Genomic DNA, 57671 nt, shown 5'->3' on the forward strand with positions numbered 1-57671 from the left:
GGCGGTGTATTCCGTGCTACTGAAGGTTTACAAGCTGAATTCGGTGAAGATCGTGTAATGGATACTCCACTTGCAGAGTCTGGTATTGGTGGACTTGCAGTTGGTCTTGCACTTGAAGGATTCCGTCCAGTTCCAGAAATCCAATTCTTCGGTTTCGTTTATGAAGTAATGGATTCTATTTCTGGACAATTAGCTCGTATGCGTTACCGTTCTGGTGGACGTTGGACTGCTCCAGTAACAGTTCGTTCTCCATTTGGTGGCGGTGTTCATACTCCAGAATTACATGCTGATAGCTTAGAAGGATTAGTGGCTCAACAACCTGGTCTAAAAGTTGTTATCCCATCTACTCCATACGATGCAAAAGGTCTTTTAATCTCTGCGATTCGTGACAACGATCCAGTTATCTACTTAGAGCATATGAAATTGTACCGTTCATTCCGTCAAGACGTACCAGAAGGCGAATACACAATTGATTTAGGTAAAGCTGATATCAAACGTGAAGGTACAGATGTATCTGTTATCGCTTACGGTGCTATGGTTCATGCTGCATTAAAAGCTGCTGAAGAACTTGAAAAAGAAGGTATCTCTTTAGAAGTTGTTGACTTACGTACAGTTCAACCATTAGATATCGAAACAATCATCGCTTCTGTTGAAAAAACAGGTCGCGTAGTTGTAGTTCAAGAAGCTCAAAAACAAGCTGGTATTGCAGCTAACGTTGTAGCGGAAATTAACGATCGTGCAATCTTAAACTTAGAAGCTCCAGTTGTACGTGTTGCAGCTGCTGATACAGTATTCCCATTCTCTCAAGCTGAGAGCGTATGGTTACCAAACCATAAAGATATTGTTGAAGCTGTAAACAAAGTAATGAACTTCTAATTTTTAGTTTTTCATGTGCAAAAGAAATCAGCACATGCTGATTTCTTTTGCCATATTCCATAATAAAGAAATGAATCAGGGGGCTGAATTCCGTGGCATTTGAATTTAAACTACCAGATATCGGTGAAGGTATCCACGAAGGTGAAATCGTAAAATGGTTTATTAAACCAGGCGACGAAGTAAACGAAGACGATGTACTTCTTGAAGTGCAAAATGATAAAGCAGTAGTAGAAATCCCTTCTCCAGTTAAAGGTAAAGTACTTGAAGTACTTGTAGAAGAAGGTACGGTTGCAGTAGTTGGAGATACATTAATTAAATTTGATGCTCCTGGATACGAAAACCTTAAATTTAAAGGTGACGACCATGACGATGCTCCAAAAGCTGAAGAAGCGAAAGAAGAAGCTCCAAAAGCTGAAGCTACTCCAGCAGCAACTGCTGAAGTAGTAAATGAGCGCGTAATCGCTATGCCATCAGTTCGTAAATATGCTCGTGAAAAAGGTGTAGATATTCATAAAGTAGCTGGTTCTGGTAAGAACGGCCGCGTTGTGAAAGCTGATATCGATGCATTTGCAAATGGTGGACAAACTGTAGCAGCAACTGAGGCTCCAGCAGCAGTAGAAGCTACTCCAGCAGCAGCAAAAGAAGAAGCACCAAAAGCACAACCAATCCCAGCTGGTGAATATCCAGAAACTCGTGAGAAAATGAGTGGTATCCGTAAAGCGATTGCAAAAGCAATGGTTAACTCTAAGCATACAGCTCCTCACGTAACATTAATGGATGAAGTAGATGTAACAGAACTTGTTGCTCACCGTAAGAAGTTCAAAGCTGTTGCAGCTGACAAAGGTATTAAATTAACTTACCTTCCATACGTTGTAAAAGCTTTAACATCTGCATTACGTGAATTCCCAATGTTGAATACTGCTTTAGACGATGCTTCTCAAGAAATCGTTCATAAACATTACTTCAACATCGGTATCGCAGCTGATACAGACAAAGGTCTATTAGTACCAGTTGTTAAAGATACAGATCGTAAATCAATCTTCACTATTTCTAACGAGATCAATGATCTTGCTGGTAAAGCACGTGAAGGTCGTTTAGCTCCAGCTGAAATGAAAGGTGCTTCTTGCACAATTACAAACATTGGTTCTGCAGGTGGACAATGGTTCACTCCAGTTATCAATCACCCAGAAGTAGCAATCCTTGGTATCGGCCGTATCGCTGAGAAGCCAGTTGTGAAAAACGGTGAAATCGTTGCAGCTCCAGTATTAGCATTATCTCTAAGCTTTGACCATCGTTTAATTGACGGCGCAACTGCTCAAAAAGCATTAAACCAAATTAAACGTCTATTGAATGACCCACAATTATTAGTAATGGAGGCGTAATAACAATGGTAGTAGGAGATTTCCCAATTGAATTAGATACAGTCGTTGTTGGTGCAGGTCCTGGTGGATACGTTGCGGCAATTCGTGCAGCACAATTAGGTCAAAAGGTAGCAATTATCGAAAAAGCTAACCTTGGTGGCGTATGCTTAAACGTTGGATGTATTCCTTCAAAAGCGTTAATCAATGCAGGTCATCGTTATGAGAATGCAATGCATTCTGATGACATGGGTATCACTGCAGAGAACGTAAAAGTTGACTTTACAAAAGTTCAAGAATGGAAAAACGGCGTAGTTAAGAAATTAACTGGCGGTGTTGAAGGCCTTCTTAAGGGTAACAAAGTTGAAATCATTCGCGGTGAAGCTTACTTCGTAGATGCTAACACATTACGCGTAATGACTGAAGATGCAGCTCAAACTTATACGTTTAAAAATGCTGTTCTTGCAACTGGTTCTACACCAATCGAAATTCCTGGATTCAAATACTCTAAACGTGTTATCAACTCTACAGGCGCTCTAAGCTTACCTGAAATTCCTAAAAAACTTGTTGTAATCGGCGGCGGTTACATCGGTATGGAATTAGGTACTGCATATGCTAACTTCGGTACAGAAGTTACTGTAGTAGAAGCTGGCGACGAAATCTTAGCTGGTTTCGAAAAAGCAATGAGCTCTGTTGTTAAACGTGCCCTTCAAAAGAAAGGTAACGTAAATATTCATACAAAAGCTATGGCTAAAGGCGTTGAAGAAACAGAAACTGGCGTAAAAGTTAGCTTCGAAGTTAAAGGTGAAGTACAAACTGTAGAAGCAGATTACGTATTAGTAACTGTAGGTCGTCGTCCAAACACTCAAGAAATCGGTCTTGAGCAAGTTGGAGTTAAAATGACTGATCGCGGTATCATCGAAATCGATGAGCAATGCCGTACAAACGTACCAAACATCTATGCAATCGGTGATATCGTTCCTGGACCACCATTAGCTCACAAAGCTTCTTACGAAGGTAAAGTAGCTGTTGAAGCAATTAGTGGCCATGCATCAGCTATCGATTACATCGGAATTCCTGCAGTATGCTTCACAGATCCAGAATTAGCATCTGTTGGATACACTAAGAAACAAGCTGAAGAAGCAGGAATGGCAGTAACTGTATCTAAGTTCCCATTCGCTGCAAACGGTCGTGCATTATCATTAAACAGCACAGACGGTTTCCTACAACTTGTAACACGTAAAGAAGATGGTCTTCTTGTAGGTGCACAAGTTGCAGGTGCAGGTGCTTCTGATATTATCTCTGAGATTGGTTTAGCTATCGAAGCTGGAATGACAGCTGAAGATATCGCTCAAACAATCCATGCTCACCCAACATTAGGTGAAATCACAATGGAAGCAGCTGAAGTTGCTCTTGGAATGCCAATTCACATTGTAAAATAATACGAATAACCAAAATAACCCGCCTTTTATCTTTTTAAAGGCGGGTTATTTTTTATTTTATGGAATTTATCTTGCAAAATCCCGATTTGTGAGAGCTGATCGTTAGTGAGAATGAAGAAATCCATTGATTAAAGTTTCACTCTATCCATTAAAGCTTTAGTAGAGCTAACAAGGTCGTTATGTATATTTATGGAATAAATACGTAATACTATATAGTCTAAATTGGAATGTACGTAACTTTTTTAGAAATATAATGGACTCAAATCGATTACATCTTTTCGTATTATGTAATGGATTTGAGTCCAATACCATATCTTATTATAAAATAGAGCATGTCAAAGGAGATGGTTTCGTGAAAATCATACATGTTATATTTTATCATTTCCTTTTATGGAGTGGATTTTCTATTGTACTATTCTTATCAAATGGTGATAAATTTCATTATAAAGTGATGCTCTTTTTCGTGTTCCTTTATTTAGCATATGTAATTGCATATGTTGTTCTTCGTATAAGAAAACAGGCACTATTTCTTACTTGCGCAAATAGTATGCTCTTTTTACTGATATCTTTCCTTTTTTTATAGTTAGCGTTTATAAAAATACATTGTTCTTCCATTAAATAACCTTAATTCACCCTCTAATTTTTTTGCTAAAAAACGGCAGAATTCATTTGCTTTTCCTTTATCCCCAAATGTGGCAGTAGAAGGTAAGGAGATTTGAACGAAAGCTTGGTCGTTTTCTGTTCCTATCCCCACATAAATAGAATTATAACGATCATGACTAGATTTGAGCTCAAGTGTAGTATCTGATGTATCAAATATCTCATACGGAAATGCTACGTTAGTATATGCATAGCTAACTTGCGCGCCGGTTTGCGAAGTAATGGTTTTATAATAATTAAAAAGTTGTTTAACATCTTCTAATGAGACAGCTTGTTGTTTTGATTTAGGTACAAGTTTAATAAATGCATGTTGCATAAAGATTTTCCTCCTAAAGTAATATATACAGACATTTTAACACTGGTGTAAATTTTTTGACAATTAAAAAGGTTCTTTCCTTTTTTTGTTTAATATATACGGTAGAAAGTGTTGTGAGGAAAGGAGGAAGAAAATGTTTGAAAAATTGTATGATGAGCATGAGAGTGTGAAGGTACGATTTTTGGGATTTATGACACATGAAAACCGCTATGATTTTGGTGTTATTTATACAAATATGTTTTTTGGAAAACCTCTTGTTGTTTGCATGCAAACAGGGAGAGCAACTTTACTAGGACAAGACGATGTAGATAATGTTCAACATTTACAACAGGTCTTTAAATTACAATCAGAGGAGGAAGCGAATGACCTAGCACAATTCTTTAAGTTTCTTGTACCACCTACTTCCTTACATGCTGAATATGAAGAATAAATAAAAGGAAACAGTCGTACTTATTAAGATATGACTGTTTTTTCATGTTATTGTCTCATACTAATATAAAGTTAATTTTTTTAATGTGTTATACTAAAAACCTATTGACGTAAAAAGTATAACATATTAAAATAAAGACAGAAAGTTAAGCGGTTACAAAAAAGTTTTTGGGATTATAAACTTAGGGGGAAATAAAAAAATGGGAACAATCGTATGTCAAGATTGTGAAAGTACAATTGCACACTTCGAGGATGAGAAAGTAACAGTACTTTACGGGAAATGCGGATCTTGCGGATGTGATCACAAGGAGCATACAAAAGCCCAGTAATATATAGGAATATTCTAGCTGAAAAAGTTTTTAGGACCATAAACTTAGGGGGAAATGAAAAATGGGAACAATCGTATGTCAAGTTTGTGAAGGAACAATCGCACACTTTGAAGATGAAAAAACAACGGTACTTTACGGGAAATGTGAATCTCATTGCGAATGTGGTCACAAAGAACATACAAAAGTTCAGTAATATATAGAACGTGTAAATATAAAGGTTTTCAATCATAATTCAAACTCAGGGGGAAATGAAAAATGGGAACAATCGTATGTCAAGTTTGTGAAGGAACAATTGCACACTTTGAAGATGAAAAGACAACAGTACTTTACGGGAAATGTGGATCTCATTGCGAATGGGGTCACAAAGAGCATACAAAAGCCTAATAATTAAAAAAACGCCTGCATATTTTGCAGGCGTTTTTTAATAGATTGTAGTTGTGTGACCAACCGTTGCAATAATTGCATCATCTCGAATGGGAATGAATTTGAATGTGGTTTGTAGGGTATTAGCAGAAGCATGTTGGCTCATGAGGCGACTATCTATGCGGGTAATAAAATCTGTTAAATATGCTGAGATAAAGGCATAGGGAATTCTTCGTTCATTTAATAGATAAATGATTTGTTCCTTTGTTTGTACTCCTACACCGTGCCCATAAAAAAAGAAATTACCTAAATAAATGGCATTTTCTCCTTGCCATTCAACTGAAGCTGGATTCACTTGTGGATTTTTAAAGTAAACAAGATCGCCAGGAACGATATCCCCACCGTTTTTTGTCACCAGTTTTAAATCTCGATCATAATCCCATGTATATAGTAGAAGGTTTGCGAATAAGCGGTTAAAAGTTTGCTCATCATATAGAGCTAAAAGTGCCTTGTAAAAAATAATAATCATTGCTGTTGCACATTCTGTTCCATACTTTTTTCCATCTTTAAAAATATCTCGTATCGCGACCGAGGGTGGTCTATTTGGAAGTAATTGAAATCCTCCTAGTGGTGTCCTTTGCCAAAATTCAGGGTTGCAATAGGACTCTTGGAATGTACGGAACTGTAATCCACTTTGAAAGAGTTCTAAGGAGGATGTAATGATATGAATTCGTAAATTTAGATCAAAGCTGAGTTCATCAGTTGTTCGGAATGAATATACTTCCTGATTTCCAGCCATAATGGCCAATATTTGTTGTTTCTCAGTAGCGAACGGTTCATTTTCACTCGTGATATAAGGATGTACAATAGAACGACCAATCACAATCATAATTGTATCCCCACCTATAAGTTACATTCTTTAGTATCGTATGAGTAAAAGAAAAAATGGTGAAAAAAAGCCTATCAACTGATAGGCTTGTATTCTTTAATAACGCGTAGTGTTTGGAGTGTCATATCTTCAGGACCTTGTACTGGTAGGCCAGCATCTAGGTTTTTATTAATGTAGTCTAGGTTTTCTTGCGTAATGATTTCGCCAGGGGTGAAGATTGGAATACCTGGCGGATAAACCATAACAAAATCTGCTATAATGCGACCAGCAGCTTCTTCAAATGGGATGACTTCTGCTTCTGAGTAAAAAGCATCCCGAGGAGAGAGGGCAAGTACAGGGATTTCTGGAATTTCAACTTGTACTTGAACACCTTTGTCCGCTCTATTTTTAAAGGTAGTTGCTAGTTCTCGTAAGGCCTCAATAAGAATATTAGTTTCGACCTCTGTATCTCCCAATGTCACAAGGCATAGAATGTTATATAAGTCTGAAAGCTCGACTTCAATGTTGTAATGTTCTCTTAACCATAATTCTGCTTCGTGACCTGTAATGCCTAGATCCTTGACAGATACAATCAGTTTTGTTGGATCATAGCTGAATGTTGCATCCATACCTAACATTTCTTTACCAGGGCAATATAGATTTTCAATCTCATTTATCGTACAGCGTACATGTTCGGCTAACTGAATTGTTTTTGTGATTAATTCTTTTCCTTCAGTCGCAAGACGTTTTCTTGCGACGTCTAAAGAAGCTAATAGAATATAGGAAGTTGATGTTGTTGTAAGCATGCTAATAATCGATTGAACATGTTTTACATTCACAAGGCCTTCTTTGACATTTAGAATGGAACTTTGTGTTAATGAACCTCCGAGCTTATGAACACTTGTCGCTGCCATATCTGCACCAGCTTGCATAGCTGACATTGGTAATTCGTCATGGAAATGAATATGAACACCATGAGCTTCATCAACTAATACAGGTATTTCATAGGAATGAGCTAATTCTACAATATGCTGCAAGTCTGCGGCGAATCCAAAGTATGTTGGATTAATAACGAGTAACCCTTTTGCATCTGAATGTTCCTCGAGTGCTTTTTTTACAGATTGAATCGTAATCCCATGTGAAATACCGAGCTTCGGATCGATTTCAGGATGAATGAAAATTGGTTTTGCACCTGAGAAAATAATGGCTGACATTACAGATTTATGAACGTTTCGTGGTACAAGAATTTTATCTCCTGGGCCACAAACGCTCATTACCATTGTCATAATTGCACCGCTTGTACCTTGAACTGAAAAGAAGGTATGATCTGCACCGAATGCAGTTGCAGCTAAATCTTGAGCTTCTTTAATCATACCTTTTGGATGATGTAAATCATCGAGCGGAGCAATATTAATTAAATCAATTGCTAATGCATTATGCCCAATAAATTCGCGAAATTCTGGGTCCATCCCTTGTCCTTTTTTATGACCTGGGATATGAAATTGAATTGGATTTCGCTTGCTGTGCTCTACTAAAGCGGTAAACAATGGTGTTTTGTATTGGGACAATCTATACACCCCTTCTTCTTCGTAATATTTATTATGAGTTGTTTTATGTGTATCTTGTTCAGTAAGAAAGTTATTTCCACTATATAGTTATATAACTGTCTATAAGAACTTGACTTGTTCTACTTACCAAATGGAAGTTTCACTTTATTTTCAATAAAACAAAAGCATTATATCACCAATGATTATATATGTATAGAAAAAACTATTATTTTTATTATATGCATAATTAGTAATAATTTGTATGCCGTTATTCGTGAGCAGTAAAGTTTTAACTTAAAGTTCTGAGAAAGCGAGGAGATACGTAGAATTCCGTCAATGGAAGTTATATTTCTATTCGCGTTCAGTAATATCCTCATCTTAAAAATCAGCGAAAATAAAAGAGGATGGAGGAAAAATAAAGTTTCAATTTATCGAGGCTTATTTTCAAAAAGGAAAGGAGATCTATGCCTTTCATCGCCTCGTTGTCTTCGGTATGAAGAGAGACAATGCCATAATAAAAGAGAAATAGTGTATAATGCAAAAGGGACTATGATAAAGAAGGATGGAAGGTTTATTTTTAAGGGAGAATAAGGGTAAAAATGAAAGAGGTGTACATATGGAATATCAATATCCACTTGATTATGATTGGTCGAATGATGAGATGATTGCGATTGTGACATTCTATGAGGCAATTGAAAAGGCGTATGAAAAAGGTATCATCAGAGAAGAATTGATGAGATTATATCGCCGTTTTAAAGAAATTGTGCCGTCGAAAGCGGAAGAGAAAAAAATTGATAAAGAGTTTCAAGAAGTAAGTGGTTACTCTATATACCGAGCGATTCAAAAGGCGAAAGAAGTAGAAGAACAAAAGATTGTGAAAATGTAAAAAGATTTTGAAAAATCAAATTCTAAGTGCTATAATGGGATAACAACTTAAAACGGACAATATAAATTGTCCGTTTTCTTACTATCGATTGCAAATTTTATATAAAGGAAGGAGTGAGTGCATCGTAGTTTGTATCTTCTCAAGAAATTGTTCATCATCGAGTGTTGAGCACTCTTCTGGAGAAATGTGAATACCAACTAGTAACTCTGCTTTTTTTATAGTCGCTAGGCGTTCAATCATTTTTTGTAAGTCATTTGTTTCAAGTGAGTTATGCGATTTTACAGCTGGTTTGGTATGGTCAATGGACCAAACGAAGTCATTTGGTATATTTGTTTTTAAATCATTTAAATGTTCTAAGAAGGCATGAGCCGCTTCCACTTTTTGTGGACACTCATAAATTAAACCAAAGTATATAAAAGCATGGGTACCCCATAAACCAATTTGAAAATGTGGCAGCATTTTATATCCGCGTTTATTTGTTGAAAAAGCAACCCAAGTATCGTTTGGTGGATTGACTTTACGTCGTGCATGTTTTGCAACATGATAGAAAAAAGTTTCCCCAGTTTGTTCTGATAAATAATGAGAAAATTGCTCGCCTAGAGCTTCTAATTTAGGGTGAATATTCGTTTTAATAGCATTCATTCGTTCTTCGAGACCATCAACTGCAAAGACAGCAAAGTCAGTTGATTTAAATGTTTGTAATGTCATGATAGTTCCTCCAACTCCTAGTTTGTTTTTTATTTTAGCATAGCTTGTACGATTCATAAAAAAAACAGTACAAAAAAACTTCAGTAAAAAAATATAATTTTGTTGCATAGATGATTTATCCAACATAGTATAGTATAAAACAAAAAATCAGAAAATTAAGTTAATTCTAGTCCGAGGGCAGACGAATATTGGGAGGAGGCAATAAAAATGAGACAGGTGATTAACGCGTTAAAGAGAACAGATGCTGAAAAAAGAATTCCGGTGCTAAGATTGGAGTTAGATTATGAATTAGCAACGCTATATGATGCAATGATGGAAAATGATAATCAGAAAAAAGAAGAGTGCGTGCAAAAGCTAGAAGTGCTAAGACTTGAAATGATCCGTTTAGAAGCGTAATAATAGTATATGTATAAAAATTAAGTTGGTGCGAACCTTATAAAGGGTTCGTTTTTTCTGTGAACAGTGTAGATCGGAGTGTTTAAACATGCAAGAGGTATGGAAAGAAATCGATACACATGCAAAACAGTGGATTCAAGAAGCTGGTGAGCGTTTAATGGCATCATTGCAAAAGACGCTTATTGTGGAGACGAAATCAAATGCAGCTGACCTAGTAACAAATATGGATCGAGAAACGGAACAGTTTTTGATTGGGAAAATTAAAGAAACATACCCACACCATTATATTTTAGGAGAAGAGGGATATGGAGATAAGCTTGCTTCTTCGGATGGGGTTGTTTGGTTAATTGATCCAATTGATGGTACGATGAATTTTGTTCATCAGAAAAGAAATTTTGCGATTTCAATTGGCATTTATGAGAACGGTATCGGAAAAATCGGCCTCATCTATGATCCGGTTCATGACGAACTGTATCATGCTATAAAGGGGGAAGGAGCCTTTTGTAACGGTGTAACCATTCCCACTTTAGAGAAAGGTACATTAGAAAGCGGGATTATTGCTTTAAATGCTACGTGGCTTACTGATAATCCATTACTTAATATGGAAAAAATGATGAAGCTCGTGAAAAAAGCACGAGGAACACGCTCATATGGTTGCGCGGCACTAGAAATGGTATATGTTGCAACAGGAAGATTAGATGCTTACGTGACGCCGCGATTATCTCCTTGGGATTTTGGCGGAGGACTGATTATTGTAGAAGAAGTCGATGGCAAAGTGACGACGTTTGCTGGTAAAGCACTTTCTATTGTAGAAAAAAGTAGTGTATTAGTTGCGAAGCCGGGGGTATATGAAGAGTTACTACCATTTGTATCACAGTAACAAAAAAAGTAAGAGGCTACGAAAAGCTTCTTACTTTTTACTGTTACTGTGATTTACGCATTTTTCGTTTTGTTACAAATCCGTATCCAACTGTAACAAATGTGCCGATAATGCAAATAATAATACCGATGGGACTATTTTCAGCAATCATAATTCCAATGCCAATTAAGAAAATAACACCGATAATAGCTGTTAATAAAAAGCGGTACTGAATTTGTTCCATATCTTCACCCTCCAATTTCATTTTACTTTCACAAAAGTAAGAATACAACTATATTTTCATTCTTGATTTTATTTTGATTGCCATTGTATCCCCTTCACTCTTATAATAGAGAAGGATTAAAAAGACACTAGGAGTTGGACATGTTGAAAAAACGACAAGATTTACGAAATATAGCAATTATCGCCCACGTTGACCATGGTAAAACAACACTTGTTGACCAATTATTACGTCAAGCGGGGACGTTCCGTGCAAATGAGCACGTAGAAGAACGTGCAATGGATTCGAACGATTTAGAAAGAGAACGCGGTATTACAATTTTAGCAAAAAATACAGCGATTCATTATGAAGATAAACGAATTAACATTTTAGATACGCCTGGACACGCTGACTTCGGTGGTGAAGTAGAGCGTATTATGAAAATGGTTGATGGTGTTTTACTTGTTGTTGATGCATATGAAGGTTGTATGCCACAAACGCGATTTGTTTTAAAGAAAGCTCTTGAGCAAAACTTAACTCCAATCGTTGTAGTAAACAAAATTGACCGTGACTTTGCTCGCCCGGATGAAGTAGTTGATGAAGTAATCGACTTATTTATCGAGCTTGGTGCAAACGAAGATCAATTAGAGTTCCCAGTTGTATTTGCATCAGCAATGAACGGAACAGCAAGCTTGGATTCAAACCCAGCAAATCAAGAAGAGAATATGAAATCATTATTTGATACAATTATTGAACATATTCCAGCACCAGTTGATAACAGCGAAGAGCCACTTCAATTCCAAGTAGCACTTCTTGACTATAATGACTATGTAGGTCGTATCGGGGTAGGTCGTATATTCCGCGGCACAATGAAAGTAGGACAACAAGTTGCACTAATGAAGGTCGATGGAAGCGTAAAACAATTCCGCGTAACAAAACTATTTGGTTACATGGGATTAAAACGCCAAGAAATTGAAGAAGCAAAAGCTGGAGATCTAGTAGCAGTTTCAGGTATGGAAGATATTAACGTTGGTGAAACGGTATGTCCAGTTGAACATCAAGATGCGTTACCATTATTACGTATTGATGAGCCAACACTACAAATGACGTTCCTTGTAAATAATAGTCCATTTGCAGGTCGTGAAGGTAAATACATTACGTCTCGTAAAATTGAAGAGCGTCTTCGTTCACAATTAGAAACAGATGTAAGTTTACGTGTTGATAATACAGAGTCTCCTGATGCATGGATTGTATCTGGACGTGGAGAATTACATTTATCTATCTTAATTGAAAACATGCGCCGTGAAGGTTACGAACTACAAGTATCTAAGCCTGAAGTAATTATTAAAGAGGTTGATGGCGTAAGATGTGAGCCTGTAGAACGCGTACAAATCGATGTGCCTGAAGAATACACTGGTTCTATTATGGAGTCAATGGGTGCACGTAAAGGTGAAATGTTAGATATGGTGAATAACGGAAACGGTCAAGTTCGCCTTACTTTCATGGTTCCAGCACGTGGTTTAATTGGTTACACAACAGAATTCTTAACATTAACTCGTGGTTACGGTATTTTAAACCATACATTCGATTGCTACCAGCCAGTACATGCTGGACAAGTTGGTGGACGTCGTCAAGGTGTTCTAGTTTCACTTGAAACAGGAAAAGCATCACAATACGGTATTATGCAAGTTGAAGACCGCGGTGTAATCTTCGTTGAACCAGGTACAGAAGTATATGCTGGTATGATTGTCGGAGAACATACACGTGAGAATGATTTAACAGTTAACGTTGTAAAAATGAAACAACAAACTAACATTCGTTCTGCGACGAAAGATCAAACTTCAACAATGAAAAAACCACGCTTAATGACTCTAGAAGAGTCATTAGAGTACTTAAACGATGATGAGTTCTGTGAAGTAACTCCAGAATCAATTCGTCTTCGTAAAAAGATTCTTGATAAGAGTGAGCGCGAAAGAGCTGCTAAGAAAAAGAAATCTGTAGAAGCGTAAAAAATATGAAGCTGCCTTTTTAAAAAAGGCAGCTTTTTGTTTTGTTTATTTTTTTAGAAAATTTACTCTTTTATCTAGACAGTAGTTTTTCTGCAAGGTACTCTTATAGTAGGGAAAATAGAATTTAAAAAGTAAGAATCAAGGTACTACTAGTTAGTGGATTGGACTCATATGGGTTGTTTTCGTTCATCTTTGCAAAATAAGGGGGAGTATAATGCTAGAGAGAATGTCATTTTTCGCAAAATTATATAATGTAGATACGAATCCAGAAATAGGGATGTGGCTTTTATATGGCACAATGATTTTTTTAAGTGCCCTTGTATATAATTTAGGGTTTGCTAGGAAGTTATCGCTATTAAAAAATATTGTGGTGTATGTGGCGCTGGCGTTAGGATGTACAGTCTTAACTTTTTTAGGAGTTTTGTTGCCGGTGGGAGAAGGACTTGTTGTAGCCGCAATTGTACTAGGAATTTATAGATTACGTTTACGTCAAGCAAAGCAACAAAGAGTAAGTTAAGGAGGTTCTTTATGCGCTCTGTACAAGATACATTATATAATTGGTTAACGATTAAAACGGTTGCGGAAGCAAGACCCAATGATGCAGCTGCACAAGAAACATATTTGCTGTTTCATGATATGTTGCATGAAGATCATCAATTAAGTGATGTGGAAGTGGAAAAGAAAGAAGATATGTATTTAGTTACATATAAACGAGGCGGAGAAAAACATTCTACAAGATTTCCAGTAGAGCTTATAGATTGTTTCTTAGATCAAATGAGACAAGAGCCGGAGAAATATAAATAAGTCCTCATCCGAATGATTAAGGACTTATTTGACAGTTTACCACTCATCTTCTACTGTTTTATCACGATATAGGTGGAATTTTCCGGTTGCATGGCGTTCTATTGTACGTTCTGCAATACGTTCTGTGCATTCCATGCACATATATGTATGAATAGGACGGTTACGAAGCCTTTTGGCCATAGGATTTTCGTCATCTAACTCTTCTTTTTTATCACAAAGCATACATTTGACTCTCATTTCGTCACCTCAATACAAATTCTATCGATATAAGTATAGCATGTAAATTTGATATTTTTGAACTATGGAGGAAAAAAATAATATTTTCGCAATTCGAAAAATAAGTTATCATTAAGATAAATAAAATTTTGGAGGTGGAAATATGGCAAATGTAGTAGAACCTACATTGACAGATTCTTTAGTTCAATCTTTACGTGAAGGACGTATTATAACAATTGCAACAATTGATTTTGAAAAGGCTGTTCCAAATGTAAGTGCTATTTCATGGGTATATGCAATGAATGAGACGCGTATTCGGTTTGCAGTTGATTGGCGATCTCGTATTGCGGAAAATTTACGCCATCATGCAGGGCTTGTACTCACTGTAATGGCGAATGAATCTGTATTTTCCATTAGCGGTGAAGCAAAGATTTTAACGGATAGAATGGAAGGGATTCCTCTTAAGTTAACTATAGTAGAAGTATCTGTTCAAGAAGTGCGTGATGTTATGTTTTATGGAGCAAAGCTTGCTTTGGAACCAGCATATGAAAAAACTTATGATCTTCGTGCTGCTGAAAAACTTGATAACCAAGTTTTAACGGCAATGAAAGGATTGTAGAAAAGTGGATGAGTACTATGGGTGTTCATCCTTTTACTGCTATTTTAATCTGGGTGAATAGGTAACCTTTGTTCCATGTTCAAATATAAATTTTGATGAATATGATACCTAGTTATAAATGAAAAAAATGATTGAGAAAAGTTTTAATTTATATGAATTTAGATTCTACCTCGTTAATACATTACATATAATTATAACAATGGTTCGTCCATATCATAATCATGGATGAAACCCTTGTTCTACAAATTTAAAAGTGGAGTCAGGGGGTAACAGGTTGGATAAAATTTATGTGTTAGACACGAATGTACTTTTGCAGGATCCTTTATCTATTTTTTCTTTTGAAACAAATGAGGTAGTGATTCCAGCAGTTGTATTAGAAGAGGTTGATTCGAAAAAACGTTACATGGATGAAGTTGGGCGAAATGCTCGTTATGTATCTAAACTGATAGATAAATTTCGTGAATTAGGAAAATTGCATGAGAGTATTCCCCTTGAAAATGGAGGGACATTTCGTATTGAATTAAACCATCGCTCATTTGTTCAACTACAAGATATTTTTGTTGAAAAAACAAACGATAATCGCATTTTAGCTGTTGCGAAAAATATATTTTTAGAAGAACAAGAGAAAGAGGATGGAAAGTCTGTTGTTTTAGTAAGTAAAGATGTGCTTGTAAGAGTAAAAGCAGATGCTCTTGGCTTACAAGCAGAGGATTATTTAAGTGATCGTGTCATTGAAGTGGACAATATATATTCAGGTTTTTTAGAAGGCTACATATCAAAAGAACAGTTAAATTATTACTATGAAAAAGGAGAACTTCCTTTATCAGAAATTGCAAATCATCCATTTTATCCAAATCAGTTTATTGTGATGAAAGATGCATTAGGTGGTTCTAGTTCTGCGCTTGGAATTGTTGATTATTCAGGGAAAAAGGTGAAGAAACTTATTTTTCATAATGAGCAAGTTTGGGGAATACGCCCGCGGAATGTGCAGCAAATTATGGGATTAGAATTGTTGCTTCGTGAAGATATTCCACTCGTAACGTTAACAGGAAAAGCAGGAACTGGTAAAACTTTACTTGCGTTAGCTGCTGGTCTTATGCAGACCGAAGATTTAGGGTTGTATAAAAAACTCCTTGTTGCCCGGCCCATTGTTCCAGTCGGCAAGGATATCGGTTATTTACCGGGAGAAAAAGAAGAGAAATTAAGACCGTGGATGCAGCCAATTTTCGATAATCTAGAGTATTTATTTAATACAAAAAAACCTGGTGAATTAGATGCGATTTTAGCAGGAATGGGTTCAATTGAAGTAGAGGCACTTACTTATATACGAGGACGAAGTATTCCAGATCAATTTATTATTATTGATGAAGCACAAAATTTAACGAAACATGAAGTGAAAACAATATTAACAAGGGTTGGAGAAAAAAGTAAAATTGTATTAATGGGAGATCCGCAACAAATTGATCACCCTTACCTAGATGAATATAATAATGGTCTAACCTATGTTGTAGAGAAATTTAAAGAACAAAAAATTAGTGGACATGTAAAGTTTGTAAAAGGAGAACGCTCTAATTTAGCACAATTAGCGGCGGACTTATTATAAAGTGGAACTTTAATCAGTGAGGGGATTTATTAGCTTGCGTCTAACTGTATTGCATGTGTGGAATTTTGAGATAGAAATATTACTGATAGTAAAAGGCTAAAAAAAGGAGTGGCTTTTGCCCACTCCTTTTTTTAAATAATTGTAAACTTACGGATATTTCGAATTGGATTGTTTATATTAGAGCCATCACCAAAGTAAAGGTGAACAGGTCCATCTTCTCGCAATGGTTTTCCATCTTTTGAAAATCCAAGAATAGCATTGTTTGCTTCTTCTAATGAAAGTGTGATGGAATCATGCAATGTATGGATTTCAACATGTGTTGCTTCTGCTACAATCTCAGCATTTTTGAAAAAGGGATGAAGTGGTATGCCAAACGTTCCTGTGATAAGCTGTTCTTTTTTAAATTTTTTTACGCTTTGTTGTATAGGTGGAAAAGCGGCACCATCACGAATTTCGCGATCCCAGTGTTCGGAAGTATGCTTGAGATAGTCTTCTAATTCTGATTTTTCTTCTTTTGTTTCGGTGAAATAAGTTGTTAAATCTACTTTTCGATCATCAAAAATCCAAACGCTTGGGTCAAGTGTGATCGGAAAGCGTACGTTTCCATTTATAAATAAAATTTCACTCATTGTTGTTCCCCCATTTGTATTATGCTCCCACTTTTCAGTATAATAGTATTAGACATGATTGTCACAAAAAATGTTTCTATTGCAATTTATTAAAACTATCGCTAATATTAATAGATAGGATAGGAGAGTAGGACGGAAACGGAGGGAATCAATTTGGCGTCTGAGACAGTAGCAAATCATCAGGAAAAGGCACTTGCCCTTCTACAAGCGGATGCGGAGAAGATTTTAAGACTTATTAAGGTGCAAATGGACCACCTTACGATGCCGCAATGTCCATTATATGAAGAAGTGCTTGACACGCAAATGTTTGGACTATCCCGTGAAGTTGACTTTGCGGTTCGTCTTGGTCTTATTCCAGAAGAGCAAGGGAAAGAAATGCTAGGAGAGCTCGAACGGGAATTATCAGCACTTCATGAAGCATTTACAAACAAACAACAATAAAGGGTTCAAATAAGCGGGCTCAAACTGACTAAGTTTGAGCTTTTTATTTGTATAATAAAGCAGGAAGAATGGCGATACATATGGAATACAACAATTAAACTGAAAACAGAAAGAGGATATTGAATGAAAAAAGTATGGAAGTCAATGGATTATTCATTATTGCTTCCTCTTGTTATTTTATGTGTACTGGGAGTTGTAATGGTATACAGTTCTAGCTCTATTTTAGCGGTTACAAAATATGAGAAACCGGCTAATTACTTTTTTTATAAGCAACTACTAGCATTAGGAATAGGTACAGTATTTGGATTAGGGATAATCGCTGTGATTCCATACCAGTTTTGGAGAAAAAGAATTATTTTATTACTAATGATGATAGGAAGTATTGGTTTGCTTTCGTTATCTTTGTTACTTGGAACGAAAGCAAATGGTGCGCAAGCTTGGGTGTTTGGTATACAGCCGGCTGAATTTGTTAAAATAGCTATCATTATCGTACTTGCACGTTTCTTTGCAAGAAGGCAAGAAACAGATACTTCAGTATGGAAAGGATCAGCAGGTACAATTCTATTTATAGGATTAATAGTATTTTTAATTCTAAAACAAAATGACTTAGGTACAGTTTTGTTAATCATAGGTATTGTTGGAATTATGTTCCTTTGTTCAGGGGTTCCGATTAACAAGTGGATAAAGCGTATTGCATTAAGTGCAATTGTATGGATTCCGCTTTTATACTTATTTGGAAACTATGCATTGGAAGATTATCAGAAGGCACGTTTTACAGCGTTTTTAAATCCATTTGAAGATACTCAACATGATGGATATCAGCTGGTGAATTCCTTTATTGCAATTGCATCAGGCGGTCTAAATGGTAGAGGACTTAGTAACAGTATACAAAAATTCGGTTATTTACCTGAACCACATACAGACTTTATTATGGCGATTATATCTGAGGAACTTGGCTTTATCGGTGTAGCGATTGTTTTAATTAGTTTGCTACTTATTATTATTCGGGCATTGCGAATTGCTCAAAAGTGCAAAGATCCATTTGGAAGTTTAATTGCAATTGGTATTGCTAGTCTGATTGGGATACAAACATTTGTTATTGTTGGTGGTATGACGGGGCTAATACCTCTTACTGGTGTACCTTTACCATTTATCAGTTATGGTGGTAGTTCTTTAATGGCGAACTTAATTGCAATGGGTATATTGATAAATATAGGTAGTTACGTGAAACGACAAGAGAAGCAACAAAAAGAAGTATATGAGAAAAAAGAACAGGGTGAGCCACATCTTGTTGTTGTAAAATAAAAAAGGCTTTGTGTTTGATGACACAAAGCCTTTTTATTATGGTGTTATAATGAGTTATACTTTGTGAAGTTTTAATAAGAATAGTGTGTCATATTTATCCGAATGTGATATACATTAAAACTGTTAGAAAAGGAAGAGTTGTGCTATACTATTTTTGTGAAACAAATTGATTAGAAAACTTATCATTTGTTGAAAAATAAGGTATGATGTATAAAAATAAAGTGAAGCTTTCCAAGTATAATTTAGAAAAGAAAGTGAAGAACTTCACGCTTTTTAGAGCGTGTGCCTATTTAATCTCTAGAGTGGTAGGAAAGTAGAGGGGGAAAATCATGTCAAAGCTGCAACGTATTCAAAAAGTATTAGTAGCTAACCGTGGCGAAATTGCAATTCGTGTATTCAGGGCTTGTTCAGAACTTGGATTAAAGACAGTTGCAATTTATTCAAAAGAGGATAGTGGTTCTTACCATCGCTATAAAGCAGATGAATCTTATTTAGTGGGGGAAGGCAAAAAGCCAATCGATGCTTACCTTGATATTGAAGGTATTATTGAGATTGCGAAAAGCAACCATGTGGACGCGATTCACCCTGGATATGGATTCTTGTCAGAAAACATCCAATTTGCTAGACGTTGTGAAGAAGAAGGGATTATCTTTATCGGACCACAAAGTAAACATTTAGATATGTTTGGAGATAAAGTAAAAGCAAGAAAACAAGCACAATTAGCAAATATTCCAGTTATTCCTGGTAGCGATGGACCTGTTCATTCACTAGACGAAGTTGAAGAATTTGCTAAGAAGTATGATTACCCGATAATTATTAAAGCATCACTTGGTGGTGGTGGCCGTGGTATGCGTATTGTACGTAGCGGTGATGAATTAAAAGAATCTTATGATCGTGCAAAATCAGAAGCGAAAGCAGCTTTTGGTAACGATGAAGTGTATGTTGAAAAATTCGTTGAAAAACCTAAACATATAGAAGTGCAAATATTAGCAGATGAAGAAGGCAATGTTGTGCATTTATACGAACGCGATTGTTCTGTACAACGTCGTCATCAAAAAGTAGTTGAAATTGCGCCAAGTGTATCGCTTTCAGATGAACTTCGCCATCGTATTTGTGAAGCGGCGGTACAGCTAACGAAAAACGTAAACTATTTAAATGCTGGTACAGTTGAATTCCTTGTAAAAGGTAATGACTTTTATTTCATTGAAGTAAATCCACGTGTTCAAGTAGAACATACAATTACAGAAATGATTACAGGAATTGATATTGTTCAGTCTCAAATTTTGATTGCTGATGGACACTCTTTACATAGTTCAACAGTGAGCGTACCAAAACAAGAGGATGTTATTATACATGGATATGCAATCCAATCTCGTGTAACAACGGAAGATCCGCTTAATAATTTCATGCCGGATACAGGAAAAATTATGGCATATCGTTCTGGTGGCGGTTTTGGTGTTCGTCTTGACACAGGTAACAGCTTCCAAGGAGCAGTTATTACGCCATATTATGATTCATTACTTGTTAAAGTAACGACTTGGGCACTTACATTTGAACAAGCAGCTGCAAAGATGGAGCGTAACCTAAAAGAGTTCCGTATCCGTGGTATTAAAACAAATATTCCATTCCTAGAGAATGTAGTAAAGCATAGAAACTTTTTATCAGGAGAGTATGATACATCGTTTATTGATGCTTCGCCTGAACTGTTCGTCTTCCCGAAACGTAAAGACCGTGGGACGAAGATGTTAAGTTATGTAGGTACAGTAACAGTAAATGGTTTCCCTGGAGTAGGTAAGAAAGAAAAACCGATTTTCCCGGATGCACGTATACCGAATTTGAAACATTCTGAATCAGTTCCAAATGGAACGAAACAAATTTTAGACGAACGCGGTGCAGATGGTCTAGTAAAATGGGTACAAGATCAAAAGCGCGTACTATTAACGGATACTACATTCCGTGATGCGCATCAATCATTACTTGCAACACGTATTCGTACAAAAGATTTAAATCAAGTTGCTGAGCCAACAGCTAGAATGTTACCCAATTTATTCTCAGCGGAAATGTGGGGCGGTGCAACATTCGATGTTGCGTATCGTTTCTTAAAAGAAGATCCATGGGAACGCTTATTAGAGCTTCGTGAAAGAATGCCTAATGTTTTATTTCAAATGCTTCTTCGTTCATCAAATGCAGTTGGTTATAAAAACTATCCAGATAATTTAATTCAAAAATTTGTGGAATGTTCAGCACAGGCGGGTATTGATGTATTCCGTATTTTTGATAGCTTAAACTGGGTTGAAGGTATGAGAGTTGCAATTGATGCTGTAAGAGAGAGTGGCAAAATTGCAGAGGCAACAATGTGTTATACAGGGGATATTCATGACCCAATGCGTAGTAAATATGACTTAAATTATTATAAAAACTTAGCGAAAGAATTGGAAGCATCAGGAGCGCATATTCTAGGTATTAAAGATATGGCTGGATTATTAAAACCAAATGCAGCTTACGATTTAGTTTCTGCGTTAAAAGAAGCGGTATCGATTCCGATTCACCTTCATACACATGATACAAGTGGAAATGGTGTTTTAACGTATACGAAAGCAATTGAAGCAGGTGTTGATATTGTCGACGTTGCTGTAAGCTCAATGGCAGGCCTAACATCACAACCAAGTGCAAATACGTTATATTATGCGCTTGGTGGAAATGAAAGACAACCAGATGTGAATGTGGATGCATTAGAAAAACTTTCACATTACTGGGAAGATGTTCGGAAATATTATGCACCATTTGAAAGTGGTATGAATGCACCGCATACAGAAGTATATATGCATGAAATGCCAGGTGGTCAATATAGTAACCTTCAGCAACAAGCGAAAGCGGTTGGTTTAGGAGATCGATTTGATGAAGTAAAAGTAATGTATCGCCGTGTAAATGATATGTTTGGTGATATTGTAAAAGTAACACCATCATCAAAAGTTGTTGGCGATATGGCACTATTTATGGTGCAAAATCATCTTACAGAACAAGACATTTTTGAACGGGGACATGCGTTAGATTTCCCAGGTTCTGTTGTAGAGATGTTCTCTGGAGATCTTGGACAACCATATGGCGGATTCCCAAAAGAATTACAAAAAATCATTTTAAAAGGAAAAGAGCCATTAACGGTAAGACCAGGAGAACTGTTAGAACCAGTGGATTTTGATGCTTTAAAAGAAGAGTTATTCCATAAACTTGGACGTGAAGTAACTATTTTTGATGTTGTTGCATATGCATTATATCCAAAAGTATTTATGGATTATCAAAAGGTAACTGGACTTTATGGAAATGTATCTGTACTTGATACACCAACATTCTTCTATGGTATGAGATTGGGTGAAGAAATTGGTGTGGAAATTGAACGTGGTAAAACATTAATTGTTAAATTAGTGTCAATTGGTGAGCCTCAACCAGATGGAACGCGTGTACTTTACTTTGAATTTAACGGACAACCGCGTGAAATTGTTGTGAAAGATGAAAGTGTTAAAGCAACGGTTGCGCAGCGTGTGAAAGGAAACCGTGAAAATCCAAATCATATTAGTGCAACAATGCCAGGAACGGTCATTAAAATCGTTGTAAATGAAGGCGATGAAGTGAAAAAAGGTGATTCCATGGCAATCACAGAAGCAATGAAAATGGAAACAACGGTTCAGGCGCCATTCGATGGAAAAGTGAAGAAAGTATATGTAAAAGATGGCGATGCGATTCAAACAGGGGATTTACTTATTGAATTAGAACAATAAAAATCAAGAAAAGAGCTGCTCAAAAGTAGCTCTTTTTTTGATATAAAAATAATAACTTGCCATAATGGCAAGTTATTAAAAGGATTGTTTATTTTGCGTTGTAGTTGATTGTTGTGCCTCTTTTGCGTTTCTTGTACTTCTTGTACCTAGCATCACTAGATAACATAATACGGCAAACAAACAAGAGATAAAGAGTGAATGTAACAGTGCCATTGAGAGGCTAGCGTTCGTATAGACAACCAAAATACCAACAATTGCTTGAAGCGTAACGAGAATAAATGAGATAATCCATCCCCAATATACAACTCGCTGTTGCTTATAGTGGCGAATAGCAAGAATCATTGCGTATAGGATCCAAGCAAATATTAATATTGCGGCAATCCTATGTCCCATTTGAACCCATTCATGCAATTGAGTAGGAAACGGTCTGTTTTTACTACAAAATGGAAAGTCTGGACAAGCCAAACTAGCATGCTCATGACGTACTAAAGCACCTGTATAGACGACGATATAGCTGTAAATTGTTACACCGTAAATATGAAACTTCATTTTTTTATCCATAATGAGAGAACGTGCATCGAATTTCTTGTCAATTTCAAAAATAAGGCAGGCTAGTAAAATGACAGAAGCAAATGAAATTAAGGAAATACCAAAATGAATAGCTAGTACAGCTGGTACTTGTCCCCAAACCACTGCCGCTGCTCCCATTAGCGCTTGTGCAACTAAAAATACAAATGATAAAATAGCAAGCGTCTTTGTTTCACGTACATGTTTATAATATTTCCATGATAAGATACAAAGCAGTGTAACGAGAATTCCTGCCGATCCTGATGTTAAACGGTGACTGAGTTCGATAATTGTTTCCATTGATAGATTAGAGGGAACGAGTTCACCATTACAAAGTGGCCATGATTTTCCACATCCTTGACCTGAACCTGTTTTTGTAACTAAAGCCCCCCCTAATAAAACCCCTAGTAAGTCAAGGCTTGTAATGACTGCTAACCATTTAATAAAGCGTTGCAATCTTTTCACCATCTTTCTGTTATGAAGTTATTGCGAAATATTTTCATTCCATCAATTTTATAGAACAAAACGCGCTACAGTCCTATGATATATAAAAAATAATAAAATAGCAAAGAAATGAAGAGGGAGGATAAAGTACTTGGGATAAGAAAAAAACGGTGTAGATATTACAGTTTTTAAGTGGAAATACTTCTATTATAAAAAGAAATAAGGAGAATGCATGCTAAATATGACAAAATAGTTTATTATAGAAGATAATCTCGTGTTATGATAGGGAGTAATAGGAGAAACTTTTTTGTTATTCGACACAAAAAGTTCATGTTTTCTTCACAAAATGTTCGGGAAATATGATTTAATATATTCGAGTATGAGCGTAGATTAGTAGTAGAGTGGGAAAACAACATTTCTACTGTAATAATATTGCTATATAGAAGCGTACTACTTTTGTAAAGGAAAGACGCGTTTAAGAGGGGGTTGAAATGATGAACCATGCAACAAGTGGGCTGCATGATGAGTCAGCTATAACAAATGTGCCGGAAACAACACGTGTACAAGATTTATTAGCGCTCGTTAAGATGGGGATTGTAAACTCAAATACACTTACGGTGTTTACAGGATTTTGGTTGGCTTTACACTTTAATGGATTAAATGCTGCTAACCATTTGGATAAAATGTTCTTTACAATTGTCGGTTCTGCTTTAATTATGGCAGGATCATGTAGCTTAAATAATTATATTGATCGAGATATCGATCATTTAATGGAACGGACAAAAAATCGTCCGACAGTAACAGGAAAATATAAACCTGGGTTTGCGTTAACATTAGGTATTACTTTATTACTTCTAGGTTTTGTATTCTTGTTATTTACAACACCGATGGCAGCATTGATTGGTTTCATTGGTGCTTTCACATATGTTGTTTTGTATTCATTATGGACAAAACGAGCATACACACTAAATACAGTAGTAGGTAGTGTATCTGGAGCAGTTCCACCTTTAATTGGCTGGGCAGCAATTGATCCTAGTTTAGATCATCCGATTGCTTGGATGCTATTTTTAATTATGTTTGTTTGGCAAATCCCACATTTCCTCGCATTAGCGATGAAACGTGTTGATGAATATCGAAATGCAGGTATTCCAATGCTTCCTGTTGTACATGGATTTGATATTACAAAACGTCAAATCATGATTTGGACAGTATGTTTATTACCACTACCGTTTTATATGAGTGGACTGGGAGTAACATTCATGGTAATTGCAACATTGCTTAACATTGGATGGATCGTATTAGGATTCTATGGATTCCGTAAGAAGGATGACATAAAATGGTCTGTACAAATGTTCGTCTACTCCTTGAATTACTTGACAATCTTATTTGTGTCAATGATTGTAGTTACATTCTTCTAAGACAACGACATGAGGGGATTTCTTTACGTTGAGATTTACTTTACTTACTATAAATAAAGTACAATCTAATTCACAAAGAAAGTGGGGGTTGTTTGTATGAAGAAACAGTGGCGACTGCTTTCATTCGTTTCACTGCTGGCTTTACTGTTAGGGGGATGCGGTAAAGCCTTTCAATCTACTTTAATTCCGCAAGGTGAAGTAGCAAAAATGCAATATGATTTACTCTTGTTAGCAAGTGCGATTATGGTAGGTGTTGTACTTGTAGTTACTATTATTTTCTTGTATGTAATTGTGCGTTTCCGACAAAAGAAGGGCCAAGAGGATTATATTCCAAAGCAAGTTGAAGGAAATCACAAACTAGAAATTATATGGACAGTTATTCCGATTATTCTTTTGCTAATATTGGCTGTTCCGACTGTTACATATACCTTCAAACTTGCTGACGTAAGTGCGATGGAGAAAAAGAATATTGATAAAGATACAATCGTTGTTGATGTAACAGCGAATCTTTATTGGTGGGAATTTTCTTACAAATCAGAAAAGATAGTAACTTCTCAAGATTTAGTTATCCCCACAGGTAAAAAAGTGTATTTGAATCTGAAAGGTGCTGATATTAAACATTCATTTTGGGTTCCATCTTTAGCTGGAAAAATGGATACGAATACAGATAATGTAAACAAAATGTGGTTAAAGGCAGATAAATCAGGCACTTATAATGGTTTTTGTACAGAATTTTGTGGCCCATCACATTCTTTAATGCAATTTAAAGTGAAAGCTGTTGATGAAAGCGAGTACAAAACTTGGATTGCAGATATGAAGAAAATTGATGGTAAGAAGGAAGTAGCTTCTACAAAAGAACAACAAGGTAAAGAGATATTCAACAAAAGCTGTATCGGTTGTCATGCAACTGGATCAAATGATAGTAGACCACCTTCTGCACGTATCGCACCAAACCTAGCAAATTTTGCTGATCGCGATATGGTTGCCGGCATTGCTGAAAATAATGAAGAAAACCTAAAAAAATGGCTAAAGGATCCTGAAAATATGAAGCCAGGAAATAAAATGACTGGTAAATATGGCAACTTAACGGACGATGAAATAGAGGCATTAAATGCCTATTTGAAAACGTTAAAAGTTGAGAAGTAAAAAGGGATTATTTGCGAAGGGGAGGTTGAAAACGTGAGTTCTGTAGCAAAGAAACAGGGGATGGGTGCTGTTATATGGGATTATTTGACGACAGTAGACCATAAAAAGATTGCCATTCTCTATTTAATTGCAGGTGGGTTATTTTTTATCATTGGCGGAATAGAAGCATTATTTATCCGTCTTCAATTAGCCATTCCGAACAATGCTTTTCTTGTTGGGGATGCTTATAATCAAGTATTAACAATGCACGGTACAACAATGATTTTCCTCGCAGCTATGCCGCTCGTGTTTGCATTTATGAACGCTGCTGTGCCACTTCAAATTGGGGCACGCGATGTGGCGTTTCCATTTTTAAATTCACTTGGATTTTGGTTATTTTTCTTTGGAGGCGTATTTTTAAACCTAAGTTGGTTTTTGGGAGGAGCACCTGATGCAGGATGGACATCTTATGCATCGTTATCTCTTGCTTCTAAAGGACATGGTGTTGACTTTTATGTATTAGGATTACAAATATCGGGTATAGGTACACTGATTGGTGGTATTAACTTCCTTGTCACAATTATTAATATGCGTGCACCTGGAATGACCTATATGCGTATGCCGATGTTTACATGGACAACATTTGTAACGTCTTCACTTATTTTATTTGCCTTTCCACCATTAACAGTCGGATTGGCGCTACTTATGTTAGATCGCCTATTTGGTACAAGTTTCTTTAACCCAGCTTTAGGTGGTAATACGATTATATGGGAGCATTTATTCTGGATCTTTGGTCACCCAGAAGTGTACATTCTTATACTCCCGGTTTTCGGAATATTCTCAGAAATATTCGCTACATTTTCTAAAAAACGACTATTTGGTTACTCATCTATGGTATTTGCAACAGTGTTGATTGGATTTTTAGGATTTATGGTATGGGCACATCACATGTTCACGGTTGGCCTTGGTCCTGTCGCGAATGCTATTTTTTCAGTTGCAACAATGGCAATTGCAGTCCCAACGGGGATTAAAATATTTAACTGGCTCTTTACAATGTGGGGTGGAAGTATTCGGTTTACAACTCCAATGATGTGGGCTGTTGCGTTTATCCCATCATTCGTAATGGGAGGAGTAACAGGGGTTATGCTTGCTTCAGCGCCTGCTGACTATCAATTTCATGATAACTATTTCGTTGTGGCACATTTCCACTATGTAATCGTTGGTGGGGTTGTATTTGGATTATTAGCCGGTGCACACTATTATTGGCCACTTATGTTTAACAGAGTATTAAATGAAACACTAGGGAAAATTACATTTTGGTTGTTCTTTATCGGCTTCCATTTAACATTCTTTATCCAACATTTCCTTGGTTTAATTGGTATGCCGCGTCGCTACTTTACGTATTTACCAGGACAAGGATTAGAAACAGGGAACTTAATTAGTTCGATTGGTGCTGTATTTATGGGACTTGGAACCATTGTTCTTTTATTCAATGTTGTGAAAACATCATTGTCTAAAGAGAAAGCGGGTCGTGATCCATGGGATGGTCGTACATTAGAATGGACAATACCAGCTCCGACACCAGAATATAACTTTAAGCAATTACCATTCGTTCGAGGTCTGGATCCGTTTTGGATTGAGAAACGTGAAGGGAATAAAGAGATGACACCAGCAGAGCCTGTGAGTGACATTCATATGCCAAACTCTTCATTTTCACCATTTGTTATTTCGCTTGGGTTATTTATAGCGGCATTTGGTGCAATGTACATGCAAGGTGGAAAAGATAAGTTTTGGCTCCTGGTTGCAATAATTGGGCTTATCATTACGTTTGGTGCAATGTTCTTACGTTCAGTAATTGATGACCATGGTTATCATATTCATAAAGAAGATTTGGATGATAAGGGGGGCACAGCGTAATGCATGTAGAGGAAAAATTAACAAATGAAACATTTCCAGCAGAGCCTGAAAAAGCAACCCTTGAGGGGAAAAATAAGTTTGTTGGATTTTGGCTATTCCTTGGAGGCGAAACTGTATTGTTCGCTTCCTTATTTGGCACATATTTAGCATTGAAAAATTCTACAAATGGCGGCCCCACTTCTCAAGAAATGTTTCAAATGCCACTTGTCTTTATCATGACGATGCTTTTGTTAACAAGTAGTTTAACAAGCGTGTATGCGATGTATCATATGAAGAACTTTAACTTTAAGCAAATGCAGCTTTGGTTAATTGTTACAGTACTATTAGGCTTGGGGTTTTTAGGATTTGAGATTTATGAATTTTATCATTATACACATGAATTCAAACATACAATGAGAAGCAGTGCATTTGGTTCAGCGTTTTATGCGCTTGTTGGAACTCATGGATTACACGTATTGTTCGGATTGTTATGGATCTCAACATTAGTTTTTCGGAATGCGAAGCGAGGGCTAAATTTATATAATGCTCCAAAGTTTTACGTCGCATCGATTTACTGGCACTTTATCGATGTAGTTTGGGTGTTTATTTTCACTGTAGTATATTTGATGGGAATGGTGGGATAAACAATGGCGATAAAGCAAACAAACACAAGTAACTCAAAGGTAGATCTTGTTTATCGTAGAAGAAAAAGTGCAGAGGAAATGAGGCATCAAGTGATTACATTTGGTCTAATGATTTTCTTAACGATTGTAGCTTTTGTGGCAGTCGCTTATCCGAAAACATTTAGTCCTCTTTTCTCAGTGCCATTTATTTTATTGTTAGCTGTTGTGCAAGTAATATTTCAATTGTACTATTTCATGCATATGAGTCATAAGGGACATGAAACAGCAGCCTTTTTCTTATATGCAGGGTTATTAGTGGGATTATTAACCATTTTAGCTTTTATGACGATTATCTGGGTTTAAAAAAGCAAAGGATAGGGAGCTTGAAGTTATCTTCGCTCCCTTTTTCCTATGAGGGTAAGGAATTCAAATTGAAAGGGTGGGTGTAAAAATGAGCAACTTATGGATATTTGGTTTTCAAGCTTTATGGAGCCCGATCTTTTTACTTTTTATGGTGTCTATCCTTATCTGTTACTTTCTTATTATTGGGCCCTATAGAAATCGGTTCGAAAATGCAGATAAGGTAAATAAAAAGCAGATATTTTATTTTACGACTGGGATTGTCCTATTGTATTTCGTAAAGGGTGGACCTATTGATTTACTTGGACATATTGTATTTAGTGCACATATGTTTGAAATGGCAGTGATGTATATTGCGGTACCACCATTATTGTTATTAGGAATTCCGATTTGGTTATACAAATATATTACTTCTTTTCGTTTTATCCAGGTGATGTTGAATATGTTTACAAAACCGCTTATTGCCCTGTTTGTATTTAATGGATTATTTTCCATTTATCATTTGCCGGTTGTGTTTGATGCTGTAAAACAAAATCAAGTCGCTCATCCTATTTTTCTTGCTGTTTTATTTTTTACAGCAATGATGATGTGGTGGCCTATGCTAAATCCATTGCCGGAGTATCAAACATTAAGTGAAATTAAAAAAATTGGCTATATGTTTGCGAACGGTATATTATTGACACCAGCTTGTGCGCTAATCATATTTGCTAGCGAATCATTGTTTGTTACATATACGGATCCAAGTGCATGGATGAAAGCGATGGAGCTTTGTGTGCCTGTAGGGACACTGGCTGATTTAAATATAACCGGACCAGAATTTTTACACTGGATGCCGATTGTACAAGATCAACAAACAGGTGGTACCATTATGAAAATTGTCCAGGAAATAGTATATGGTACAATTATTGGCTATGTATTTTTTAAATGGGCACGTAAGGAACGTAAAAAAGATGAGGAGCAACTACAGGCAGTACCTCCTTATTTGCAAACGAAATAAAACAGGCATGTCCACATGGGCATGCCTGTTTTATTTACTCGATAATTTGAAATTCCTTCAATTCCTTTTCGATATTTTGCAGTAGTTGTTCGCTTTTTTGAAGTACGTTTGTAGGGAAATTTTCATTCTCTCCATATTCAACACCATGTGGATAATAGTGTTTTCCTAACAATGGGGGAAGTAATTTAACTTGTGCGTGTCGTCCTCCGATTTCTCCTTCTACAGCAAATCCTTGGACCCGTAAATAGTATACATCCTTTAATATTTCAAATTTATAGTCATATGTAACTCGTTCATAATCCCACTGTCCGGCAAGTACGAAATGATGATTTTGCATGACTTCTGTGAGAAGTGTAAAATCAATAGTTGCGTCTATAAGTTTTGAATTTGTAAACTGCATAGAATCCCTCCTTATTTTTATTTGAAACCATCTAATTTTATAATAGTATGAATAATGAGAAATCGCAATTCATATTGAGAGAAAAGGGATAATCACGGCTTTTTTTATAAAAATATGATATAGTGAAAATAGTATGGTACAAACAAAAGAGAAGACAGGGCTTTGTGTATATCTCAATTTTATGTTTGACCAGGAGGTATATTTTTTGAAAAAATTATTACGTATCGTAATGATTACGGCTTTGATTTTAGCAATTGATTTATACGGGAAATTACTCGTTTCGCAATATATATTACAACCATCTCATTCTAAGCAGGAACATAAGATTGTCAAGAAAAAGAAACAGATAAATGAAGGTTTTCCAGAGACAATCTCCCAATTAATAGGAGGAGATTCGGAAAATTTATTAGCAAAATGGGGTGAGCCAGCTCGAATCGAACCTTCTGCTTATGGTTACGAATGGTGGATTTATAATCAAGATTTATCACAATATGTACAGTTTGGTGTTGCAGAGCATAAAATTGTAACAGCTTATGTTGCTGGTGATCAAGTGGATGTAGCCCCGTTTCATATGAATGAAAAATATGAAGATGTCTATAAAAAAAATCCATTTTCACATGAAATTTCTTTGGAAAAAGGAAGGAACAGTTACCAATTTGAATTATCTGATACTGAAATTGCAGAACAACCACTTGTTTCGATAGAAGAAGATGATTGGGCGCAGTTATACTTTGATCGGTTTACACATAAACTTGTTGGAATTAGGTATATGGATGATGAAACATTGCTTCGACAAAGACCGTATCAGCTTGTTTATTCTGGAGAATTAGGGACGGAGCCAGCAATCCCTCAGGAGAAAATGGCACAAGTAGAACATGGGAATATGCAACAAATTCTAGATTTGACTAATATTATTCGTAGTCGTCATCAATTGCCATTACTAACATGGGATCAACAAACAGCTGAAGTAGCTTTTGGACATAGTAAAGATATGAAAGAGAATAATTACTTTTCACATGATTCACCGAAATTTGGAACTTTAGGAGATCGATTACAACGTGGTCAAGTCACTTTTCAACTAGCGGGAGAAAATATAGCAGCGCAGCATACTGATGGAATCGCGGCAGTGCAAGGTTGGCTGAATAGCGAAGGGCATCGGAAAAACTTGTTAAATGAACAATTTACTGGACTAGGTGTTGGGGTCTTCGATAAATTCTATACTCAAAATTTCATTAGAAAATAAGAAAAGGTGCATGAAACGTCTAAAAATAGGCGAACCATGCGCCTTTTTTTTCTTACAATATAGTAGATACATCTGAAGAGGTGAGGATTATGACAAAGACAAAAGGACCGTTACATCCTTCTGTTCAACAATTTAAAGAGTTTGTAAACCATCACCCTAAAATGGTTCATGAAGTTCGAAACGGTCAAAAAACATGGCAACAATTTTATGAGGAATGGTATTTACTTGGGGAGCAAGATGAAATGTGGAATGCTTATAAAGCGGATGGAGAAGCGATTTCTTCTCCTATACAAGAGAATCGTACAGAAAATAATGATGAAAAAGCTGCTGATTTAATGGGACAAATGCTTTCGTTTTTTAAAAAATTAGATGCAGAACAAATGCAGCAGCATCTAGCTAATGTAACAAGTGCAATTGGGAGTGTACAACAAGTTATTCAACAATTTCAAGGGAATCGTACACAACCTGAGCAAAGAACTTCTGAAAATAATCCGTTTTTCTTTCGAAAAGATTAGGAGGAAAAGAGGATGAGGGCAGAACTTATGGAATTTATAAAAGCTGACAAAGATTTAGAGCGTTATATTCGTGAACAACCCCATTGGTATCGGAAATTATCACGTAATCCTAAGGAGAAGGAGGCTTTTGAATTAGCTGCCTTACAGTATTATAAAAAGACAATTCCTGATAAAGTTGCAAAATTTCAAAATCAACTGGCGGTTGCTTCTATTATGATTGACATGTTTCAATATATGAAGCAGCAGAATGCAACATAATTGGAAGGAAAAACTATGTCCGTCATGCGAAACATTTGTTACAATAGAAACAGATTATTGAAAAAAAGGAGTTACAGCATGACGGAAATTTGTTTAGTGCGACATGGACAAACTGATTGGAATTTTCAAGAGATTATTCAAGGGCGTGAAGATATTCCACTTAATGAAGTTGGGAAAAAGCAAGCCAGTCAAAGTGCAGCTGCATTAAAATTGGAAACGTGGGATGTAATTATTAGTAGTCCCTTAATTAGAGCACAAGAAACAGCACAGGCAATTAGCGATGCTGTTGGAATACAGTCTATTCTTCTAGATGAGCGGTTTGTTGAACGGAATTTTGGAGAGGCTTCAGGAAAACCAGTTCCTGCAGTTAGAGAGCTTATTGCAGAGGGAAATGTAGAAGGTATGGAGACAGATGAAGAGATTGTAAAACGCTGCTTTGCTGCATTGCAAGACGTTGCACAAGTACATGTGGGTAAACGTGTTATTATTGTTGCACATTCACATGCGATAAAAGCAATGTTACACGCAATCTCACCTGATGAAATTACATTTAAAACGCCATTAAAAAATGCGTGTATTAGTTATGTAAAAGAAGAGAATGGAAGCTGGGACGTACTACGATATAATATTGCCGAGCATATTTGCGTATAAGAAATTATAATGGATGAGTATTTTCAGTAATAGAACTTTTAACTTTATATTCAAATTAGTAGTTCTGTTCTAAATGTGTTATGATGGATACTCGGAGGTGTCTCTCATGATTGTAGCGACGCTTGAAAGCGTAATGATATTAGACGAAGCAGAACAGCTTGCAAAAGCGATTGTCTGTTCCGATGTAGCTAAGAGCTATCGTAAATGTTATAAGGCATTACAGGAAGATTTGGAGGCTCAAACATTAATTGGTCAATTTACAGTAATGAAAGAGCGATATGAAGAAGTGCAACGCTTTGGAAAATATCATCCTGATTATACTTTCGTTTCGAAAAACATGCGAGAGTTAAAACGTTCTGTAGACTTGCATGAAAAGATATCTGCTTTTAAAAAGGCGGAAAATACTTTGCAAAAACTATTAGATGAAGTCAGTGCAGCAATTGGTTCCGAAGTATCATCTGCGATTAAAGTTCCTACTGGAAATCCGTTTTTTGATGCAGGTGGCTGCGGAAGCGGGTGTGGCTCTGGTGGAAGTTGCGGTTGTAAAAAAACGGGGTGATGTGCCCCGTTTTTTAGAATATGAAAGAAAACGTATACAGAATTTGTTCTATAATTTCACAAATTTCTGATTGATTTTTATAAAATACAAGAATATGAGTATATAAAAGGAGAAGATGGAGAAGATTATGTTCGGGCAACGACAAAGTATGATTGTTTATTTACATTCATTGAAACATGCCAAAATTTTAAGGAAATATGGTAATATTCATTACATATCAAAGCGTTTGAAATATGCAGTTGTATATTGTGATGTGGAGCAAATAGAGCATATGATGCAAAAGCTAAATAAGCTTCCTTTTGTGAAAAAAATTGAGCAGTCATATCGCCCGTTTCTTAAAACGGAATTTGAAAATTCGCGTCCGGATCGTGCGAAAGAATACGACTATAGTTAAGGAGAATCCCCCCACTAATTTTAGTGGGGGGATTCTTTATTTTAATAAAAATACAATGGGTATAAATTGCTACTGCATTGGAGGAATGAAATGATTCATTCGTAAAATGCCGATAAGGTGATTAAAATATAATTCTTTTTCTGGGAAAGTTGTAGAAGGTTTTACAGTAAAAGAAACGACATTTTTTTCAATTTGTTCAGCTGTTTCTTCGAATAAAACAATTCGTTTGCTTTTTTTATTTTCAAGTATAGGAATCCCTTCGCGACATATGTATAGCGGTTGGAAATCACCAACTGTTGTTGGTTTCAGAACAACAACTAGTGAGCATACTTTTTTATCATTTTTTAAGGTTTCGAATTGTAACATATGTGACACACGGTCTTTATTTGTTTTCGCAATCTCAAGTAATTCATATAAATCGGAGTAGCCTTCTCCTAGTTCAATAAAACGTTGAATCATATTATTTCCTCCTCTTTCTTTTACTGTATCATTTCATTTTTAAAATGAAAAGAACGCAAAGAAAAAAACCCTGCAAAGCAGGGCCCTTCTTATACTAGTATGTACTAGCAAGAAGGCAAAGGGAGAGGAGAAACCGGAGGAAGAACTTATGGGGAAACGTAAGTCTTCTCCGCGGTTGGCAACAACATCGAAGGTGATGTTGTTATATTTATTTATGTCCAATCTAAATGAAGATATACATAATGAATTTAAATTTTATCGTAGGCTTTTTATTTTGCTTTTTTTTATTTTATGATAGGATAAAAAAGATAAAGGGAAACTTGTATCAGTAGAAGAGATTTTACTCGCATATAGCGAGATGAATATACATATTGGATACTGGAAAGTGATCATACAATGATGGCTATTAAAAGAAATAAAGTGTTTTTTCTTTTAATAGGTAGCGGATTAGGTTATCCTTTAATGGGAAAATAACCAGGAAATATTGAGATTTGATAGCGATTACCAAAGCGGATATGTATTTGTAATAATCGCTCGATAGATTGAAATAAAGGTAGTGACAGCGAATGAGAGTAGTTTCAGGAAAATGTAAAGGGCATCCACTTAAGGCTGTACCAGGTAATACAACGCGACCAACAACAGATAAAGTAAAAGAAGCCATTTTTAATATGATTGGTCCTTATTTCGAGGGAGGAGTTGCTCTCGATTTATTTGGAGGTAGTGGAGGACTTGGGATTGAAGCACTTAGCAGAGGGATTGACAAAGCTATTTTTGTTGATCGAGATAATAAAGCGGTGAAGGTAATTCATCAAAATTTAGAAAGCTGCAGAGTACATGATCAAGCTGAAGTGTATAGAAATGATGCAGAGCGCGCTTTGAAGGCGCTAATTAAGCGTGAATTATCATTTGATCTCATACTGTTAGATCCACCATACAAAGATCAAAAAATCATTTCGTTAATTAGTGTTATAGACCAACATGGAGTATTGAACGAAGATGGATTGATTATGGCAGAACATGGGGATGATATAGTCTTACCTGAGACGATAGGTAGACTTGTAAAGGTAAGAGCAGAAAATTATGGTATTACGGCGATTTCGATTTATAAGTATGAAGGTGAGGAGACCGAATGACAAGTATAGCAATTTCTTCAGGAAGTTTTGATCCAATAACTCTTGGACATTTGGATATTATTAAAAGGGGCGCAAAGGTGTTTGATGAGGTATATGTTGTTGTTTTAAATAATTCTTCTAAGAAACCGTTTTTTTCAGTAGAAGAGCGTCTAGAGCTAATTCGAGAAGCAACAAAAGATATTCCAAACGTAAAAGTTGATTCGCATAGCGGACTGTTAGTTGAGTATGCAAAAATGCGTAATGCAAACGCGATTTTACGTGGTTTACGTGCGGTTTCTGATTTTGAATATGAAATGCAAATTACATCAATGAATCGTAAGTTAGATGAAAACATTGAAACATTTTTTATTATGACAAATAATCAATATTCATTTTTAAGTTCGAGCATTGTGAAGGAAGTGGCTCGTTATGGTGGGAATGTAGCTGGTCTTGTTCCTTCTGTTGTAGAGCGCGCTTTAAAAGAAAAGTTTCAAACCCCGTTAAGATGAACGGGGTTTTTCTTTATTTATTATGCGTAAGAATAATAAAATAACATATAGATATAAACAAAATAGTGTAAAAGTAGGGCCGTAGTGAAGCAATATATCCCAAGCCTTTGTAAGAATAGAAGACTGATTTGATAAGAAAACCGGAATATCTTGTTGATTTGGTGAAAAAGAATGTAATTTTTCGTAAAGTGGTACCCAAAATATAAAGGTGTATATTGGGGCGAGAATACTTTGGATAATTCTTGCAAAGAAATAAGGCTTAAAGCGAATATCAGTTTCGGCTAAAATGCTTGCCACTTGAGCTTGGATAGAAAGGCCGCTAAATGCGAGGATAAAGCTTGTGACCATTGCTTGTTCAAGAATTGTAGTATGATTGGTTTGGCTAATCATTTGGCTACCCAGTGTCATTTCGAAAAGCCCTGACAAGATGGGGATGCTAAAGTGTGGCGATAGTTGGCAGAATGTTAAAATATGTTGCATAATAAGAGCTAGTGCTGTTGTGATTTGGAAGACGGTAATCATTTTATTTAAAACGGAGAATAAAATAATAAATCCGCCAATCATGAGTAAAGTTTGAATAGAGGAAATAATAGCATCACCAAGTAGTTTTCCAATTGGTCTGTTCTCTTGCAAACGTGTCTCATGGAGGATTGAAAAAGCGTGCTGTAAGGGACGTTTTTGAATGGATTGTTTTTCCTTTATGTAAGTATTGTTGTTGCCGTAAAAACGCATAAGTAAACCGACAGTAAAGTTGCTAACGTAATGTGCAGTAGCTAATATAAAACCTAATTTTGGATTGTTAAAAAAGCCAATAGAAACAGCTCCAAAAATAAATAGTGGATTAGAAGAGTTGGTAAATGATACGAGCCGTTCTGCTTCTATTTGAGTTAGCTGGTTACTTTGCCTTAGTCTGGCACTTAATTTGGCGCCCGCAGGAAAGCCAGAAGCCATCCCCATTGCCCAAACAAAGCCTCCAATACCAGGTACACGGAAGAGTGGGCGCATAAGCGGTTCTAATATAACACCGATAAACTTTACAACACCTATACTAATTAAAAGCTCCGCAACGATAAAAAAAGGTAATAGCGAAGGAAAGACAACTTCCCACCATATATTTAATCCGCGAATAGAAGCTTGCAAAGCGGCTTGGGGGTGAAGTACGAGAGAAAATGTTAGAAATATCATCGTTATGGTGAGAAAAGCTGTTTTCCATTTTTCATACATTTTAACGTAGCCCCCCTTTGTCCCAAAAACGTTCACTTCAGTATACGTGGATACATGGTGAGTTTAGACCATAAGTATGAAAAAGAGGACAAAAAAATTTTAAGGGTGAGAGAAATGAAGGAACCGAAAATAGGTTTAGCTCTTGGATCTGGAGGTGCGAAAGGTTTCGCGCATGTCGGTGTGATTAAAGTGTTACGAGAGGCGAATATCCCTATCCATATGATTGCCGGAAGTAGTATGGGGGCATTGATTGGTACATTTTATGCAGCGAGTTGCAACGTAGAGAGGCTCTATCGAATGGCTACATTATTTAAACGAAAATACTATTTGGATTTTACTGTACCCAAAATGGGCTTTATTTCTGGAAAGCGTGTAAAAGATATGATTAAAATGTTTACATATAATAAAAAATTAGAAGAGTTAGATATCCCAACTGCAGTTGTGGCCACTGACATTTTAAAGGGGGAAAAAGTTGTATTTACAAGCGGTCCTATTGCTGATGCGGTCAGAGCAAGTATTTCTGTGCCAGGAGTGTTTGTACCTGAGAAAATAGATGGTCGTTTATTAGTGGACGGTGGGGTAATTGATCGTATTCCTGTATCTGTCGTAAAAGAGCTAGGTGCGGATATTGTGATTGCTGTAGATGTATCGCCTATTAAGGTGAACGGAGAAATTACATCCATTTATGATGTTATCATGCAGAGCATTGAAATTATGCAGCATGAACTTGTTGTCAATCGGCAAATTGCTTCGGATTTAATGATGCGTCCGGCAGTAGAACAATTTAGTTCTCGTGCTTTTACCAATATTGAAGACATTATTCGAGTTGGAGAAGAAGAGGCGGAGAAGCATATTCAGAAAATTTACTTATTAATTGAGCAGTGGAAGGAGAAAAATAATGTTTAAGCGTTTTCGGTTTATATATGCAATTTTAATTGGAGTTATATTGGCGATGTTACTTGTCTACGTACGCCTTCCGTATTATGTAACAAAGCCAGGTATGGCTGCGAAATTAGAACCATATGTACAAGTTGATGGTGGAAAGAAAGAATCAGGTGATTTTATGCTTGTGACAGTTTCAATGGGGCCAGCGAATGTTGTAAACTTAATAGCTGCCCAATTTAATAAATATAATCACATTTCTAAAGCAGAGGAAATTTTGCAAAAAGGTGAGAGTGATGAGGAATACCAATTCCGCCAAGCGTATGCAATGAAAGATTCACAAAATGCAGCGATTTATAATGCATATAAACGTGCGAATCGTCCAGTTTCTTTTCAAAATAAAGGAGTATTAGTTGCTGGGATTGCAAAGAATATGTCCGCTGAAGGAAAATTAAAACTGGGAGATGTAATTGTCGCTGCTGACGGTCAGCCTTTTGAAACGATAGACCAATTTACTGCGCACATGGCAGGGAAAAAAGAAGGGGAAGTAGTACATATTGAATATGTTCGAGATGGAAAACGTTTTGAGGAAAAGTTAACATTAAAACAAATTCCTGATGGTAAGGGGCGTGTGGGAATCGGAGTTTCTATTGTCACTGAAAGAGAATTAGTAGTAGATCCAAAAGTGAAAATCGACTCGCACGAAATTGGTGGGCCCTCGGCGGGATTAATGTTTACATTAGAAATTTATAATCAATTAGTTGAAAAAGACATGACAAAAGGCCATGAAATTGCTGGGACAGGAACAATTAATGAGAAGGGAGAAATCGGTCCTATAGGTGGTATTCAGCAAAAGGTTGTAGCAGCTAGTGATGCGGGTGCAGAAATATTCTTTGCTCCAAATGAAAAAGGGGTATCGAAATCGAATTATAAAGAAGCGCTTGAAGCAGCAAAAGATATTGAGACGAAGATGAAAATTGTACCAGTAGATACATTGGATGATGCATTAACATACTTAGAAAAAATGTCAGAAAAAAAGTAAGCCTCTCGCAAGAGAGGTTTACTTTTTTATAAAAAGGTATTTATTGTTTCATCATACCGAATAGGATGTTGCGTTACATCTTTTTGTATACATTTTGTACGTAGCGGTTCTTGTAGCACTGAAAAATAAACAGCGTTTGCTTTTCGCTCTATATCTAGAACAGGATGCTTGAATGTCTTTGTGTGAGTAAGAAGAGGGAGTCCTAGATTTTTTTTATATTTCGAAACATAAGTTTGTCCTTTTTGTGACATACCAAGTAAACGTATATATGGTGAATATTGCTCTGTATGCGCCTTCTCCATTTCTTCTTTTGTTGTATTCGTTAAAATATGTGTACACGCTCGTTGTAATCTAGTCCATGTATAACGTTTTGTTTTTAACGCTTCCATGAAAGTAAGAAATGAAGAGCTATTATGTATTTTTGATAAAATACGATGCTCCAATCCTTCCTCTATCTCATATATATGTTGTAGCTCCTTGGAAGACATTGTCAAAAGTTTGTATTTAAAAAATGGGAAATACTTCTCCCAACAATGTAGCATGTGATAGGTTTGGTTATAGCTTTCTAAAAAAGATGCAGTAAAATTTGGTACAAAGGGATAAATGGTTGTGAATGAATCATTTTCACTAAATAATTGTTTGCGAATGCTGGTGGCACTTGCAATATGGTTATCTTGAAAGGTTTCGTCATGATAATGAGATGCGAATCTTTCAATGGTATGTGCATGAATTGAACTTTTCTGGGAAAGAATTGCTTCAATGTAATGTAAGCCTAATATATTATTTGGCTGTGACATATCAACAGTATTACTGTCCGATAAGATATGTAAGAAGGCTTGAGAAGTTGCTTTTGCATAGCTGTTTCCATTATCCATAAATTGCTGTACAAGTTGATTGAAAGTATCATTTTCTTTTTGGCGTAACGAAATGGTGTTATAGAAATTTTGAACTTTTCCATCCTCACTGCCAAAACAAATTTCAGAAACGCCAAGCGCATCTAAAATAGAAATAGCTCCGCTAGCAAATGTTTCGGCCTTTTGTGTTGCGAATGCATAAGGGAGTTCAACAACAAGATCTACGCCCCCAGCTAGAGCCATTTTGGTTCGCTGCCATTTTGATACGAGAGCTGGTTCACCGCGCTGTAAAAATGGTCCACTCATGACAGCGATTGTAATGTCGCACTGTGTTAACTTTTTGGTTTGTTGCACATGATAAGCATGACCGTTATGAAAGGGGTTATATTCCACAATAATACCACTAGCCTTTATGATAATCTCTCCTTTCGATGTAGCATCTTTTCTGAAAACATGATAATCTATATATTATTTCCTATAATGACTTCATTATAGTGTAAAGAAAAAACATTGACAAATATAAAATGGCTAGCTATAATTTTGTTTGTTGCCTTGAGGTGATATGATATGAAATGGTCCATCCATCAATTAAACAAATTGAGACATAAAGGATTGACATTGGATGAGATGGTAGATGTAAGTGAGCTAAAAGAAGTCGAGAAAGAAATTCGTAAAATTAGTCCTGTTCATGTAACAGGTAGAGTTGATTTTGGCTCTAGTAAGTTTACGTTTCATCTACATATAACTGGAAGCATGGTGTTACCATGTTCTCGCTCTTTAGTAGATGTAACATTACCATTTGACATTAAAACAACTGAGGTGTTCCAAACTTCAGCAGAAGAGTATGAAACGGAAGCGGAAATCCATTACTTAGAAGGAGAAGTACTTGACTTACTCCCTATAATCAAGGAAAATATACTTTTGGAGATTCCAATGCAAATTTTCAGTGATGATGTTTCCGGTGGAGCACCGACGCAAGGTCAAGACTGGCAAGTGATTTCGGAAGAAAGCAAAGAAAAGCCTGTTGATCCAAGATTGGCAGGACTTGCGAAGTTTTTTGACAAATAATCGGAAGACTGGTTCAGGCCTTCATATGAAAATAACTATTTCTTTTAAGGAGGTGGGAAGAATGGCTGTACCTTTTAGAAGAACTTCTAAAACAGTAAAAAGAAAGCGTCGTACGCATTTCAAATTATCAGTACCTGGTATGGTAGAGTGCCCAAGCTGTGGTGAAGCGAAATTAGCTCACCGTGTATGTAAAGCATGCGGTACTTACAAAGGTAAAGAAGTAATCAGCAAGTAATTGCAGAAATAAACGTAGAAGAATATCTTCTACGTTTATTTTTTTTGTCTTAACTTTACATGTTGGTATTCTATCTTTTCTAGTAACTGCATATGCTTAATAAAAAATGCATAAGGAGGACTAGAGGAATGGCGACAACAAGACAAGATGCATGGACTGATGATGAAGATTTACTTCTGGCAGAAGTGGTACTCCGGCATATTCGTGAAGGTGGAACGCAACTTTCCGCATTTAAAGAGGTAGGAAGGCATTTATCTCGTACACCTGCAGCATGTGGATTTAGATGGAATTCTTACGTTAGAAAGCAATATAAGGAACGTATTGAAGAGGCCAAACAAATTCGTAAGGCAGAAAGTTATGAAGTAAGGCAACCGAAAGTTGTGGAGCTTTCTCCTGTATCGATTACGTTAGATGATGTTATTACCTTTTTACAAAAATATAAAGATGAAAAAGAGGTAAAAGAATTACATCAAAAAATTGAATTGCTACAAAAGGAAAAGGAATGGCTTCTTCAGCGTTTATCTGTATATGAAGAAGAGTATCGTACTTTGCTTGATTATATTGATCGAAAAAGAAGTGTGATGGTGTTAGAGACAAAAGAAAGAGATACGATTCATGAGCATGAAACATTAGAAAAGTTGAAAAAATAAAAACAGCTGATAACAGCTGTTTTTATTTATGCGGATTCTTCGTTTGTAACCGCATTCAAATTAGTTTCTGGATGCCAAATATAAAATTCGCCATCAGCCGTTGATACTTGCTCGAAATTTTGTTTATCCCAAAACGCAGCAGATTGTATACGGGCAGTTGTTTTGATTGGAAATTGTAGTTGTTTTGCATAGTTAACAAGCATTTGACCAAAACCTTGTTTTTGAAAGTTTGGTAACACCTCAAGTTTTGAAAGTTCTACGTAAGGTCCAGCAATCTCAGGGTTGGACTCACCGTGTCTCCTCATGTACAAACTCATACGTGCGATAAGGGATCCGCCGTAATAAATGCCGTAAAAGGGAGATTCGCTATCATTTTCAATAATATTTGCTTGTAATTCTTCAAACATGGAGAGTTCTTGGGCACCACAGCCCTTAAATTTTTTAAATTCGTCTAACGTTTTATAATTGATGAGCAAGCGCTCAACTTTTGGGAATGTCATTACATCACATCCTCTTCTCAGTTTGTAAAATAAAGAAAAGTATAAATATTTTCAATAATATTATAACTCATTTTTTCATTTTTATGAAGAAAATAGAATATTTCTTTCGGTATTTTTTTGAAGTGTTTGCTACACTAGTCATAGGAAGGGGATTTATACATATTTATAAAATGTACTTTCGATTGTTGAAATATAAATTAAGATATAATCAATGTTAGGACAAGTATAGAGAGGGGGGAATCAGAAGGCTTCTAGTTGATGGTAGGATATAATTTATTTTGGTACCGGTTAGGAGCTTCTGAAGGATAGAGATGAAAATTGGGATTGTTGGTCCGGGAGCGATTGGTCTGCTTTTTGCATTTTATTTAAAAAAGAACAAACAGGATGTTACATTATTTACAAGAACGGTAGAACAAGCTGAAAAGTTAGTTCAGGAGGGAATAAAGTGTATTCGTAAGGGAGAAATGGAAAAGGTATTTATAAATGCTATGCCCTTAGAGAATATTGTAGATGAACAAATGGACTATCTGTTCGTTGCTGTAAAACAATATCATCTAGTGAATATTCTTCCTTTTATAAAAGAACAAAGACGGATTATCTTTTTGCAAAATGGGATGTCTCATTTGCATATCTTGCAAGAAATAAAATGTGAAAATATAGCAGTGGGAATTGTAGAGCATGGAGCAAAAAAAGAAAATAAATATACAGTGAATCATACAGGAGTAGGGGTTACAAAATTTGGGGTGGTAAATGGAGAGTTGTCTCAATTTGATTCACTATTAGATTGTTTTTCTCCAAAATATTTTTCGGTGCAAGTCGAAGAAGATTGGAAACAGACGATGTATTATAAACTTGTAATAAATGTATGCATTAATCCGCTAACAGCTTTATTTGGTATACAAAACGGAGTGTTGCTGTCGAACCCTTATTTTTATAGAGTCATGGAGCAAATATTTCAGGAGGTCGTGTTTCTTGTAGGGGAGGAAAGAAAAGAAGATTTGTGGCTATTGGTTTGTCGTGTATGTGAAACCACAGCCAGTAATACATCATCTATGTTAGCTGATATAAGAGCGGGCCAGGAAACGGAAATTGACGCTATTATTGGTTATGTGATGGAGGAAGCACGGAAACAGCAAAAACAAGTTCCAGTACTGCAATTTGTATACAATTCCATAAAGGGATTAGAAGTATAAGAGATATTCTTTGCTTTTACATGAAACATTGACTACAATTTGGATTGGTGAGAGAACAGGATAGGAAAGGAAGAATTATATGGAGATAAAAGAGATCTCTGTTCCACTACAAGGTGTTGTGGCGGACTATATGAAGGGTAAGAAAGAAGCGCAGGCATACTTTGATTATCCGTTGACAGAAGAAGGATTCGGGCAACGTCTGCATGATTTGCGTAATAAGAAATTTTTCCGTCAAGATTTAGTGGCACATTTATTAGAGTATAATACTAATTTACATGCTGGAGAGCATACTCTTCAGAATATAAAGGCGCTAGCGGATGAAAATACATATGTTGTTGTTGGAGGACAGCAAGCGGGACTATTAACAGGCCCTCTTTATACAGTGCATAAAATTATTTCGATTTTACAGCTTGCAAAAGAAAAAGAGGCGAGTTTAGGAGTACGTGTCGTTCCTGTTTTTTGGATTGCTGGTGAAGATCATGATATCGATGAAATTAATCATGTGTTTGTAACGAAAAATAAAAAAATAAAAAAGACGATTTTTCATGATCGTCTTCTAAAAAAAGCGAGTGCATCTGAGTCTGAGCTTTCAAAAGAAGATTGTAGAAAGTGGATTGAAGAAATTTTTAAAACATATCCAGAAACGAATTTTACAAAGGACGTATTACAGTTTGTTGAAGATGCCTTGCAGAATTCGCGTACTTATGTGGATTTCTTTGCGCATCTTATTATGAAATTATTTGTAGATTCAGGCTTGATTCTTGTTGATTCACATCATCCAGCGTTAAGAAAATTGGAAGTCTCTTTTTTTAAACAAATATTAAGTCGATATCAAGAAGTGCAAATGAGTCTTCATAAACAACAGCAATTAATAAGAGAACAAGGATATAAACCGATTATTGAAACAAAATCAAATGCGGTACACATATTTATGCAAATTGATGAAGAGCGTGTGTTGTTAGAAGAAGAGAATGGGCAATTTGTTGGGAAAGATGGTGCTTATTCATTTTCGTATGAAGAATTGATAGCGGAAATGGAAAGAAGTCCGGAACGATTTAGTAATAATGTTGTAACGAGACCACTTATGCAAGAATATATATTTCCGACATTAGCATTTATTGGAGGGCCTGGTGAAATTGCTTACTGGAGTGAATTGCAACGAGTATTTCATGTGTTCGGATTTCAGGTACCTCCGGTTATTCCAAGGCTCACAATTAGTTATGTGGAACGTGATATTTCAACAGATTTACACGATTTGCAATTACAAGAGAGTGATCTGTTTGTGAAGAGTATAGATATGTTACGTGAAGAGTGGCTTTCTAATCAAATAGAAGAGCCGATTGGTGAACGATTTATAGAAGCGACAGAGAAAATGATCGATATTCATACTTCTTTACAACAGTTTGTAACAAAAATAGACCCAGGAATGCAGAAATTTGCTGAGAAAAATGAGCGAAAAATTAAAGAGCAAATTGAATTGTTAGAAAGAATGTTAAAGCGGAATGTTGAGAAAAAAAATGAAGTAGAGCTGAATAAATTCAGGCGTGTACAATACGCTCTCCGTCCGTTAGGTGCACCGCAGGAGCGTGTATGGAATATATGTTATTATTTAAATCAGTTTGGATTAGATTTTGTTGAACGGGTAACGAAACAATCGTACTCTTGGGACGGGAAACATCATATTATAAAACTATAAAATCTTGCTCTTAGGAGCAGGATTTTATTTTTGATTTGTGGAATTAAATGTAAAGCGAAAAACTGAATTATCAAACTATATGAACAAGAGTGTGATATGGAGAACAAAACGCATGTATATGACAAAATAGAACAAAATGTAAACGCATTATTGTGTTTTTCGACATGTTTTTATTTAATTTCCCGCAAAAGATGATAAAATTTAGTATATAATAAAGTGAAACTGCGATTAGTGGACATTAGATTTCCACTAACGCCAAGTTGGATGTGACATGTTTTCATAGCGTTAATTTCCCAACATATTGTGTATGGTATTAAAAGGGAACAAGTGATACATTCAACGTAATTATTTTGCAAAAAGTAGGTGCAACAATGTTTAAACACGTAACAGTTCTTTTAAAAGAAACAGTAGATGGTTTGGATATAAAGCCAGGTGGTACATATGTAGATTGTACGCTAGGTGGTGGAGGACATAGTTCCTATTTATTATCCCAACTAACGGAAGGGGGAAAATTAATTGCATTTGACCAAGATGAAGTTGCGATTCAAAATGCGAAAGAAAAATTTTCTTCTTATGGTAATCAATTTATAACAGTGAAGAGTAATTTTCGCTATTTGTCAGAAAAACTTCATGAACTAGGAATAACAGAAGTAGATGGAATTTTATTTGATTTAGGTGTTTCATCCCCACAATTAGATACACCAGAACGTGGCTTTAGTTATCATCATGATGCACCCTTAGATATGAGGATGGATCAAGATGCCTCATTAACAGCATATGATGTTGTGAACAACTGGTCATATGAACAACTCGTAAGAATCTTTTTCCAATATGGTGAAGAAAAATTTTCAAAGCAGATTGCAAGGAAAATTGAAGCGTATCGCGAGAATAAGGCGATTGAAACGACAGCAGAGTTAGTGGAGTTAATTAAAGAAGGAATTCCTGCTCCAGCTCGTAGAACGGGGGGACACCCTGCAAAACGAGTATTTCAAGCGATTCGTATTGCTGTAAATGATGAATTGAAAGTATTTGAGGAAGCGTTGGAATCTGCAATTGAAATGGTCAAGCCGGGTGGAAGAATAAGTGTTATTACGTTCCACTCATTAGAAGATCGTATTTGTAAAACAACATTTAAACGAAATAGTACAACGCCACAGCTTCCGCCAGGCTTACCAATTATTCCTGATGAGTTTAAGCCAAAACTAAAGCTTGTCACAAGAAAACCAATCTTACCTTCTGATGAAGAGTTAGAAGAGAATAATCGAGCGCGTTCTGCGAAGTTAAGGATCGCTGAAAAACGATAAAAAGGAGAGAGAGGTATGACAAATTTAGCTGTAAAGTATAAACAACAACAAGTACAAGAACAAGTACAAGTACAATCTCAAGCTCCGCAGCAAAAAGTACAACCAAAGGTGAAAACAAAAATTACAAGAATTGAGAAATTACTATATGTGGCTTTTGTTGGCTTTTTATTATATGCTTGCGTTGCTTTTATTGGAAATAAAGCGGGACTGTACCAAGTTGATGCGGAAGCAGCAAAAATAGAGAGTACAATTGTGAAAAAACAAAAAGAAAATCAAGAATTACAAGCTGAAGTAGAAAAATTAAGTCGCTATGAGCGTATCGCAGAGATTGCAAAAAAACACGGGCTAGAAATTAATGCGAATAATGTGAAAGGTTTACATTAATATAGTAGGTGTGAAGAAAAATGAAGACGAATATGAACAAAATTCATACCAATAAAGGAGCAGGTTACTTTATGATATTTTTCCTCCTGCTCTTTTTGGTGTTGTTAGCCCGATTCTTTTATATTCAAGCAACAGGAACAGTACATGGTCAGGATTTAAAGAAACTTGCACAAGAAAAGCATAATAAAAATGGTGTACTTGAAGCGAATCGTGGAACGATTTATGATCAAAATGGACATGTGTTAGCGCAAGATGCGAACTCATACAAGATTGTTGCGCAGCTGAAAGGTGAAAAACCTGTAAAAGATAAAGAGGATGCTGCAAAAAAAATTGCAGGTGTACTTGGGTCAGGTGAAGAAGAAATTTTAGCCGCTTTAAACAAAGATAAGAGTCAGGTGGAGTTCGGAACGCTAGGAAAGAACTTGACGAAAGAGAAGAAAGAACAAATAGAAAGTCTTAATATACAAGGTATTTCATTTGTTACAGAAAAAGCTAGAGTGTATCCAAATGGAGATTTTGCATCTTATGTGTTAGGTTTTGCAAAACCTGATGATAAAGGAATTGCAGAGGGGAAATTCGGATTAGAAAAGAGCTTAGATAAGTACTTGCGTGCTTCGAACGGGAGTGTAGCATATACAGGAGATCGTAATGGGGTTTCCCTTGATGGAGGAAAACAAAATGTAAAGCCGCCGAAAAATGGGGAAAATGTGTATTTAACAATTGATCAACGTATTCAAGGCTTTTTAGAGGATGCCATGAAAGCGGCTGAGCAGCATTATGAACCTTCTATGCTAATTGGAGTGGTTGCGGATCCGAAAACTGGAAAAATACTTGGGATGTCTAGTCGGCCTAGTTATGATCCGAATAAGCGTAATATTGAATACTATTTAAATGATCCAATCGCAAATGCATATGAGCCGGGATCTACTATGAAAATTTTCACATTAGCTGCGGCGATTAATGAAGGTGTATATAACGGTCAAGAATATTACCAATCAGGTACATATCCAGTTGGGAATCGTAAAATAAAAGATCATAACGGTGGTGCAGGTTGGGGATCTATTACATTCGATGAAGGTGTTGAGCGTTCCTCTAACGTTGCATTTGCTATTTTAGGGGATCAAAAACTTGGTCCAGATCGTTTCCGTCAATATATTCACAAATTTGGATTGGATGAAAAAACGCATATTGATTTACCTGGTGAAGGAGAAAATACAATTATATTTGATCAGCAAATTCAACAGGTAACAACGGCCTTTGGGCAAGGGTCTACTGTAACGCCGATACAGCTTGTACAAGCTGCGACTGCAATTGCAAATGATGGAAAAATGATGAAACCTTATGCAATTGATCGAATTGTAGACCCAATAACAAATAAAGTGGACTTACAGCATAAACCAGAAGAAGTAGGACAACCAGTTACAAAGGAAACAGCAGCACAAGTAAGGCAATTATTAGAACGTGTTGTTACATCACCAAAAGGGACAGGGAATGCGTATAAAATCGATGGATACTCTGTTGGTGGTAAAACAGGAACAGCACAAATTCCGGATGGAAAAGGTGGATATATGACTGGAAGAGAAAATTATATTTTCTCATTCCTTGGTATGGCACCAATGGACGACCCACAGTTAATTGTTTACTTTGCAATAAAGCAACCGAAATTAAAAGATAATGAATACGGAGCACAACCTCTTGCAGAAATGTTTAAATCTGTAACGAAAAATAGCTTAGAGTATTTGAAAATTAAACCGAATGAAGTAAAAGATGCAAAGAAATATGTGAAAGAACAGCAGACGGTTGTTCCAGATGTAACTGGGAAAACAATGGAAGAGGCAAAAGCAGTGTTAGAAAAAGCCAAATTCCGACCGATTATACTAGGTGAAGGAAAAGTAAAACAACAGGTACCAAAAGCAACTGAAAAAACATTGAAGGGCGATCGAGTCTTCTTAGTAGGAGATAAGCCGTTGATGCCGAATGTACAAGGATGGGCACTTCGTGATGTAATGAATTTAGCGAAAACGTTAAATCTTAATTTGAAACCATCTGGTACAGGATATGTGACAGAACAAAGTGTGGTGGAAGGAACGCCGTTACAAGCAGGTACGGAATTAGCTGTAACACTGGTACCACCGCTTGAACCACAACAAGAGGCAGAAAAACCATAATGTTTTAGGTGCAAGAAATGCGAGAGGTTCTATTCGAACAGGTACAAGCATATATTGGAACAAGCTAGGCGTAAAGGAGGTTTGTTCCAATATGCGTGTATCAAATGTAACTGTTAGAAAAAGACTCATTTTTATACTTATATCGGGTATACTCATTTTTACAATTATTGATATTCGTCTTGGATATGTACAGTTTTTTCTCGGGAATATGTTAACAGATCGTGCGAAAGATTCGTGGAGTCGTAATATTACTTTTGAACCTGAACGAGGGAAAATTTTAGATCGAAATGATGTGGAGCTTGCAACAAATAAAAGTGCCCCAACAGTCTTTGTTGTACCAAGACAAATTGAAAAACCAGCAGAGACTGCAGAGAAGTTAGCTGCAGTTTTAGGTGTGCAAAAAGAGGAAATCTATAAACGGATTACAAGAAAAGAGTCTATTGTGAGATTGGATAAAGGTGGAAGGAAAATTTCTCATGATAAAGCAAAGGAAGTACGTACTTTAAGTTTAAAAGGTGTTTATATTGCTGAAGATTCCATTCGGTATTATCCGTTTGGAAAATATTTATCTCATGTACTAGGATTTGCGGGAATTGATAACCAAGGGCTAATGGGATTAGAAGCATATTATGATAAAGAATTAAATGGTGATAAAGGTCATGTGCGATTTTTTGCGGATGCAAAAGGACAAAGAATGCCGAATGTTGGAGATGATTTCAAAAAACCAGAGGCTGGCTTAGATTTAAAATTAACAATCGATTCTCGAATCAATACAATTATAGAAAGAGAAATGAATATCGCAGATTCTACTTATAATCCAGATGGTATGATAGCAATTGCGATGAACCCGAAAAATGGTGAGATTTTAGGTATGTCAAGTCGCCCAAGTTTTGATCCAGCAGATTTTCAGAGCGTTTCACCAGAAGTATTTAATCGGAATTTGCCCGTTTGGAGTACATATGAGCCGGGATCAACTTTTAAAATCATTACATTGGCAGCTGCTTTGAATGAAAAATTAGTAGACTTGGAGAAAGATACGTTTTATGATGATGGAGCAGCTGAAGTTGGTGGAGCTAGACTACGTTGTTGGAAAGCTGGCGGGCATGGTAGCCAATCGTTTTTAGAAGTTGTTCAAAATTCTTGTAACCCAGGTTTTATTGAGCTTGGGGATCGCCTGGGAAAAGAAAAGTTGTTCCAATACATTCGTGATTTTGGTTTTGGACAGAAGACAGGGATTGACTTACAAGGAGAAGGAAAAGGAATTTTATTTAATTTAGATAAGGTTGGACCGGTTGAACAAGCGACGACTTCCTTCGGGCAAGGAGTTTCTGTCACACCAATTCAACAAGTTGCTGCAGTAGCAGCAGCTGTAAATGGCGGGACATTATACCAACCATATATTGCGAAAGAATTTGTTGATCCATCGAATAATCAAGTTGTCAGAAAGAAAACACCGGTTGAGAAAAGAAAAGTTATTTCCAAGGAAACATCGGAAAAAGTTCGTTATGCGTTAGAAAATGTTGTAGCGAAAGGTTCTGGTAAAGGTGCATATATTGATGGTTATCGTGTTGGCGGGAAAACAGGAACTGCCCAAAAAGTAAAAGACGGAAAATACTTAGATAATAACTATATTGTATCTTTTATAGGATTTGCTCCAGCAGATGATCCGCAAATCGTTGTGTATGTTGCGGTTGATAATCCAAAGGGGGTTACTCAATTTGGTGGTGTAGTTGCTGCGCCGATTGTGGGGAATATTCTTCGTGATGTGCTTCCTGTTATGGGAGTAGAGCCACGTAAGGAGCAAGTTGAGAAGGAATATAAATGGGGCGATACCCCTACAATAGAAGTTCCGGATTTAATCGGGATGAAGAAGAAAGATTTACAAACGCAACTTGTAGACTTACAGCTTGATATAAGTGGTGAGGGAGACAAAGTAATTAAACAATCACCAGAAGCTGGTGCGAAAGTAAAAGAAGGTTCGAAAATTCGAATTTACTTTGGGAATTAAAGGTCAGAGATTGTGTTTTATGATACAATTGGTGGAAGTTGAGTTAATATAAATATCTGTTTTCATAGAAATTTATTTCTATGAAAACAGATTATATTGCTCTTAGACATAAGTAATAAAGTAAACACTTTGTCAGCTTAGCTATTATATGCTGCACTGATAAACGAGTCTGATTTCTCGGACTCTTAGCAAATGCTTCCTTCCTCAATTTTTAGCGAATGAAGGATGGCGAGAACTGCTTATTAAGTAAGAGATAAATAAACAATGTAGAGAGGGTTTAGTGAAATGAAGTTGCACACACTTGTATCATGTTTGCATGATTTTCCAGTTGTTCCAAAAGAAAATCCAGAAATTACATCCATTGAAGCGGATTCGCGTAAAGTGACAAATGGAAGCTTATTTGTATGTATGAAGGGGTATACGGTTGATAGCCATGATTTTGCTAAGCAAGCAGCCGCGCAAGGTGCGGCTGCTATTGTTGCGGAAAGACCGATTGATGTTGACGTTCCAGTTGTACTTGTGAAAAATACCTATCGTTCTTTAGCGGTTTTAGCTGATTATTTTTACGAACAGCCAACGCATAAGTTACACTTGATTGGAATTACAGGTACAAATGGAAAGACAACAACATCGCATATTATGGATGAAATTATGCGAGCGCATGGTCATAAAACAGGGCTAATCGGAACAATTAATATGAAAATCGGTGATGAAACATTCGAGGTGAAAAATACAACGCCAGATGCACTGACACTTCAGCAAACGTTTCACCGTATGGTTGAGAAAAATGTAAATAGCGCTGTAATGGAAGTTTCTTCACATGCGTTAAGCCTTGGTCGTGTACACGGTTGTGATTATGATGTGGCCGTATTTACAAATTTAACACAAGATCATTTAGATTATCATAAAACGATGGAAGAATATAAGCATGCAAAAGGTTTGTTGTTCGCTCAACTAGGCAATAGTTACCATAATAATCGTGAAAAGTACGCTGTGTTAAATAGTGATGATCCAGTAGCGGAAGAGTATATGAGAAGTACAGCAGCTACGGTTATTACGTATGGAATTGATACACATAGTGATATTATGGCGAAAGATATTGTGATGACGAGTGGTGGAACAACATTTACCCTTGTTACGCCAAGTGAAAGTATAGATATTACGATGAAGTTAATTGGAAAGTTTAACGTATACAATGTTTTAGCGGCGATAGCGGCTACTCTTGTTTCAGGTGTATCCTTACAAACGATTGTTGAGGTTGTTAAGAAACTTACTGGAGTTCCAGGTCGTTTTGAAGTTGTGGATGGAGGACAAGATTATACAGTTATTGTCGATTATGCGCATACTCCAGACAGTTTAGAAAATGTGTTAACAACAGCAAAACAATTTGCGAAAGGAAACGTTTATTGCATTGTTGGTTGCGGCGGTGATCGTGATCGGACGAAAAGGCCAATTATGGCTGGCGTTGCTACAGAATATGCAACGCATGCAATTTTGACTTCAGACAATCCAAGAAGTGAAGATCCAAAATCAATTTTAGATGATATGTTAACAGGTGCAAAAGGAAATAATTATGAAGTAATCATTGATCGAAAAGAAGCAATCTTCCATGCGGTTTCAGAAGCGAAAGCAGAAGATATTATTATTATTGCTGGAAAAGGGCATGAAACGTATCAAATTATTGGAAAAGACGTACATCATTTTGATGATCGTGAAATTGCAAAAGAAGCAATCAATGAACGTCTAAACAACAAAGAGTGACAACATGAGAGGAGGACTACATGTGCTTGAACAAGGTTTATTAGTAACGGCTGGGGTAGCTTTCTTAATTTCAGTTGCCCTTTCGCCATTGTTTATCCCATTTTTACGTAAGTTAAAGTTTGGGCAGAGTATTCGTGATGAAGGACCGAAATCACATCAAAAGAAATCAGGAACACCAACGATGGGTGGTATTGTGATTTATGTGTCTATGATGGTGACAACACTTATCATGGCAATTAAATTTAAACATTTAGGTACGGAAGTATCATTATTATTATTAGTTACATTTGGTTATGGATTGATTGGCTTTTTAGATGACTATATAAAAGTTGTTAAAAAAAGAAATCTTGGTTTAACATCAAAACAAAAATTAATCGGTCAGTTAGTTATTGCAATTGCATTCTTTGTAATAGCAAAAGGACAGGGATTTGATACGCATTTAATGATCCCAGGAACTGAAATTAAATTTGATTTACACTGGGCATATTTTATCCTTGTGCTATTTATGCTTATTGGTGGATCTAATGCAGTCAATTTAACAGATGGTCTAGATGGATTATTATCAGGAACAGCTGCAATCGCATTTGGAGCATTTGGTATTATTGCAGTTGCGCAAGGTCAATATGCAGTAGCTATTTTCTGTATGGCAGTCGTAGGAGCAGTACTTGGATTTTTAGTATTTAATGCAAATCCAGCTAAGGTGTTTATGGGGGATACAGGATCGCTCGCTTTAGGTGGCGCAATAGCCGCAGTAGCTATTTTATTAAAACAAGAACTATTACTTGTTGTAATTGGCGGCGTATTTGTAATGGAAACATTATCTGTTATCATTCAAGTTATTTCATTTAAAACAACAGGAAAACGTGTCTTTAAAATGAGTCCACTGCATCATCATTACGAATTATGCGGCTGGTCAGAATGGCGTGTTGTTGTAACATTCTGGTCTGTAGGATTTTTATTGGCAGTATTAGGAATCTATATCGGGGTGTGGATGTAATTGAAAACTGTAATTGACTATCAAAATAAAAATATTCTTGTATTGGGTATTGCAAAAAGTGGTTATGCAGCAGCAACTTTATTAAAAAGCTTAGGTGCAAATGTGATTGTAAATGACGGGAAACCATTTGCTGATAATGTATTAGCTGCAGAATTGCAAGCAAAAGGAATGGACGTTGTATGCGGCGGTCATCCACTAGAGTTGTTAGAAAGAAATATTTCACTTGTTGTAAAAAATCCAGGGATTCCATACTCTAACCCATTACTAGTTGCTGCGAAAGAAAAACAAATTCCGATTGTGACAGAAATAGAGCTTGCGTATCGTGTTTCAGAGGCGCCGTTTGTTGGAATTACTGGATCAAATGGAAAAACAACAACGACAATGTTAACATTCGAGATGTTGAAAGAAGGACAAAAACATCCTGTTATTGCTGGAAACATAGGTACAGTAGCATGTGAAGTGGCACAATTTGCGAAAGAAAATGAAGTAGTTGTTACAGAACTTTCATCATTCCAGTTAATGGGAGTGGAAACATTCCAGCCTAAAATTGCAGTATTCTTAAATTTATTTGAAGCGCATTTAGATTACCATGGTACAAAGGCAGAGTATGGTTTAGCGAAAGCGAATATTTTTAAAAGCCAAACTGAGACTGACTATAGTGTAATGAATGCTGATGATACAGATGTAATGGCTTTATCAGCAAATAGTAAAGGACAAAAAGTATTATTTTCAGCTACTAAGGTAATTGAAGATGGTGCGTGTATTAAAGATGGTGCTCTTTATTTTAAAGGTGAGAAAGTTGTGGAAATTAAGGACATCGTTTTACCAGGTAAACATAATTTAGAAAACATTTTAGCTGCTATGAGTATTGCTAAATTGTTAGGTGTAGCAAATGAGGCAATTGTTCTAGTATTAAAACGCTTTACAGGTGTAAAACATCGTTTAGAATATGTAACAACAATTAATAATCGTAAGTTTTATAATGATTCAAAAGCAACAAATATGTTAGCAACGGAAAAGGCGTTATCAGCATTTACGCAGCCTGTTATTTTGCTAGCAGGTGGGCTTGATCGTGGGAATGAATTTGACGATTTAATTCCATATTTTGAACATGTAAAAGCGATTGTGACATATGGACAAACTGCACCAAAATTAGTAAAGGCAGCTGAAAAAGCAGGATTAGATATCATTGAAACTGTCGATAATTTAGAAGAGGCAGTAGAAAGAGCTTATGCTCATTCTGCAGATGGAGATGTTATTCTTCTTTCACCAGCATGTGCAAGCTGGGATCAATTTAAAACATTTGAAGAAAGAGGAGACATTTTTATACAAGCTGTGCATAAACTTATATAAAGTAGACAAAGCATCAGTAGGTTAACACCTACTGATGTTTTGTTACATAGATTAAAAAAAGCTTCTTTAAAAGAGGTGGTGCTCATTGCCAATGAAGAAAACACCTGATTTTATTTTAATTATCGTTACACTTTTGTTGTTAACAATTGGAATGATAATGGTCTACAGTGCAAGTGCTGTCTGGGCTTCTTATAAGATGGGTGATTCATTCTTTTTTGCAAAACGACAGCTGTTATTTGCGGGAATTGGTGTAGCTGCCATGTTTTTTATTATGAGAATTGACTATTGGACATGGCGAACTTATTCGAAGGTGATTTTACTGGTTTGCTTTATTCTCCTTATCCTTGTCCTGATTCCTGGAGTTGGACTTGTTCGGGGGGGAGCACGAAGCTGGATTGGAATTGGAGCATTTTCGATTCAACCGTCAGAATTTATGAAATTTGCGATGATTATTTTTTTGGCTAAATTTTTAGCAGAAAGGCAAAAGTTAATTACTTCTTTTAAACGAGGACTACTTCCTGCACTTGGTTTTGTATTTGTTGCATTTGGTATGATTATGTTACAACCGGATCTTGGAACAGGAACAGTAATGGTTGGGACATGTATCGTAATGATTTTTATTTCAGGAGCACGTGTTTTTCATTTTTCGATGTTAGGGCTAATAGGGATAGCGGGGTTTGTCGGATTAATTGCATCGGCACCATATCGAATGAAACGAATTACTTCGTATTTGGATCCATGGTCAGATCCACTTGGGAGTGGATTTCAGATTATTCAATCGTTACTTGCAATCGGGCCTGGTGGTTTGTTTGGGCTTGGACTTGGGCAAAGTAGACAAAAATTTCTTTATTTACCTGAGCCACAGACTGACTTTATTTTTGCAATTTTATCCGAAGAATTAGGTTTTATTGGTGGATCGTTTGTGTTATTATTATTTAGTCTATTATTATGGCGTGGAGTTCGTATAGCATTAGGAGCGCCTGATTTATATGGTACGTTTTTAGCAGTAGGTATTGTGGCGATGATTGCGATTCAAGTAATGATTAATGTTGGTGTTGTAACAGGACTAATGCCTGTTACAGGAATTACTTTGCCATTTTTAAGTTATGGTGGGTCGAGTCTGACCTTAATGTTAATGGCAGTTGGCGTATTATTGAATATAAGTCGTCATTCTCGCTATTAAACCCTGTTTATAAGACAGGGTTTTTCGTATGTATATAAATCTAAACCCTTTCTTTTTAAGGGGGAAGAGACAAGTGCAAGTCACTTTCTCTTCTTCACAGCAGCGACCTATGTGTAGAGAAATCAAACTTTATATAGAAAGCGGAAAAACAGATTATAGATATACGAATACATAAAATGGAATGTAGAATAGAGAAGCGGAGGAATTTGTAGTGCGAGTATTAGTTAGTGGTGGTGGCACAGGAGGACATATATATCCAGCTCTTGCTTTAATTAGAGAAATAAAAAAATTACATCCTGAAGCAAGATTTTTATACATTGGTACAGAAAATGGATTAGAAAGTACAATTGTTCCAAAGGCAGGAATACCATTTCAATCAATTGTCATTAGTGGATTTAAACGAAAAATATCTCTTGATAATGTGAAAACAGTGATGCGTTTTCTAACAGGTGTACAAGATAGTAAAAGGTATATTCGCCGTTTCAATCCGGATGTTGTAATTGGTACAGGTGGCTATGTATGTGGTCCAGTCGTATATGCGGCAGCGAAACTAGGAATTCCAACAATTGTACACGAACAAAATAGTGTACCTGGTGTAACGAATAAATTTTTAAGTCGATATGTCGATAAGGTAGCTGTTTGTTTTGAAGCGGCATCTGAACATTTTCCAAAGTCGAAAGTTGTCATGACAGGAAATCCACGTGCATCAGAAGTGATGAACCAAAACGGCATGATAGGGAAGCGCTCTGTTGGATTATCTCTTCCTAAAAAGTCTGTGCTTATTTTTGGTGGAAGCCGCGGGGCAAGGCCGATTAATGATGCATTTGTGGCAGCAATTGAACAATTTGGTAATAAAAACTATGAAGTATTGTATATAACAGGTGAAGTGCATTATGATAAAGTCATAGAGGCTGTGAAACAAAAAGGGAATCCGAATAATGTAATTATTAAACCATTTATTCATAATATGCCAGAGGTAC

The 57671-nt window shown here is 36.2% G+C and carries 62 protein-coding genes (2 of these 62 running past the window's edge); 49 read left to right on the forward strand and 13 right to left on the reverse strand.

The window, feature by feature from the left end; genetic code table 11:
* The 4 genes from pdhB to CN288_RS03625 form a co-directional block, all read left to right on the forward strand.
* A protein-coding gene (gene pdhB, locus CN288_RS03610) for a pyruvate dehydrogenase complex E1 component subunit beta (protein ID WP_000068166.1) crosses the window boundary here: on the forward strand, nucleotides 1-876 show its 3' portion. Its footprint begins 102 nt before the window's first position; 876 of the gene's 978 nt are visible here — the last part of the coding sequence; its start codon lies off the left edge, out of view; the stop codon is at nucleotides 874-876.
* Nucleotides 877-968: 92 nt separating this feature from the next.
* On the forward strand, nucleotides 969-2258 hold the full coding sequence (pdhC, locus tag CN288_RS03615; RefSeq protein ID WP_026590189.1) for a pyruvate dehydrogenase complex dihydrolipoyllysine-residue acetyltransferase: 1290 nt from the start codon (nucleotides 969-971) through the stop codon (nucleotides 2256-2258).
* A 5-nt stretch (nucleotides 2259-2263) separates the two neighbouring features.
* Nucleotides 2264-3676, forward strand: coding sequence for a dihydrolipoyl dehydrogenase (lpdA, locus tag CN288_RS03620; RefSeq protein ID WP_026590190.1), 1413 nt, complete (start codon nucleotides 2264-2266; stop codon nucleotides 3674-3676).
* Nucleotides 3677-4028: 352 nt separating this feature from the next.
* Nucleotides 4029-4259 (forward strand): hypothetical protein, encoded by a 231-nt coding sequence (locus tag CN288_RS03625; protein ID WP_026590191.1) that lies wholly within the window; start codon nucleotides 4029-4031, stop codon nucleotides 4257-4259.
* Here CN288_RS03625 and CN288_RS03630 read toward each other — a convergent pair whose 3' ends face one another.
* On the reverse strand, nucleotides 4260-4652 hold the full coding sequence (locus CN288_RS03630) for a DUF1885 family protein (RefSeq protein WP_026590192.1): 393 nt from the start codon (nucleotides 4650-4652) through the stop codon (nucleotides 4260-4262).
* 133 nt (nucleotides 4653-4785) lie between these two features.
* On the opposite strand from CN288_RS03630, the gene CN288_RS03635 reads away from it, so the two are divergent.
* From CN288_RS03635 to CN288_RS03650, 4 genes are all read left to right on the forward strand, one after another.
* Nucleotides 4786-5082, forward strand: coding sequence for a DUF3055 domain-containing protein (locus CN288_RS03635; RefSeq protein ID WP_026590193.1), 297 nt, complete (start codon nucleotides 4786-4788; stop codon nucleotides 5080-5082).
* A 199-nt stretch (nucleotides 5083-5281) separates the two neighbouring features.
* Nucleotides 5282-5410 carry a GapA-binding peptide SR1P gene (locus CN288_RS03640; RefSeq protein WP_000536782.1) on the forward strand — a complete coding sequence of 43 codons (129 nt, stop codon included), beginning with the start codon at nucleotides 5282-5284 and terminating at the stop codon, nucleotides 5408-5410.
* Between the two features lie 61 nt (nucleotides 5411-5471).
* Nucleotides 5472-5603 carry a GapA-binding peptide SR1P gene (locus tag CN288_RS03645; protein ID WP_026590194.1) on the forward strand — a complete coding sequence of 44 codons (132 nt, stop codon included), beginning with the start codon at nucleotides 5472-5474 and terminating at the stop codon, nucleotides 5601-5603.
* Nucleotides 5604-5665: 62 nt separating this feature from the next.
* Nucleotides 5666-5794 carry a GapA-binding peptide SR1P gene (locus CN288_RS03650; protein WP_098301813.1) on the forward strand — a complete coding sequence of 43 codons (129 nt, stop codon included), beginning with the start codon at nucleotides 5666-5668 and terminating at the stop codon, nucleotides 5792-5794.
* 37 nt (nucleotides 5795-5831) lie between these two features.
* Here CN288_RS03650 and CN288_RS03655 read toward each other — a convergent pair whose 3' ends face one another.
* Nucleotides 5832-6662 (reverse strand): protein-glutamine gamma-glutamyltransferase, encoded by an 831-nt coding sequence (locus CN288_RS03655; protein ID WP_026590196.1) that lies wholly within the window; start codon nucleotides 6660-6662, stop codon nucleotides 5832-5834.
* Nucleotides 6663-6736: 74 nt separating this feature from the next.
* The gene (locus CN288_RS03660) at nucleotides 6737-8218 is read right to left on the reverse strand and encodes an aminotransferase class I/II-fold pyridoxal phosphate-dependent enzyme (protein ID WP_098301814.1); all 1482 of its coding nucleotides are present in this window, start codon (nucleotides 8216-8218) and stop codon (nucleotides 6737-6739) included.
* A gap of 586 nt (nucleotides 8219-8804) precedes the next feature.
* Between CN288_RS03660 and CN288_RS03670 the strand changes: the two genes are divergently transcribed.
* On the forward strand, nucleotides 8805-9074 hold the full coding sequence (locus tag CN288_RS03670; protein WP_026590199.1) for a UPF0223 family protein: 270 nt from the start codon (nucleotides 8805-8807) through the stop codon (nucleotides 9072-9074).
* An 81-nt stretch (nucleotides 9075-9155) separates the two neighbouring features.
* Here CN288_RS03670 and CN288_RS03675 read toward each other — a convergent pair whose 3' ends face one another.
* Nucleotides 9156-9782: a YktB family protein gene (locus CN288_RS03675; RefSeq protein ID WP_026590200.1), complete on the reverse strand. Its 627-nt coding sequence runs from the start codon at nucleotides 9780-9782 to the stop codon at nucleotides 9156-9158.
* A gap of 207 nt (nucleotides 9783-9989) precedes the next feature.
* Between CN288_RS03675 and CN288_RS03680 the strand changes: the two genes are divergently transcribed.
* Nucleotides 9990-10178, forward strand: a complete 189-nt coding sequence (locus CN288_RS03680; RefSeq protein WP_001250169.1) for a hypothetical protein — start codon at nucleotides 9990-9992, stop codon at nucleotides 10176-10178.
* Between the two features lie 88 nt (nucleotides 10179-10266).
* The gene (locus CN288_RS03685; protein WP_026590201.1) at nucleotides 10267-11058 is read left to right on the forward strand and encodes an inositol monophosphatase family protein; all 792 of its coding nucleotides are present in this window, start codon (nucleotides 10267-10269) and stop codon (nucleotides 11056-11058) included.
* A gap of 43 nt (nucleotides 11059-11101) precedes the next feature.
* Here the strand turns inward: CN288_RS03685 and CN288_RS03690 are convergent, their stop codons facing one another.
* Nucleotides 11102-11281, reverse strand: a complete 180-nt coding sequence (locus tag CN288_RS03690) for a DUF5325 family protein (RefSeq protein WP_026590202.1) — start codon at nucleotides 11279-11281, stop codon at nucleotides 11102-11104.
* Between the two features lie 140 nt (nucleotides 11282-11421).
* Between CN288_RS03690 and typA the strand changes: the two genes are divergently transcribed.
* The 3 genes from typA (at nucleotide 11422) to CN288_RS03705 (ending at nucleotide 14070) form a co-directional block, all read left to right on the forward strand.
* On the forward strand, nucleotides 11422-13266 hold the full coding sequence (gene typA, locus CN288_RS03695) for a translational GTPase TypA (protein ID WP_026590203.1): 1845 nt from the start codon (nucleotides 11422-11424) through the stop codon (nucleotides 13264-13266).
* Nucleotides 13267-13480: 214 nt separating this feature from the next.
* A complete protein-coding gene (locus tag CN288_RS03700) occupies nucleotides 13481-13783 on the forward strand; it encodes a YlaH-like family protein (RefSeq protein ID WP_026590204.1) in 303 nt (100 codons plus the stop codon).
* An 11-nt stretch (nucleotides 13784-13794) separates the two neighbouring features.
* Complete coding sequence (locus CN288_RS03705; RefSeq protein ID WP_026590205.1) at nucleotides 13795-14070, forward strand: hypothetical protein; 276 nt, start codon at nucleotides 13795-13797, stop codon at nucleotides 14068-14070.
* Nucleotides 14071-14106: 36 nt separating this feature from the next.
* Here the strand turns inward: CN288_RS03705 and CN288_RS03710 are convergent, their stop codons facing one another.
* Nucleotides 14107-14307, reverse strand: coding sequence for a YlaI family protein (locus tag CN288_RS03710; RefSeq protein ID WP_026590206.1), 201 nt, complete (start codon nucleotides 14305-14307; stop codon nucleotides 14107-14109).
* A gap of 142 nt (nucleotides 14308-14449) precedes the next feature.
* Between CN288_RS03710 and CN288_RS03715 the strand changes: the two genes are divergently transcribed.
* The gene (locus CN288_RS03715) at nucleotides 14450-14905 is read left to right on the forward strand and encodes a pyridoxamine 5'-phosphate oxidase family protein (protein WP_026590207.1); all 456 of its coding nucleotides are present in this window, start codon (nucleotides 14450-14452) and stop codon (nucleotides 14903-14905) included.
* Nucleotides 14906-15179: 274 nt separating this feature from the next.
* Entirely contained in the window at nucleotides 15180-16508 is a 1329-nt protein-coding gene (locus CN288_RS03720; RefSeq protein WP_026590208.1) for a PhoH family protein, read from the forward strand.
* A 131-nt stretch (nucleotides 16509-16639) separates the two neighbouring features.
* Here the strand turns inward: CN288_RS03720 and CN288_RS03725 are convergent, their stop codons facing one another.
* Complete coding sequence (locus CN288_RS03725) at nucleotides 16640-17137, reverse strand: hypothetical protein (protein WP_026590209.1); 498 nt, start codon at nucleotides 17135-17137, stop codon at nucleotides 16640-16642.
* A gap of 153 nt (nucleotides 17138-17290) precedes the next feature.
* Between CN288_RS03725 and CN288_RS03730 the strand changes: the two genes are divergently transcribed.
* The 3 genes from CN288_RS03730 (at nucleotide 17291) to pyc (ending at nucleotide 22659) form a co-directional block, all read left to right on the forward strand.
* Nucleotides 17291-17578, forward strand: coding sequence for a YlaN family protein (locus CN288_RS03730; RefSeq protein WP_026590210.1), 288 nt, complete (start codon nucleotides 17291-17293; stop codon nucleotides 17576-17578).
* A 123-nt stretch (nucleotides 17579-17701) separates the two neighbouring features.
* Nucleotides 17702-18883, forward strand: coding sequence for an FtsW/RodA/SpoVE family cell cycle protein (locus CN288_RS03735; protein ID WP_026590211.1), 1182 nt, complete (start codon nucleotides 17702-17704; stop codon nucleotides 18881-18883).
* 329 nt (nucleotides 18884-19212) lie between these two features.
* Complete coding sequence (gene pyc, locus CN288_RS03745; protein ID WP_026590212.1) at nucleotides 19213-22659, forward strand: pyruvate carboxylase; 3447 nt, start codon at nucleotides 19213-19215, stop codon at nucleotides 22657-22659.
* Nucleotides 22660-22734: 75 nt separating this feature from the next.
* On the opposite strand, the gene CN288_RS03750 is transcribed toward pyc, so the two are convergent.
* Entirely contained in the window at nucleotides 22735-23682 is a 948-nt protein-coding gene (locus tag CN288_RS03750) for a COX15/CtaA family protein (protein ID WP_026590213.1), read from the reverse strand.
* Between the two features lie 482 nt (nucleotides 23683-24164).
* On the opposite strand from CN288_RS03750, the gene cyoE reads away from it, so the two are divergent.
* From cyoE to ctaG, 6 genes are all read left to right on the forward strand, one after another.
* Nucleotides 24165-25088 carry a heme o synthase gene (gene cyoE / locus CN288_RS03755; protein WP_026590214.1) on the forward strand — a complete coding sequence of 308 codons (924 nt, stop codon included), beginning with the start codon at nucleotides 24165-24167 and terminating at the stop codon, nucleotides 25086-25088.
* A gap of 96 nt (nucleotides 25089-25184) precedes the next feature.
* Nucleotides 25185-26234 (forward strand): cytochrome c oxidase subunit II, encoded by a 1050-nt coding sequence (coxB, locus tag CN288_RS03760; RefSeq protein WP_026590215.1) that lies wholly within the window; start codon nucleotides 25185-25187, stop codon nucleotides 26232-26234.
* Between the two features lie 60 nt (nucleotides 26235-26294).
* Complete coding sequence (ctaD, locus tag CN288_RS03765) at nucleotides 26295-28130, forward strand: cytochrome c oxidase subunit I (protein WP_170833611.1); 1836 nt, start codon at nucleotides 26295-26297, stop codon at nucleotides 28128-28130.
* Nucleotides 28130-28753: a cytochrome c oxidase subunit III gene (gene ctaE / locus CN288_RS03770; protein ID WP_026590217.1), complete on the forward strand. Its 624-nt coding sequence runs from the start codon at nucleotides 28130-28132 to the stop codon at nucleotides 28751-28753. Before ctaD ends, ctaE begins: the two co-directional genes overlap by 1 nt.
* 3 nt (nucleotides 28754-28756) lie before the next feature.
* Nucleotides 28757-29095: a cytochrome c oxidase subunit IVB gene (gene ctaF / locus CN288_RS03775; RefSeq protein WP_026590218.1), complete on the forward strand. Its 339-nt coding sequence runs from the start codon at nucleotides 28757-28759 to the stop codon at nucleotides 29093-29095.
* Nucleotides 29096-29183: 88 nt separating this feature from the next.
* Nucleotides 29184-30089, forward strand: coding sequence for a cytochrome c oxidase assembly factor CtaG (ctaG, locus tag CN288_RS03780; protein WP_098301815.1), 906 nt, complete (start codon nucleotides 29184-29186; stop codon nucleotides 30087-30089).
* A gap of 34 nt (nucleotides 30090-30123) precedes the next feature.
* On the opposite strand, the gene CN288_RS03785 is transcribed toward ctaG, so the two are convergent.
* Entirely contained in the window at nucleotides 30124-30489 is a 366-nt protein-coding gene (locus tag CN288_RS03785) for a YugN family protein (protein ID WP_026590220.1), read from the reverse strand.
* A gap of 205 nt (nucleotides 30490-30694) precedes the next feature.
* On the opposite strand from CN288_RS03785, the gene CN288_RS03790 reads away from it, so the two are divergent.
* From CN288_RS03790 to CN288_RS03815, 6 genes are all read left to right on the forward strand, one after another.
* Nucleotides 30695-31732 (forward strand): CAP domain-containing protein, encoded by a 1038-nt coding sequence (locus CN288_RS03790; protein ID WP_026590221.1) that lies wholly within the window; start codon nucleotides 30695-30697, stop codon nucleotides 31730-31732.
* Nucleotides 31733-31821: 89 nt separating this feature from the next.
* Entirely contained in the window at nucleotides 31822-32247 is a 426-nt protein-coding gene (locus CN288_RS03795; protein WP_026590222.1) for a YlbD family protein, read from the forward strand.
* Nucleotides 32248-32259: 12 nt separating this feature from the next.
* Entirely contained in the window at nucleotides 32260-32505 is a 246-nt protein-coding gene (locus CN288_RS03800; RefSeq protein ID WP_026590223.1) for a YlbE-like family protein, read from the forward strand.
* Nucleotides 32506-32583: 78 nt separating this feature from the next.
* Nucleotides 32584-33156 (forward strand): histidine phosphatase family protein, encoded by a 573-nt coding sequence (locus CN288_RS03805; RefSeq protein WP_026590224.1) that lies wholly within the window; start codon nucleotides 32584-32586, stop codon nucleotides 33154-33156.
* A gap of 106 nt (nucleotides 33157-33262) precedes the next feature.
* Complete coding sequence (locus CN288_RS03810) at nucleotides 33263-33715, forward strand: YlbF family regulator (RefSeq protein WP_026590225.1); 453 nt, start codon at nucleotides 33263-33265, stop codon at nucleotides 33713-33715.
* A gap of 127 nt (nucleotides 33716-33842) precedes the next feature.
* Complete coding sequence (locus CN288_RS03815; protein WP_026590226.1) at nucleotides 33843-34109, forward strand: YlbG family protein; 267 nt, start codon at nucleotides 33843-33845, stop codon at nucleotides 34107-34109.
* A 69-nt stretch (nucleotides 34110-34178) separates the two neighbouring features.
* Here CN288_RS03815 and CN288_RS03820 read toward each other — a convergent pair whose 3' ends face one another.
* The gene (locus CN288_RS03820; RefSeq protein WP_026590227.1) at nucleotides 34179-34568 is read right to left on the reverse strand and encodes a DUF7147 family protein; all 390 of its coding nucleotides are present in this window, start codon (nucleotides 34566-34568) and stop codon (nucleotides 34179-34181) included.
* A gap of 566 nt (nucleotides 34569-35134) precedes the next feature.
* Between CN288_RS03820 and rsmD the strand changes: the two genes are divergently transcribed.
* Both rsmD and coaD read left to right on the forward strand, forming a co-directional pair.
* On the forward strand, nucleotides 35135-35701 hold the full coding sequence (rsmD, locus tag CN288_RS03825) for a 16S rRNA (guanine(966)-N(2))-methyltransferase RsmD (protein WP_026590228.1): 567 nt from the start codon (nucleotides 35135-35137) through the stop codon (nucleotides 35699-35701).
* Complete coding sequence (gene coaD / locus CN288_RS03830; protein ID WP_026590229.1) at nucleotides 35698-36189, forward strand: pantetheine-phosphate adenylyltransferase; 492 nt, start codon at nucleotides 35698-35700, stop codon at nucleotides 36187-36189. Before rsmD ends, coaD begins: the two co-directional genes overlap by 4 nt.
* On the opposite strand, the gene ylbJ is transcribed toward coaD, so the two are convergent.
* Nucleotides 36181-37413, reverse strand: coding sequence for a sporulation integral membrane protein YlbJ (gene ylbJ, locus CN288_RS03835; RefSeq protein WP_090687271.1), 1233 nt, complete (start codon nucleotides 37411-37413; stop codon nucleotides 36181-36183). The genes coaD and ylbJ overlap by 9 nt on opposite strands.
* Before the next feature lie 114 nt (nucleotides 37414-37527).
* Between ylbJ and CN288_RS03840 the strand changes: the two genes are divergently transcribed.
* Both CN288_RS03840 and CN288_RS03845 read left to right on the forward strand, forming a co-directional pair.
* Nucleotides 37528-38319, forward strand: coding sequence for a patatin-like phospholipase family protein (locus CN288_RS03840; protein WP_026590231.1), 792 nt, complete (start codon nucleotides 37528-37530; stop codon nucleotides 38317-38319).
* On the forward strand, nucleotides 38312-39337 hold the full coding sequence (locus CN288_RS03845) for a SepM family pheromone-processing serine protease (protein WP_098301816.1): 1026 nt from the start codon (nucleotides 38312-38314) through the stop codon (nucleotides 39335-39337). Before CN288_RS03840 ends, CN288_RS03845 begins: the two co-directional genes overlap by 8 nt.
* 26 nt (nucleotides 39338-39363) lie before the next feature.
* Here the strand turns inward: CN288_RS03845 and CN288_RS03850 are convergent, their stop codons facing one another.
* Complete coding sequence (locus CN288_RS03850) at nucleotides 39364-40605, reverse strand: nucleotidyltransferase (protein WP_141527920.1); 1242 nt, start codon at nucleotides 40603-40605, stop codon at nucleotides 39364-39366.
* A 153-nt stretch (nucleotides 40606-40758) separates the two neighbouring features.
* On the opposite strand from CN288_RS03850, the gene CN288_RS03855 reads away from it, so the two are divergent.
* From CN288_RS03855 to CN288_RS03865, 3 genes are all read left to right on the forward strand, one after another.
* Nucleotides 40759-41259: a YceD family protein gene (locus CN288_RS03855; RefSeq protein WP_026590234.1), complete on the forward strand. Its 501-nt coding sequence runs from the start codon at nucleotides 40759-40761 to the stop codon at nucleotides 41257-41259.
* 61 nt (nucleotides 41260-41320) lie between these two features.
* Complete coding sequence (gene rpmF / locus CN288_RS03860; protein WP_001984764.1) at nucleotides 41321-41494, forward strand: 50S ribosomal protein L32; 174 nt, start codon at nucleotides 41321-41323, stop codon at nucleotides 41492-41494.
* Nucleotides 41495-41622: 128 nt separating this feature from the next.
* The gene (locus CN288_RS03865; protein ID WP_026590235.1) at nucleotides 41623-42144 is read left to right on the forward strand and encodes an RsfA family transcriptional regulator; all 522 of its coding nucleotides are present in this window, start codon (nucleotides 41623-41625) and stop codon (nucleotides 42142-42144) included.
* A 26-nt stretch (nucleotides 42145-42170) separates the two neighbouring features.
* Here the strand turns inward: CN288_RS03865 and CN288_RS03870 are convergent, their stop codons facing one another.
* Complete coding sequence (locus tag CN288_RS03870; RefSeq protein ID WP_098301818.1) at nucleotides 42171-42644, reverse strand: N-acetyltransferase; 474 nt, start codon at nucleotides 42642-42644, stop codon at nucleotides 42171-42173.
* A 305-nt stretch (nucleotides 42645-42949) separates the two neighbouring features.
* Between CN288_RS03870 and CN288_RS03875 the strand changes: the two genes are divergently transcribed.
* The 11 genes from CN288_RS03875 to murG form a co-directional block, all read left to right on the forward strand.
* Entirely contained in the window at nucleotides 42950-43837 is an 888-nt protein-coding gene (locus CN288_RS03875) for a 2-dehydropantoate 2-reductase (protein WP_141527921.1), read from the forward strand.
* A 79-nt stretch (nucleotides 43838-43916) separates the two neighbouring features.
* Complete coding sequence (gene bshC / locus CN288_RS03880) at nucleotides 43917-45533, forward strand: bacillithiol biosynthesis cysteine-adding enzyme BshC (RefSeq protein ID WP_026590238.1); 1617 nt, start codon at nucleotides 43917-43919, stop codon at nucleotides 45531-45533.
* Nucleotides 45534-45904: 371 nt separating this feature from the next.
* Complete coding sequence (rsmH, locus tag CN288_RS03885) at nucleotides 45905-46837, forward strand: 16S rRNA (cytosine(1402)-N(4))-methyltransferase RsmH (protein ID WP_026590239.1); 933 nt, start codon at nucleotides 45905-45907, stop codon at nucleotides 46835-46837.
* A 15-nt stretch (nucleotides 46838-46852) separates the two neighbouring features.
* On the forward strand, nucleotides 46853-47221 hold the full coding sequence (gene ftsL / locus CN288_RS03890) for a cell division protein FtsL (RefSeq protein ID WP_026590240.1): 369 nt from the start codon (nucleotides 46853-46855) through the stop codon (nucleotides 47219-47221).
* Nucleotides 47222-47241: 20 nt separating this feature from the next.
* Nucleotides 47242-49389, forward strand: a complete 2148-nt coding sequence (locus CN288_RS03895) for a penicillin-binding protein (RefSeq protein ID WP_098301820.1) — start codon at nucleotides 47242-47244, stop codon at nucleotides 49387-49389.
* Between the two features lie 91 nt (nucleotides 49390-49480).
* On the forward strand, nucleotides 49481-51397 hold the full coding sequence (locus CN288_RS03900) for a stage V sporulation protein D (protein ID WP_026590242.1): 1917 nt from the start codon (nucleotides 49481-49483) through the stop codon (nucleotides 51395-51397).
* Between the two features lie 285 nt (nucleotides 51398-51682).
* On the forward strand, nucleotides 51683-53158 hold the full coding sequence (locus CN288_RS03905; RefSeq protein WP_026590243.1) for a UDP-N-acetylmuramoyl-L-alanyl-D-glutamate--2,6-diaminopimelate ligase: 1476 nt from the start codon (nucleotides 51683-51685) through the stop codon (nucleotides 53156-53158).
* A 22-nt stretch (nucleotides 53159-53180) separates the two neighbouring features.
* Nucleotides 53181-54155, forward strand: a complete 975-nt coding sequence (mraY, locus tag CN288_RS03910) for a phospho-N-acetylmuramoyl-pentapeptide-transferase (protein WP_026590244.1) — start codon at nucleotides 53181-53183, stop codon at nucleotides 54153-54155.
* Nucleotides 54156-55508 (forward strand): UDP-N-acetylmuramoyl-L-alanine--D-glutamate ligase, encoded by a 1353-nt coding sequence (gene murD / locus CN288_RS03915; RefSeq protein WP_090687164.1) that lies wholly within the window; start codon nucleotides 54156-54158, stop codon nucleotides 55506-55508. It begins immediately after the preceding gene.
* Between the two features lie 91 nt (nucleotides 55509-55599).
* Nucleotides 55600-56691 (forward strand): stage V sporulation protein E, encoded by a 1092-nt coding sequence (spoVE, locus tag CN288_RS03920; protein WP_026590246.1) that lies wholly within the window; start codon nucleotides 55600-55602, stop codon nucleotides 56689-56691.
* Nucleotides 56692-56902: 211 nt separating this feature from the next.
* Nucleotides 56903-57671 carry the 5' portion of an undecaprenyldiphospho-muramoylpentapeptide beta-N-acetylglucosaminyltransferase gene (murG, locus tag CN288_RS03925; protein ID WP_026590247.1) on the forward strand. The gene runs 335 nt beyond the window's last position, so 769 of the gene's 1104 nt are visible here — the first part of the coding sequence; its start codon is at nucleotides 56903-56905; its stop codon lies off the right edge, out of view.

Source organism: Bacillus sp. AFS023182, assembly GCF_002560575.1.
In the GTDB taxonomy this organism is placed as follows: Bacteria; Bacillota; Bacilli; order Bacillales; family Bacillaceae_G; genus Bacillus_A; species Bacillus_A arachidis.

What these genes read in the sequence shown, in the direction of transcription:
- lpdA (WP_026590190.1), top strand. Translation starts at nt 2,264, where the DNA reads ATGGTAGTAGGAGATTTCCCAATTGAATTAGATACAGTCGTTGTTGGT.
- CN288_RS03630 (WP_026590192.1), bottom strand. Translation starts at nt 4,652, where the DNA reads ATGCAACATGCATTTATTAAACTTGTACCTAAATCAAAACAACAAGCT.
- CN288_RS03635 (WP_026590193.1), top strand. Translation starts at nt 4,786, where the DNA reads ATGTTTGAAAAATTGTATGATGAGCATGAGAGTGTGAAGGTACGATTT.
- CN288_RS03640 (WP_000536782.1), top strand. Translation starts at nt 5,282, where the DNA reads ATGGGAACAATCGTATGTCAAGATTGTGAAAGTACAATTGCACACTTC.
- CN288_RS03645 (WP_026590194.1), top strand. Translation starts at nt 5,472, where the DNA reads ATGGGAACAATCGTATGTCAAGTTTGTGAAGGAACAATCGCACACTTT.
- CN288_RS03650 (WP_098301813.1), top strand. Translation starts at nt 5,666, where the DNA reads ATGGGAACAATCGTATGTCAAGTTTGTGAAGGAACAATTGCACACTTT.
- CN288_RS03655 (WP_026590196.1), bottom strand. Translation starts at nt 6,662, where the DNA reads ATGATTGTGATTGGTCGTTCTATTGTACATCCTTATATCACGAGTGAA.
- CN288_RS03670 (WP_026590199.1), top strand. Translation starts at nt 8,805, where the DNA reads ATGGAATATCAATATCCACTTGATTATGATTGGTCGAATGATGAGATG.
- CN288_RS03675 (WP_026590200.1), bottom strand. Translation starts at nt 9,782, where the DNA reads ATGACATTACAAACATTTAAATCAACTGACTTTGCTGTCTTTGCAGTT.
- CN288_RS03680 (WP_001250169.1), top strand. Translation starts at nt 9,990, where the DNA reads ATGAGACAGGTGATTAACGCGTTAAAGAGAACAGATGCTGAAAAAAGA.
- CN288_RS03685 (WP_026590201.1), top strand. Translation starts at nt 10,267, where the DNA reads ATGCAAGAGGTATGGAAAGAAATCGATACACATGCAAAACAGTGGATT.
- CN288_RS03690 (WP_026590202.1), bottom strand. Translation starts at nt 11,281, where the DNA reads ATGGAACAAATTCAGTACCGCTTTTTATTAACAGCTATTATCGGTGTT.
- typA (WP_026590203.1), top strand. Translation starts at nt 11,422, where the DNA reads ATGTTGAAAAAACGACAAGATTTACGAAATATAGCAATTATCGCCCAC.
- CN288_RS03700 (WP_026590204.1), top strand. Translation starts at nt 13,481, where the DNA reads ATGCTAGAGAGAATGTCATTTTTCGCAAAATTATATAATGTAGATACG.
- CN288_RS03705 (WP_026590205.1), top strand. Translation starts at nt 13,795, where the DNA reads ATGCGCTCTGTACAAGATACATTATATAATTGGTTAACGATTAAAACG.
- CN288_RS03710 (WP_026590206.1), bottom strand. Translation starts at nt 14,307, where the DNA reads ATGAGAGTCAAATGTATGCTTTGTGATAAAAAAGAAGAGTTAGATGAC.
- CN288_RS03715 (WP_026590207.1), top strand. Translation starts at nt 14,450, where the DNA reads ATGGCAAATGTAGTAGAACCTACATTGACAGATTCTTTAGTTCAATCT.
- CN288_RS03725 (WP_026590209.1), bottom strand. Translation starts at nt 17,137, where the DNA reads ATGAGTGAAATTTTATTTATAAATGGAAACGTACGCTTTCCGATCACA.
- CN288_RS03735 (WP_026590211.1), top strand. Translation starts at nt 17,702, where the DNA reads ATGAAAAAAGTATGGAAGTCAATGGATTATTCATTATTGCTTCCTCTT.
- pyc (WP_026590212.1), top strand. Translation starts at nt 19,213, where the DNA reads ATGTCAAAGCTGCAACGTATTCAAAAAGTATTAGTAGCTAACCGTGGC.
- cyoE (WP_026590214.1), top strand. Translation starts at nt 24,165, where the DNA reads ATGAACCATGCAACAAGTGGGCTGCATGATGAGTCAGCTATAACAAAT.
- coxB (WP_026590215.1), top strand. Translation starts at nt 25,185, where the DNA reads ATGAAGAAACAGTGGCGACTGCTTTCATTCGTTTCACTGCTGGCTTTA.
- ctaD (WP_170833611.1), top strand. Translation starts at nt 26,295, where the DNA reads ATGGGTGCTGTTATATGGGATTATTTGACGACAGTAGACCATAAAAAG.
- ctaE (WP_026590217.1), top strand. Translation starts at nt 28,130, where the DNA reads ATGCATGTAGAGGAAAAATTAACAAATGAAACATTTCCAGCAGAGCCT.
- ctaF (WP_026590218.1), top strand. Translation starts at nt 28,757, where the DNA reads ATGGCGATAAAGCAAACAAACACAAGTAACTCAAAGGTAGATCTTGTT.
- ctaG (WP_098301815.1), top strand. Translation starts at nt 29,184, where the DNA reads ATGAGCAACTTATGGATATTTGGTTTTCAAGCTTTATGGAGCCCGATC.
- CN288_RS03785 (WP_026590220.1), bottom strand. Translation starts at nt 30,489, where the DNA reads ATGCAGTTTACAAATTCAAAACTTATAGACGCAACTATTGATTTTACA.
- CN288_RS03795 (WP_026590222.1), top strand. Translation starts at nt 31,822, where the DNA reads ATGACAAAGACAAAAGGACCGTTACATCCTTCTGTTCAACAATTTAAA.
- CN288_RS03800 (WP_026590223.1), top strand. Translation starts at nt 32,260, where the DNA reads ATGAGGGCAGAACTTATGGAATTTATAAAAGCTGACAAAGATTTAGAG.
- CN288_RS03805 (WP_026590224.1), top strand. Translation starts at nt 32,584, where the DNA reads ATGACGGAAATTTGTTTAGTGCGACATGGACAAACTGATTGGAATTTT.
- CN288_RS03810 (WP_026590225.1), top strand. Translation starts at nt 33,263, where the DNA reads ATGATTGTAGCGACGCTTGAAAGCGTAATGATATTAGACGAAGCAGAA.
- CN288_RS03815 (WP_026590226.1), top strand. Translation starts at nt 33,843, where the DNA reads ATGTTCGGGCAACGACAAAGTATGATTGTTTATTTACATTCATTGAAA.
- CN288_RS03820 (WP_026590227.1), bottom strand. Translation starts at nt 34,568, where the DNA reads ATGATTCAACGTTTTATTGAACTAGGAGAAGGCTACTCCGATTTATAT.
- rsmD (WP_026590228.1), top strand. Translation starts at nt 35,135, where the DNA reads ATGAGAGTAGTTTCAGGAAAATGTAAAGGGCATCCACTTAAGGCTGTA.
- coaD (WP_026590229.1), top strand. Translation starts at nt 35,698, where the DNA reads ATGACAAGTATAGCAATTTCTTCAGGAAGTTTTGATCCAATAACTCTT.
- ylbJ (WP_090687271.1), bottom strand. Translation starts at nt 37,413, where the DNA reads ATGTATGAAAAATGGAAAACAGCTTTTCTCACCATAACGATGATATTT.
- CN288_RS03840 (WP_026590231.1), top strand. Translation starts at nt 37,528, where the DNA reads ATGAAGGAACCGAAAATAGGTTTAGCTCTTGGATCTGGAGGTGCGAAA.
- CN288_RS03845 (WP_098301816.1), top strand. Translation starts at nt 38,312, where the DNA reads ATGTTTAAGCGTTTTCGGTTTATATATGCAATTTTAATTGGAGTTATA.
- CN288_RS03855 (WP_026590234.1), top strand. Translation starts at nt 40,759, where the DNA reads ATGAAATGGTCCATCCATCAATTAAACAAATTGAGACATAAAGGATTG.
- rpmF (WP_001984764.1), top strand. Translation starts at nt 41,321, where the DNA reads ATGGCTGTACCTTTTAGAAGAACTTCTAAAACAGTAAAAAGAAAGCGT.
- CN288_RS03865 (WP_026590235.1), top strand. Translation starts at nt 41,623, where the DNA reads ATGGCGACAACAAGACAAGATGCATGGACTGATGATGAAGATTTACTT.
- CN288_RS03870 (WP_098301818.1), bottom strand. Translation starts at nt 42,644, where the DNA reads ATGACATTCCCAAAAGTTGAGCGCTTGCTCATCAATTATAAAACGTTA.
- bshC (WP_026590238.1), top strand. Translation starts at nt 43,917, where the DNA reads ATGGAGATAAAAGAGATCTCTGTTCCACTACAAGGTGTTGTGGCGGAC.
- rsmH (WP_026590239.1), top strand. Translation starts at nt 45,905, where the DNA reads ATGTTTAAACACGTAACAGTTCTTTTAAAAGAAACAGTAGATGGTTTG.
- ftsL (WP_026590240.1), top strand. Translation starts at nt 46,853, where the DNA reads ATGACAAATTTAGCTGTAAAGTATAAACAACAACAAGTACAAGAACAA.
- CN288_RS03895 (WP_098301820.1), top strand. Translation starts at nt 47,242, where the DNA reads ATGAAGACGAATATGAACAAAATTCATACCAATAAAGGAGCAGGTTAC.
- CN288_RS03900 (WP_026590242.1), top strand. Translation starts at nt 49,481, where the DNA reads ATGCGTGTATCAAATGTAACTGTTAGAAAAAGACTCATTTTTATACTT.
- CN288_RS03905 (WP_026590243.1), top strand. Translation starts at nt 51,683, where the DNA reads ATGAAGTTGCACACACTTGTATCATGTTTGCATGATTTTCCAGTTGTT.
- spoVE (WP_026590246.1), top strand. Translation starts at nt 55,600, where the DNA reads ATGAAGAAAACACCTGATTTTATTTTAATTATCGTTACACTTTTGTTG.